The following is a 57,671-nucleotide window of genomic DNA, read 5'->3' on the forward strand; positions in this document are numbered from 1 at the left end:
TATGATGTTTCGCAATCCTTTGAATTCATGCAACAGGGCTATGAGGTTGGCATTGCGAAACAAGAAGAGCCTTGGTGCATCCACAAATGCGGAGATCATTTTGATGCGGAAGCATATGAAAAAGCGAGACAAACATTTCTTGCAAATTATCGATAGAAAGCACCCTTTTCGGGTGTCCAGAATGTAGAGAAACTCATGTTTTTCTACATTCTTTTTTATTTTCCACATCATGATGTTAGGTGAGAATGGGTCTTTTGGTGCTTTTGAGATCTTGTGCAGCTTTCAAGAAAAGGTCACGGAGCACATGCTTTCGGATCTGATTTGTAGAACCGATAACCTTTCCGAGAAAATAAAGCTGTCGAGATTTTCTCGACAGCCTGACAGACCCTAAAGGTCTGTTTGATTCATCAAGTAGATAATCTAGAATCACGTGTTCCAAAACGAACATCAGGATTTTCACTAGAACGGGTTCCATTCCTCACAGCAAAATCCTCAGTAGTAACGCTACTGCCTGTAGCATTCCTTACAGTCAGATCAGTGGATTCTGGAGAAGTAGCATTTCTTGAATTCACATCAAAATCGACAGATGATAATGAGATCATACCTAGCAATGCTGAAGCACTCAAAAAACCAGTAAGAACCGTTTTAAAATTCATATGAACAGTCGCCCCTTTGGATTTGTTTTCGGGCGTACATCACTTTTTCATACATTTTTACAGATTCATCCATACGCCCATTCTCATTATAGTACCGAGCCGCTTCGAGCGCTAGGTCTTCCATGTATGGATAACCCCTCTCATTCTCTAATTTTTCCAACGAGCTCAAGACTTCACTTAGGTTTGCTGTTTTTAAAAATAAAAATTCCAATACCATCAGTAACGATAAAAATAGTTCATTTTTTCTATTCTTCGCTTCTTCCAAGCCTCTTTTGAAAAATCTTTCACCCTCAATAAATTCCTTTTGACTCAAATGAAATAACGATAATTCATAAAAAACCAAAAGCAACTCTGTAGCATTAATAGGCTCTCCTTCTAGAATAACCTGATTAAAATAAGCTAGTGCCCTATTAAAATCACCTAATCCTTTATAACAACACCCAATATTAAATAATGATTTCACAATCATTGGCTTATTAGAAATTGCCTTAGATTTTTCTAAAGCTGACAATAAATGAGGAAGCGCCTTTTCTCTGCATTCAAAATCAATGAAATTACCTGCCATAACAGTTAGACAATTAATTTCTCGAATCATATAAAGGGAATTGCTCTTATGCGCCTTATAAGTATCATAAGAAAGACCAACGTAATACATAGACACATGTGTCTGTTTCATGTGATAAAACACTTCAGATAATTTGTAATAAAATTCCGCTCTTTCTAACTCATCCCCTACTTGCTCCAGGCGCTTTTCCGAGCGCTTATAGAACACAATAGCTCTAATAAACTCACCATTTTTGAATTCATACATGCCTTGAAAAAAATTAAAATAGTATTCAAGAATGGCTGACATCTTTTTTCCTTGTCCTTCTACAGCTTTCAAGTAATCCGATTTTTCAAGTGGTTCTTTAGAAGGCTGCACATAGTCTGTCATCAATTGATGACGAAACTCCATCAACTGAAAATAAAGAACCGCCTGTTCATCTTCTTCCATGACATCTATATCTTTTCTAACCTCTTCCCTTAGCATCTGGGCCTCTTTAACATTGAATCTTTTTATATGCTTATACCATTCATTTATCTTGATCGCTACAACTGGAGACGGTATAGACGCCATCTACAATCCCCCCCTAGAAAACCAATTTTTAATAAATGTTAGCACAAGAATTCCTAATAAAACCCTATTTATCCATTCGTATGTAAAATTTTCGGCATGACGCAAACACTTTTTAAGCAAGTAGGACACAAGACATATCGGTTTTTAGATGCTATCACAGCAGTTAACGCATTTAAATCCCATATAAGCGTTCTTGAAGCATCACACTATGAAAAACCCGAGCATAAATAAAGATGCTTAGAAACAAATATGAACGCTCTTGGTGGTGTTTTTAAAATAGGTGCCATGTTTTTTAAGAAACAAAAAAACAGGCTCTTTAGCCTGTTCTTTATTATCCAGTGATGACCATATTGATGAATGGGACACTCAGTAAAAAGTAAACAACGGCAAAAACAACTTTATAACCCATCTCTTTTTCTTTATTATTCTTACGTTTTTTCATATAAACAGCAAAATAAGAAGCACCAATTAACATCATCAATACTGGTATTACAGTCATCATAAATTATCCTCCCTAATAAAAGAACCTATATTGCGGTCACCGCAACCCAAAAAGAAACTTTCCATCACATTACCAATTATCAAGAAATAAATGGTAGCATGGAAATATATCAAAGAAAGTGAGTGATTCTTATAAATCCATGTCTCCTATGCTTCTTTATGCAACCATTTTTTTGACTCTCTTATGATCCCCCAAAATAGGAACCTGTACAGAATTACAAGCAAGAAAAAAGTATAAACAAACTCAAAGGGAGAGAATGGTTCATAATCAATTATGTATGCATTAATAAACACTATTACCAAAGAAAACAATTCCATCAAAGAATCTATAAATCTGTTTTCTTTGAACACGTCCCTTGTCTTTTTGAAATTAAAGATGTCTTTAATTTCCCCACTAGAAAGTCCTTTGATTAAAGCTAAACCTATCAAGTACACACCAAAAGACATCTCAAAGGAAAAACTCAACATCTGTGTGATTACACAATAAATCAAAGTGAATAAGAATAAATACATTTTATTACTCTCCTTAACCTCTAAGTATTCCACCCCAATAGAAGGAAATATCATGTATGCGTTACCCCAAAAAACAAATAGGAGTGGTACGTATGTTTAAAAAATTTCTAGTAGTGTTATGTGTGCTTACTATTACATTTGGTTTCTCTTCTCCAATGATTAGTCATGCCAGTCAAGGTAATAATGAGACCCCTCCAGTCAGTGTAGATAAAAAACAATTGGAATTAGCTGAGAAACTATCTAATTACTTCGAATTAGATAAGGATGGAAATATTCATTTTACAGCTGATAAAGAAACCCTTATGGAAATGGGAATTTCAGAACACGACAGTCTACTAATGACTTCAATGAAATCAGAAGAATTTAGCTTTGAAGAGAATGAGAAAAAAGGTGACATGCAGACTTTAGGTTTTGTAGGTTTACACCTCAAATTAGGACCGAAAGTTAGAAGCATGAATGCCATAGTAGCAGGTGGATTTGCAGCCGGATATATCGGTTGGTACACAAGTCGAATTGCTGCTGCCGGACCATGGGGTGCTGGAGCAGCTGCGGCTATTACTGCTGGAACTTCTGGTGCTGTTGCATGGGCAGTTAAAAACAAATATAAGAAAGTTGATGTAGGCGTAAATATTATGTTTGTTGATTTAGCATATACTGTAAAAATACCTTAAAAATAACTGTTAAGCAACAATAAATAAAAAAAGCAGGCTCCAGTAAGAGCCTGCTTACTCTTAATATAAGACTTCAACACAAAATTTTTGAAATTCCTGAAAATATTTTGGTTCTGCATTAATTAGTGGTAAGCGTATAGAAAGTGTTGCAGCGTGCAGACGATCGGTAAGCCCTCACATTCTTCTCCTAGTAAAACAACCCTTTTTACATAAAAAAGAAGCCATTAACGGCTTCTTATGTTGATTTTCACTTTTCCACTATTTTATATCCGAAATCTATAAGGCACAGTTGAAAACCTCTCTGGAATGAATTTTTATCATCTTTATCTAACATACCATCCTTGTATGTTTCAATAAAGATTATAGCGCGCGACTATTCCATTTCGGGTATGCCGGCGTGTACCGGTACTAATTTATATTCCATAATACGATTTTCTCCTTGATCCTCGACTTCAAAATACCCTTTTTATAAAGCTATTTCAATTACGGCCACATCTTCACCATTGGATTTTGTTATGAAAGAAACCTCTTCTTCTGGAATTCCCACATTTATTAAAAATGACTGAAAAGCGTGGCTGCCTTCCCCGTTATAATTACTGGCTAAACCTTGGTCAATAAATAATTTATAGGCAACAGTCTCCACATACGTATAATATCTCACTTTTTGACCATTTCTAAAATGCGTAATACGTGTGACCTTTCCTAATGTCGGTAACAATGCTAAAGCAAAGTCTAAAGTCGATTGGCTACTCTGTTCCTGAATAATGATTGTTGCTTCTTCTCTTTGAAATGGTGGTTTAAATTCTGTATGCTGCTCTAAATATTGTTCTTTAATAGTTGCCATGTCTAAATCCTCCTTTAAGTTTCATGTTAAAATAACGAATTTCAGTTTTTGGTTGTGTGGAGAGAATGCGAACAAAACAGCTGCTCTGGAAGATCCAAAATGAGCTAAAACACGAATGAAAAAGTGTGGCCATATATACAAGAAACACGATTTCACGAATATTGTCTTTTGTCTCGTTTAAATCAGATTAAATCCTTTTAAAGTATATAAGTTTGCCTGTTCAAGTGACTGATTAAAAATGACTGGACTATCATAATGATTATACTGCGCTTCTTTTTTTCCGGTCCGATCGAAGAAAATCTTAAACCAGTAATATATCGGATAGGGTCTTTGTTTAATTGTACTTCCGTCTGGCAAACGTAAATGTACATATTCATAAATCTCTGCTAGTTCATCATCAACAGTAGGAGTTATTGCAGCGTGTTCTACAGAATGAGGTATATACTCGCATACCTGAACACGAGTAGCTTGATTGATTCTATGATGAGTTGAACCATAAGAATGGCAAACTAGCGGACGAGAATCGTAAACTGAACATAATTTTGTTTCTGGATCAAGTAGTGGACAAGGAAAGCTATTCAGTCTAACTGTCATGTGCTTCTTCATTTGTTCAGCAAGTATTGTGCCATCGTCTTTCGGTTTATATATCTCTAAATTTCTCCAGGTGTCAGGTCTTTCATTTTTAATTGTTTCACACTGATCCAAAGCAGTATCATATATTTTTTCTACTCGATCTTTGCTCCAAGTCTTCAACTCATGCATAATAAATTCAAACTCAATTTCAGTTATAGAAAAATCCTCATAGTAGCAGTTATAACACCCCTCTTGACATTGAGGAATATTACCTGTTGATTTTTGATAATCTTCTATTTTTCGTTCGTACTTTTTTTGTGTTTCGTTAAGCCGTGCAGCCCTTGATTCAGGATGAATGTCCTTATGATACTTTTTATATTTCTTACCGCTACCACAGAAACACGGGTCATTTCTTGAGATTGCCTTAACCATTTGCCTTTCCCCCTCTAACAACAGGATCAACCCATTAATTTCCTAAACAATTTATCATAGATTACTAAGCCAGTACGAAGCAAAAAATACCGTCTTGCGCCTGCAAGACGGTCAGTAACCTTTCCATATGTCACTCTTCCAAGGCCGATATTTCATATAATAGAATGCTTGCCCCTTCTCGACTTAACACAATACCTCAAGATAAAGTCATGTTTTAATCAGGCTCATCACCCTTTTCGGGTGCCTTTTTTATGATATACTGTCATAAACAGCCAGATCGTCTCATATGCATTGGAGTACCTTGTCCCTAATTCGTACAAAGGAGGAAACAATGGCAGACAAAAAAGTTCATTATAAGAAGGTTGCCGCTTCAGAGGATTTTCGAAAACTTCTCGAGGAAAAACGCAGATTTATCGTACCGATGACGATTTTCTTTTTTCTCTTTTACTTTTCACTTCCGGTTGCTACATCCTACTTCACCTTTTTGAACACGCCGGTAATTGGCGCGATCTCATGGGCGTGGTTATTCGCCCTCACACAATTTGTGATGACCTGGGTATTATGTGGACTTTATGCGAGGAAAGCAGCTCAGTTCGACAAATATGTAAGCGCTTTAAAAATTGAATCAAGAGGTGATGACGAATGAGCATGACCGCTTTTATTTTATTCATAGCGATCGTAGGGCTCACGTTGGTCATCACGTATTTTGCTGCGAAAAAAACGAGCAATGCGAGCGATTTTTACACAGCAGGTGGAGGTCTGACTGGATTTCAAAACGGACTTGCCATCGCTGGGGACTATATGTCTGCCGCATCATTTTTAGGAATCGCTGGAATGATCGCGTTAAATGGATTTGATGGCTTTTTCTATAGCATTGGCTTTCTAGTGGCGTATCTTGTCGTACTTTACGTTGTAGCCGAACCGCTTCGAAATCTAGGGAAATATACGATGGCCGATATGATTGCTGCACGATTTAAGCGTCCTGCCATTCGAGGAGTTGCTGCGTTTAACACAATCACAGTCTCTACTTTTTATATGATTGCACAGCTTGTTGGGGCAGGTGCATTAATCAAGCTGCTTCTTGGCATTGATTACTGGATTGCGGTACTGATCGTCGGTGTCTTGATGACCATTTATGTCGTGTTTGGTGGCATGATCGCAACCAGCTGGGTACAGATTACAAAGGCTGTACTTCTCATGCTTGGGACACTGATTATTTCACTGCTTGTATTTGCAAAGTTTGATTTTAGCCTGCTGAAGATGTTTGAGGAGATGAAAACAGCGACCCCGCTCGGTGGGGCATTTCTTCACCCGGGAAATAAATATGATGTGCCTTTAGAGACCCTGTCTTTGAACCTTGCTCTAGTGCTTGGGACAGCAGGTTTGCCGCACATTTTGATCCGGTTTTATACGGTGAAGGATGCCATTTCTGCGCGTAAATCTGTTCTATCCGCTACGTGGATCATCGGTATTTTTTATCTAATGACAGTTTTCCTTGGCTTCGGTGCTGCTGCCTTTGTTGGAACAGAAGCGATCACAGCAGCAGATGCAGCCGGAAATATGGCCGCTCCCCTGCTCGCCCAAGCCCTTGGAGGAGATTTGTTATTTGCCTTTGTTTCCGCTATTGCCTTTGCGACCATTTTGGCAGTGGTAACTGGTCTCGTCCTATCCGCCGCGTCTGCCTTTGCGCATGACTTTTATAGTCAGATCATCCGCAAAGGGAAAGCGAGTGAACGGGAACAGGTAAAAGCGGCACGCTTTGCTTCCATCGGCGTGGCCATTCTTTCTATCATTCTCGCATTATTTGCCCAATCGTTAAACGTTGCTTTCCTGGTGTCACTTGCCTTCGCAGTGGCAGCAAGTGCAAATTTACCATTGATTATCTTCACTGTTTTTTGGAAACGATTTAATTCTACGGGTGCCATTGCAGGGAGCTTAGTAGGACTTTTGAGCGCACTGATTATCGTCTCGCTCAGCCCAAGCGTCTGGGACCCATCGGGAGCAGCCATCTTTACAGGAGACCCACTCATCCCGCTGTCGAACCCTGGAATTATCTCGATCCCGCTTGGATTCCTTGCCGCTTACTTAGGCACGATCTTCTCCTCTGAAAAAGCAGATGAAGACACCTTTACGGAAATACAAGTAAAGGCACATACAGGGATGCATATGGATACTGATTCATAAGGAAGAGCCGGCTGATGAGCCGGCTTTTTGTGTTCTTCTCAAAAACAAGTTTCAGTAAGGTATAAATTGACCTTTTAACTTATTTTTATACTTCTCTAATCTGGCAAACCTTCTACGTGTGATCAAAGAGCAGCATGTGACGAGGATCAACAAAATTTCATGCTCTTCTCCTCTATTATCAATCACACTTTTCATCCCTATCACCTCCTTTTTATGTGTGTTCAAACATCCTCCTACACAACATCATTCATATGTTATCATTTTATACACATACTGGAAATCATTTCACATGTTGAGAAACTCTCATTTGAACAAAAAAAGCTGCAAGAAAGAAGTGACATTACTTATGCGTCAAATATATTCTGCCAAGTTATTATTCGAATCCATCTCATCACCAAGCAGTATGCCCGATAAAATATTTGAAGAACGAATCATTTTGGTGCGAGCAAAAAACCATTGTAAAGTAAAGGATATCATCCAAAAAAGCTTTCCAGAAGAAACCTTTGAGAATGCTGCAGGCGGACAAACGACCATAAAATTAGCATCCATATTAGATGTCTTTGAGCTTGTAGATGACTTAGATCAAGAACCACTGCATTTAAGTGAGGTGTACAGCCGCCACCTTATTTTTGATAAAGAAACATCAGCGAAAGAAGCCATCGAGGCTTATTCTTTAGACAAATAAAAGAAGCCGGCTGATGAGCCGGCTTTTTATTTAATAGCGTTGAAATAACTCTGGATTTTTCGGAACGTTTTCTAAATAAACGATTTTTCCTTTGTCGTCCAGTTGTGCAATATCAATTCCTTCTGCTGTATAAACACGGCCATCCGAAAGTTTTCCACAAACGGCCCAGTTGGTTTCATACTTTCCGTCTTCTCTTTTTTTCCACCCATCCCACATATGCTTGATGTCTTCATGCACGTGGAAAAATGTGTTTAAAAACTGTGTAAACGCTTGGATCCCAGGCTTCTCTGCACCATTTAAGACAATCATGACATCGTCAGAAAACAATGCGAGCAATTCATCCATTTGCTCCTGCCCTTTTCCAGCTTCATCGTAGCGGCGAAAATACGTATCGAGCACTTCCATTGTTCATTCTCCTTTATTTACCTGTCATTTCGACAATAATCGAACAATTTGATTGTACACAATTGTTTCTCACCTGTCTATTTTCCCCGAAATCAGAAAAGACATGAATTGAGTCAATCCATGTCTCCTCCAGATTAAAGAGATACTTTTTCTGATGCAACAAGTGCTTTCAATTCTTCTGCTGCTTTTTTAGGATCAGCGCTCTGGCTAATGGCGCTGATGATGCTAATACCATCTGCCCCTGCTTGTATGACTGGCGCTGCATTGCCATATGTGATACCCCCGATGCCAACAATCGGAATATGAAGACCATGATGACGCACTTCAGTGATCAATGATACTCCTTGGACACTGCGTGTATCCTTTTTCGTTTCTGTTGGATAAACTGGGCCCATGCCGACATAATCTGCGCCGTCCTTCATGGCTTGTTTCACTTCATCTAGGTTATGCGTAGACACACCTAATATTTTATTCCCGATTTTTTGTCTGACGTCTTCTGCATTTGTATCTTCCTGGCCAACATGTACGCCATCTGCATCAAGATCTATCGCTAGCTGCACATCATCATTTACAATAAAAGGAACATTCGCTTCTTGGCAAAGTACTTGAAGTTGGCGAGCCAATTGTTTTTTCTCTTCTCCTTGCAAGGCCCCCTCGCCCTTTTCTCGAAATTGAAACATGGTGATTCCGCCTTGAATCGCCTCTTTCAAAACATCAAGCGGTTGCCGGCTTGTATTCGCTGTTCCCATAATAAAATAAACCGATAATTGCTGTTTGATTTGCTGTTGATCAGTCTTTGTCATGTGAAACTCCCCCTATTTTCCCTATCGACAACACATCATCGCCAGTTGTGTGTGTGAGTGCATTGAGCAATTCCATTTGAAACGTACCTGGCCCTTTATTCTGGGTGTACTGAGCTGCCTTTTCAGCTGCGACACCATAAAACAATAGAGCAGCTACCGACGCGTGAAGCGGCCTTTCACCTACTGCACAAAATGCCCCGATGACAGACGTCAGTAAACAGCCGGTTCCCGTCACCTTGGTGAGCCATTCATGTCCATTATGAATAGACAACACGTCCTCTCCATTTGAAACTACATCGACTTCCCCTGTGATCACCACAACGGTCTGAAGTGTCCTCGCCGCTTGTTTGACTAATGCCGATACATCTCCGTTCGCTGCTTTCGCATCCACGCCTTTTGACTCCCAGCCATCCACTTCAAGTAAATGAGCAATTTCTGCAGCGTTCCCTCTGACAACGGTCATGTTCACTTGCTCTAACAGCTGTTTTGCCGCTTTCATTCGAAACGCCGTCGCACCAACGCCGACAGGATCTAATAGAACAGGTATCCCCTTTTTATTGGCAGATTGTCCAGCCAGAATCATGGCCTCCACCGTCTCCTTTGTCAGTGTGCCAATGTTCAGCACAAGCGCATCGGCTAATTGCGCCATTTCAGCCACTTCTTCTTTGGCATTTGCCATGACCGGCGAAGCGCCTAAAGCAAGCAGACCATTCGCTGTAAAGTTCGTCACGACTTGATTGGTGATATTATGAACAAGTGGATTTTCCGCTCGAACCTTTTCCAATAAATGAGATGCGATGCTTGTTTTCATCCGTATCGTCCTCCCTTTTACTCTGCTCCCCATACATAGGATTTCGTATGCTTTAACCATTCTCTTGCCGCAAACGACAAATAGCGATCCTTTCGCCAAATGACTCCTAAATGCCATGGGATCGACGTATTTAAGGAAATGACTTTCACCTTTTCAGGATCAAGATCACGGCAGATCCGCTCAGGCAGAAGGCCAATTCCCAAGTTCTCGGCTACCATCTCACTAATGAAATCCCATTGAGACGTTTCATAAATGACATTGGGCCGGAAGCCCGCATTCATACATTCATTCAATATCCGGCTATGCAGAACAAAGTCTTCTCGAAAGAAAATAAAGGACTCTTCCTTTAAATCAGCTAAATCAACCTTATCTCGACCTGCCATCGGATGTGATGGATGCGTCACGAGCTTCATGTCCTCTTTAATAATGGTGTACGTATGAAAAATTTTATCATTTGCAGGCAGAACAATGACACCAATATCTAACGAACCATCTTCGACCCCTTCCTCTACTTTAATAGAGCCGTGCTCAACAAGTTGAAATGTGACATCAGGATACTGCTGACGAAATTCTCCCATGACATTCGGGAAAAAACTCGATCCAATCATCGGCGGCAGCCCGATGCGAATATGCCCTTTTTTGACATTCATTAGATCATTTAGCTCGCTCGTTAAATTTTGAAATGATTGTGTGATTTCACTCGCCTGGGTATACATCGTTTGTCCAGCATCTGTCATTTCAACCTGCCGGCCATTCCGATAAAACAACTGCACCCCCAGCTCATCCTCGAGATTTTTGACCATCTTGGAAATGGTAGGCTGCGACACATAAAGAGATTGTGATGCTTTTGTGAAGCTTTTTAACCTCGCCACTTCTAAGAAATATGTTAAATGTCTAATGTCCACATGACTCACCCTTCCTATAGACAAAAGGAATACTAATTATTCGATATATGTATTTTACCTATAACTGAACGTGCTGTACACTTTAAAGTAAGCTAATCAATTGGAACATTGTCATGTTTTTGTGAAACAGTGAACAATTTATATAGAAAAAGGAGTGAACAGAAAGTGAAATTGCTCAAAACGCCGCTGATTGCTGTCCTTCAGATTATGGCTTTGTTTGTTTTTGCGAAATTGATGAATGTGCTCGCGGCCTTTTTGCATTTAAGAATACCGGGTACGATTTTAGGCATTCTGGTCATTTTCTTATTACTTCATTTTAAAATCATTCAATTAAAATGGATTGAACTTGGTGCCGTATGGCTGCTCGGAGAACTGCTGCTATTCTTTATCCCATCAGCCGTTGGTGTCATTGATTATGGAACATTGATTTCTCAATCTGGTACAAGTATTGTCCTTGTCGTCTTACTGAGTACCTTTGTCGTCATGCTCTCGACTGGTATCATGACGCAAATGATTGCGAAAAGAAAGGAGCGGAAAAAGCTATGTTAGTTGGCGCACTATTTCTGATCTTAACGGTTCTTTTATATCTCGGATCAAAAGCGGTGTATAAACGGCATCCGAAGGTCTATGTCTCACCATTACTTGTGACACCGCTTGTCCTTGTCGTCTTTCTGTTAATCGTCAACATTCCTTACGATGCATACAATCAAGGCGGGAAATGGCTCACGAATATGCTTCAGCCTGCGACTGTTGCTTTTGCCATTCCTTTATATAAGTATTTTCACATTCTGAAGAAGCATGCAGTGGAAATTATTTTGAATGTGGCTTGCGGTTCTGTCATTGCGATTCTATCTACGGCATTTATCGCGAAGTTGTTTCATTTGGATACAGGCCTTATTGAAAGTCTTGTTCCAAGGTCGGTCACAACACCAGTGGCGATGAGTGTGTCAGAAATGATTGGCGGGATGCCGTCCGTTACGGCAGTATTCGTCATTTTAACCGCACTGTTTGGGTCAATCATCGGTCCAATGATCATTCGTTATTTCCGTATTGATAATGACATTGCCATGGGCGTCCTGCTTGGTACTGGTGCACACGGGGCAGGAACATCGAAGGCATTTGAAATGAGCTCCGTCTCAGGGACGATCTCAAGTGTGTCGATGATTCTTTCAGCCATAATTACATTATGTGCAGCACCTCTCCTCATGTCGTTTGCCTTATAAAAAAAGCCATTTCCTTTATCAGAAAATGGCTTTTTTCTTATGCTTGTATGAAGACAACCTTTAAATAATTTCCTTCTGGATAATTCTTCGTCGTACGGAAATCCTCAGGAAGTGTATATTCTTCAAGGATACGATAGGTTTGTCCTGATTCTTTAAAGGCCTGCGCAATAAATCCTTTGAATTTCTTCATACCAAATGCACTGCTATTCGTTGATGCCACAATGACGCCGTTCTCAGCTGTGATTTGGATAGCTTCTTTTAATAGCTTCTTATAATCCTTCGCCGCACTGAATGTGTGCTTTTTCGTGCGTGCAAAGGATGGCGGATCTAAGATGACAAGATCATAGGTCCATCCTTTTTTCGCAGCAAACGGAAAGTACTTAAAGACGTCCATGACTTTAATATCCTGCCCGTCCACATCTATATCGTTGACTTCAAACTGTTCAGATGTTTTTTTCAAACTGCGGTTTGCGACATCTACACTTGTCGTCCGGCTCGCTCCGCCAAGCGCTGCTGCCACGGAGAAAGCACCTGTGTAAGAAAATGTATTGAGCACGGTCTTTCCTTTTGCATAGCGATCTCGAATTGCTTTTCTCACATGACGTTGATCAAGAAAAATGCCTGTCATCGCACCATCATTTAAGTAAACCGCTACGTTCATGCCATTTTCTTTCACGATGAGAGGAAATTGACCTTTCTCCCCTTTTACAAAATCATCATCTTCTATATACTGTCCCGACGTATCAAATCGTTTCTTTTCATAAATGCCTTTATAGTCTGGATATACATGCTCAAGTGCAGCCAATACTTCCGCCTTGAATGTATAAACTCCTTCGCTATACCACTGGATGAGATAGAAGCCGTCATAATGATCAATCGTGAGCCCACCAATGCCATCTCCCTCTCCGTTGAACACACGAAAAGCAGTCGTCAGTGCATCATGAAATAAATGCGTTCTGCTTTTTGCTGCCTGCTCAAGCTTGGAGACAAAAAAGGCATGGTCTATTTTTTCGTTGGCATCAAAGGTGAGTACCCAGCCGATCCCTTTATTTTGCACACCATAATATCCTTTTCCTAAAAAGGTGCCTCGCTCATCCACCCATTCAATCAGCTCGCCTTCTTTCATACCGTTTACATGCGATACAGCATCTTTAGAAATGAGCGGGTATCCCTTTTTCACTTGTTCTGCAAATGTTTGTTTTAATGAGATTTTTTTCATTCGTGTCATCCTTATCCTAAATTGACTCTCTCTATCCTATCATATGAATGTATACGTTACTTCTATTATGATAAGATGAGGAGAAAAATATCAACACACCATAGAGGAGGCTCTTTTTTTGACGACATTACGATTAGATCATACAGGTATTATGGTTTCAAATATTGATACGTCCATTGATTTTTATGAAAAAGTCGTGGGCATGAAATTAAAGGATCGCATCACTCATACAAACGGAATCATTGAGCTTGCATTTCTCGGCTTTAAAGATGAGGCAGAAACGGAAATTGAGCTCATCCAAGGGTACAGCAGCGATCTGCCATCTGAAGGAAAGGTTCACCATCTTGCCTTTACAACTGACAATATTCATGCTGAATTCAATCGTATTCAAAAGCTGCAAATCGAATTAATTGATGAAGAAATTACGACGCTACCAAATGGATACTGCTACTTCTTTTTCAGAGGGCCAGACCAAGAATGGATCGAATTCTTCCAGCGCTAATATTTCCTAGGAAATGGGGCCGGTTCCCTTTATGCTCCATAAAAGAAAAAGAGTAAGAGCATCCATATGCCCTTACTCTTTTTTTATAACACCTTACTAAGAAATGATTTTGTACGCTCATGCTGCGGATTTCCAAAGAGAGCCTCCGGTTTGTCTTCCTCGACAATATATCCGCCATCCATAAAGATCACGCGGTCTCCTACCTCTCTCGCAAAGCCCATTTCATGTGTGACCACAATCATTGTCATGCCTTCGACGGCTAATTGTTTCATAACTGCTAATACATCCCCGACGACTTCAGGGTCAAGAGCAGATGTCGGTTCATCGAATAATAACACTTTCGGGTCCATTGCCAAGGCTCTTGCGATGGCGACACGCTGTTTTTGTCCACCAGATAATTGGTTAGGGTAGCTTTTGGCTTTGTCTTTTAAGCCGACCTTTTCAAGCAGGTCCATCGCTTTATCGACTGCCGCCTTCTTGTCGGTACCTTTTACCTTCATCGGTGCGATCGTGATGTTTTCTAAAACGGTTTTATGAGGAAATAAATTAAAGTGCTGAAACACCATCCCCACTTCTTGTCGTACTTTATTGATATTCACCTTTGGATCTGTAATCGTATGTCCGTGGACAACGACTTCACCAGCCGTAATATCTTCTAATTTATTGAGACATCTTAGAAACGTGCTTTTGCCTGATCCAGAAGGACCAATCACACACACTACTTCCTTTTCTTCGATGACTGCATTAATATCCTTTAACACTTCGTGATCGCCAAAGGATTTCTTTAAATTCTTCACCGTAATCATACTCATTTGATATCAAATCTCCTTTCTGCGTAGCTAGCCAGTAGAGAAAGTAAATAAATGATCACGAAATAAATGATACCGACAATGAGCCAGACATTCAAAGGATCAAATGTTGCCGATGCCTGTACTTGTCCCCGCTGCATAATATCGGCAATTCCGATAATTGATAAGAGAGACGTGTCCTTCAAGCTGATGATGGCTTGGTTTGTAATTGCTGGAAGCATGCGGCGAAATGCCTGTGGAAGGACGATAAAGCGCATGTTTTGTCCCCCTGTAAAACCTAAGGAACGCGCAGCTTCTGTTTGTCCTTTATCAATGGACTGAATCCCAGCACGAATAATTTCTGAGAAATAAGCTCCTGCATTAATCGCTACTGTAATAATCCCTGCCGGCACTCGATCAAGCGATATGAATTCAAGTGTATTCAAACCAAAGTAAATAAAGAATAGCTGTACGATAAATGGTGTGCCTCGGATGGCATTGACAAAGACAAGTGCGATGAAATTTAAGATTTTAAAAGGTGACAGACGGAATAATGCCACTATTAAACCGATGATAAATCCTAAAATGATGGCAACAACAAAGATATATAAAGTGGTTTGCAAACCATCCATTAAATACGGAAATGCATTAATAATCGTGTCCATGTTTCTCCCTCCCTAATTCACATACGACGCATCATAAAGAAAGCGCGCTCGGAGCGCGCCTCGCTTGTATTATGACTTCAAATATTTATCAATAATTTTGTCATATTCACCATTTTTCTTTAGGTTCTCTAGACCTTTATTAATCTTTTTCAATAGGTCTTGGTTTTTCCCCTTCATCACAGAGATACCATACTGGTCTCCATTCAATCGGTCTCCAACTGTTTTCAATTTTAAATCTTGCTGTGCAATTGCATACGTAATGACAGGATAATCCTCAATTAAGGCATCTGCATTTCCGTTTGAAACTTCTTGGAACATCGATGGGCTGTCATTAAATTGAACCACTTCATACCCATATTTATCTGCGTTATCTGATGCAAATTTTGCACCCGTCGTCCCATTTTTAACAGCTAGCTTTTTCCCCTTTAAATCATCAATTGATTTGATGCTACTGTCCTTTTTCACAACAACTGTCAATCCAGCATCGAAGTACGGATCTGAGAAATCTACCTTCTTCTTACGCTCATCTGTAATGCTCATTCCGCCCATCCCTACATCAAGCTGACCTGCCTGCATTGCCGGGATAATGCCTGAGAAGTCCATCGCTTCAAGTTTCACTTTGAAGTCTTGGTCTTTCGCGATGGCGTTAATCAGATCAACGTCGATTCCTTCAGTTTTACCGCCCTTTTCAAATTCAAATGGCGGATATGTTACATCTATCCCAATTTTATATGTGCCTTTGCCTTCTCCCGAACCGCTGTCCGATTTTGATCCACAGGCTGCCATGACGAGCACAACTATGAGTCCCATGATCAGCAACATCGATTTTTTCATAAAACACGCCCCCTATTGTCAGTTTTATCTAAATATTCGCAATACCAATAATACTATACCACGCTAAAGCTATAGTGTGTGATGTTTTTTATCAATACCAAAGATCCATACAATTCTAGATCAATAGTCTCTTTAAATTTTACTTTTTTGCGAATAACTCATTTTATTCTAAAAGAAGAGCGATTCACAATCATAATGTGAGATAATCTCACAAAAAACGAGATAACACCTTGAAAACCGCCGTTTTTTCTAACATACGAAAACAAACGCTTGAATGACTTTCTCCTCTCTATTGATATCGTAATATATCTTCTCTAAAACCCTCTTTTTACCTAAAAATATGTAAGCGTATACAAAAGGCACACGATCCCTATTTCTTTCACAACTGGTTGAATTTACATCAAAAAACATGTTTTACAAATTGCGAGAGAGCGCTTAAAATATAAGAAGATACTGAATATGGAAAGTGAATTCAGATGAGCGGGAATCGAACGAGATGGATAGATGAAGAAAGGAGGATATAAATTGGCAGAAACAGGTGTTTTGTCGTCCGTTGATGTAGCGAATATGTTAAATGACTGGTATGTCATGATGAAAAAAAGAGAAATACAAGGTGCGATCCAGCTAAAAGAAGAGATTCTTCAAGCGTTTGATCGCATGGAAGAGAATCAAGATGTCCTACTTTACTATCAATTGCTAGAGTACCGTTTTAAGGATCTCATTGAAGATACAGCTTCGCTGGATCACAGTCTTTTTGTTGATGAAAATGCAATCCGTACAGATGACATGCTCAGCTACTATTTCTATTTCTTTAAAGGGATGTATGAAATGCGCAGAGGCAATCAGGATACGGCATTTCACCTTTTAAAATTGGCAGAGGATAAATTAGATCTCGTCCACGATGACATTGAAAAAGCAGAATTTCATTATAAAACAGGGTGTCTTTACTATAATATAAGATCCACGCTCCTCTCCATACACCACTTGAAAATGGCTTCATCTATTTATGACGCAGATCCATGTTATGTGAAAAAATCAATCAGCTGTCAAATGATGCTCGCTTTGAATTATGCTGATCAATCAAAATATGATGAGGCAGAGTCATTATTTGAAGAAGTGATTCATTCACTAGAACAAATGGAAGACCCAGATTTACTTGGTCACGCGTATTGCAATGCAGCTTTTATTAAAAGTCTTAGAAATGAATACAGTGAAGCTGTGCCGCTCCTAGAAAAGGCTTTATTGATCGAGACATTTGAAACGTCTTCTCCAGGCGGCTACTTACTTGCCATGTATGCCTACACAAAAGCACTATTCAAGCTGAAAAAGCCTGGTTTGTTCCACTATTATGTGCAGCTTTCACTTCAAAAAGCAGAAAATTTAAAACAACGAAACATTTCTCTTAAATTATCTATTTTAGAAACACTTATGCTTCAGCAAGACAACATGATAGAGCAAATCAAGTCTTATTGTGATCAATTAGAAACTATGAATTTTCTTGTCGATCTTGAAGCCATCTGTCAGGATGCAGCTGCTTACTTAACAGATATTGGACTTCATGAAGAATCCACTTATTTCTGGAACAAGGCGTTGTCCTTAAAAACTTGTTAAGAATATGGAGTGATGTATGATGAAAAAATGGCTTATCACAACTGCGATTTTGACACTCTTGATAACAGGTGTTTCTATTGGCGCTTCAATCCAAAAAGAGAGCCAATCTGCACAATCTCAAGATATCATTCAAAAGAGAGACCGCGGCACCAATCCTTAAACAAGAAAAAGAGTAGCTGTGAATATCGCAGCTGCTCTTTTTTATACGTTAATCGATTTCTCGTTTAATATTTTGCATTTTTTCATCTAAGTAATGGGCGATATCTGCCGCTTCCTTTAATTCATCGGTTAGCTGATGAGGGACATCGTTTTGCAGTTTATAATAGATTTTATGTTCAAGGCTCGCCCAAAAATCCATCGCTATGGTCCGCACCTGAATCTCAACCTTCACATGCTCCACACGATTCGTTAAGTACACAGGGATTTCCACAATTAAATGCACACTTCTGTAGCCATTTGGTTTTGGATGTTGAATGTAATCCTTCACTTCAAGGATTTTTAGATCCTCTCTTTGCCTCAATACATCCATAATATTATAGATATCTTGAATAAAGGAGCAGATGATACGGACACCTGCGATATCATGAATATACTCCTTGGCACATTGTGTTGTGATGTCGCATCCTTTTCTTGCTAATTTATTTACAATGCTTTCAAAGGATTTGATCCGTGATTTTGTATGCTCTATTGGATTGTGGCCATGGATTAAATTATATTCCTGGCTAATGATTGAAAACTTCGTATCCATTTCATCTAATGCAAATTTATATACTAATAATTCATTTTTCCAGTCTTCCATGACGTTCTTCAAATCTTCTACATGAGTTGCTGACATATTCATTTCTTTTTGTCATCTCCTTTTGGGAAACGGCGGCTGCACCGCTTTCCGTTTACTAGACGGAGACGGGACTCGAAAGGTTTTAAAAAATACGTCGTCAGCCTCGCTGTTTATAATATGTCAACGCCAGCGCAAGGGCGAGTACAGAGCCTTTCACAATATCCATCGCATAATAAGGGACAGACATCATCACAAGTCCATTTTGCAAAATACCGATGAGCACAGCCCCAATAAAAGTACCAAATGCATTTGGTTTTCCTGCTCCCATGACGGAAAAACCGATAAAAGCTGCCGCTACGCCATCCATTAAATATGGTGTGCCCGCATTTATTTCCGCTGTCATTACCCTTGATGCCAGCACAATACCGCCGATTGCTGCAAATAAAGCCGAAAGCAGATATGCCGCGATTTTATATTTATTCACATGAATACCGGACAATCGAGCCGCTTCCTTATTCCCTCCAATGATGTACATATATCGTCCGTGCTTTGTGTAGGTCATGAAAACATGTGCAAATAGCACAATCACTGCCATTAAGAGAATGATATATGGCACCTGTCCGATTTTGCTGAAAAAGGCAGGGATTGTACCCGTTGAGAATGTACCATCAGGCAGCACCATGTTTTCAGAAATGGTCGCCCCTTTCGTATACGTCTGAGCCAGCCCTTGAATAATAAACATCATGGCTAATGTCATGAGCATATCTGGAATTTTCATTTTGACAATCATCAAGGCATTGAGTAAACCAACAATAAGGGCAGCCGCTAGCGCAGAGAGGATCGCAATCAGCGGGTTTTGCGAAAACCACACAAACATAGAAATCACAATTGCATTCGATAACGTTGCGACTGATCCGACCGATAAATCAAAGCCGTTGACTGCCAAGGAGATGGTAAGGCCCACCGCAATAATGGTCACAATGGAGATAGACCGTAAAATATTGATAATATTCCCTGATTGCAAAAACGCTGGATTCGCTGCCGCAAATACCACAATCAATACAGCAATGGTTAAGATCGTGCCATATCGATAAAAGAAATCAAATAGATGAAAGGATGGCCGCTGTTTTTTCGTTTGCTGCACAGGGGCTGGAATTTGTTGTTCACTCATGATTGTCCTCCTGTTGAATGATATAAAAGCTCTTCTTCAGTCGTTGGGGCAGTCATTTCCCGGGCAATGCTGCCATCATACAGCACATAGACTCGGTCTGCGATCCCTGCAATCTCCGACAGCTCACTTGACGCATAAATCACAGATTTCCCGCGGGCGGCAAGCTCTGCAATCAGCGTGAAAATATCTTTTTTCGCTCCAACGTCAACACCTTTAGTTGGTTCATCAAAGAGATAGACATCCGCTTCAGCCAGCAGCCATTTTCCGATGGCAATCTTCTGTTGATTTCCACCGGATAGATGCTTCACCTTTGCTTCAAGAGATGGGGTTTTGACACCTAGTCGTTTGACGATTTCGTTTGCTTTCCGCTTTTCCTTCGAACGATGTAAAAAGCTGAACACGCTTGAGAATGAACGAAGACTTGCGGCCGTTAAGTTCCACCCCACGCTCTCTTCTGTCAGAATCCCTTCCTTTCTCCGTTCTTCTGGCACAAGGGCCATTCCAGCTCTCACGGCTTGATGAGGCGATGTGATGCGAACGGTTTGACCATGAAGCTTCACAGTCCCTGTCGTTTTTTCTGAGGCGCCGAAAAGGGCTTTACACAATTCCGTTTTTCCAGCACCGACAAGGCCCGCAATTCCGAGAATTTCACCCTTTTTCACATGAAGATGAATATTGCGTAATTTATGCTGGTCGTTTAGCTGCTTCACTTCAAGGGCAATAGGTGCATCCTTCAACGGTGTACGGAGCGGGAATTGCTCCTCTAATGGCGCACCTAGCATTTCTTCAATGATCTGCTGCGGATTTGTATTTTGAACAAGATGAGCTGCGACATCGGTTCCATTTCGCATCACTGTCAGTTCATCACAAATGGTGAAAATTTCAGGCATGCGATGAGAGATAAACACAATGCCCGTTCCATTCTGTTTCAGCCGGTCAATCATTGAAAATAATTTGTTTGTTTCTGTATGACTTAGCGGAGCTGTTGGTTCATCTAAAATTAAAATGCTACATTTGATTGAAACGGCTTTGGCGATGAGCACCATCTGTTTTTCCGCAAGGGTCAGATCACTTACAAGGCGTTTTGTGGAGATGTCGATGTCCAGTTCTTTTAATCGTTGAGCTGCCTTACGGTGCAGCTCTTTCCAGTCGACAAATGTTTTTTTCTCAATCTGATGCATCATCATATTCTCACCAACACTTAAGTAGGGAACGAGAGCTGTATCCACTTCTTGATGAACCGTCTGCACACCATATGAGGCCGCATCCTTTGGGGTTTGAATCGATGCCGCCTGACCATTGATTTGGATGCTTCCTTCATAGTGCGAATGAGCGCCAGAAAGAACTTTCATTAACGTGGACTTCCCAGCACCATTCGCTCCAATCAGTGCATGAACTGTCCCTTTTTTTAATGTGAAATTCACTTGATCTAACGCTTTTACTCCTGGGAATTCAATCGAAATATGTTTCATACAAACTAGCGGCGAAGTCATAGATGTCCTCCTTCTCATGATCATCATCTGAAAAACGAAACACCCTCTATAGAAGAGAGTGCACGGCGTTTATTTTGAATAATGCTTCTTCAAGGTCTTCATCCAATCTTCTTCAAAGGCAGTCGATGAGCCGAACCCCTTCACTTCGTCTGCAAGATTGACCATATTGATGGCCTTTCCTGATTGTTGAAGCTGTTTTTGTGAGATGAGAGAGGCCTCAAGGTCATAGGAAGACGGGGTTTTCTCACCCGCTATTTTCTTCGCAAGAATTCTCACGTCAACTGCGCCAATGAGCTTCGGATCAACCGCTGCTGTGTACTTCCATGGACTGTCTTTTGCTGTCATTTCTTGAAGATCCGCATTTGACACATCAATCCCATAAATCTTCACTTCTGTTCTTCCTGCTTCCTTTAGCGCTCTTGCTGCGCCAATGGCAAAGGCATCCCACGTAGCAAAAATAGCGTCAAGTTTGCCCTTTGGATATTTATTCAGCATCGCTGCCACTGCATTTTGTGTTTGAACAGACGTATCAGAGGAGGCAATACCAAAGCGGTCAAGTTCCTTGATCCCTGCATGTTGTTTGAGCGTTTCTTGATAGACCTTGTTCCGTCTCACCATTGGCGGGAATCCATCTACCCAGAGGTACGCAATATTTGCTGTTCCTTTAAAGTCAGACACGAGTGCGTCTAGTGATTTTTTCGCTAATTGTTCGTCATCTTGAGACGTCACTGTGACTCCTTTGATGTCCTTCAGCTTAGGATTTGAATCGAACGCTACGACTGGAATACCCTTCGCTGTGATCTTTTTCACGTCAGCGACGGTCGCCTCGTCGTCCCCATGAGAGATGATAAAGCCATCATAATTTTCTTCCAGCGCCTGAGAGATCGCGTCATGGAACTTCGCTGTATCTCCATTTGCGGTGTAGACATCTACCGTAAAGCCAAACGCTTCACCTTCTGCCTTCGTCCCAGCTAAAAACTGCGCTGTATGATCATCTCCTCCAATTTTACGAATGACTTTAATTTTTGCTCCCTGTCCCTTTGCAAATCGCTTCGGTACATTGTCAAAGGAGACCTTTTCGTTCGCATTTGTCTTTGAGCCTGCACTTGATCCAGTGCCGCAGCCTGTTAATAGGACGGTCAATACCGTTAATAATATAAGACAAGATGTAAAATAGTTACGCTTCATTGCTGTTCCTCCTCAAGTTGTTTTTATTTTTCACATCGGAAAACTAGGTAAAAATGTGGGAAAACGCCAGTAAACTGTTCTTTCATTTGAAAAAGAGACGAAAAAAAGCCTCTCTTGGAAAGAGAGGCTTGATCACCGTTGCATGAAACATGTATCGGGATTCTTCCTCTCTTATCTGTCAAAGCTGTAACAGCTTTGCAGGAATTAGCACCAATTTCTATAGTAGAAACGGTTGCCGGGCGTCATAGGGCCAGTCCCTCTGCCTCTCTTGATAAGAGATCCGTTATGAAATTTTGTTTTCGTTGAAATGTCTTCTTTACTTTAATGTGATGTCACATCAATGTCAATGATTTTTTTGAAAATTTAAAACAATGAGTTTGCGATTCAGACTTGCTTAATTTCCGATGATTTTCTTAGCAGGTGATGACTTCTTCAGGCGAAAATCATATTTTTTCTCATTCATAAATTGTGGATTGAGATGTGCTGATCCTTTATCTTGACCGCTTTTAGAGAGATACGTTTTGTAGCCTTCCATCCATTTCCCGCGCCATACCCACTGTGATGCTTTTGCACCTTTGCGGTCGTCATATACGTTCTTCTGGAAGATATTCTTTTGATTTACTCCATAAAGATTCACGACTAAGTAATGCGATGCACTCGCTGTCATGATATTGCTCGTGATTCGATTGTTCACAGCTTGATATTGCATCAACAATTGACCGCCTTCTAAGCCGGCTGTGTCATTTTTGTATAAAATATTATGTGAGATCGTCGTATTTGTTGTTCCGCCTCGCTTTTTATCATAGCCGCCAATTGAAATGCCTGTATAACGGTTCAAATACACTTGATTGTGTTCGATGCGAATGCGATCTGCCATTTTTCCTTTATGTTCACTTGTGACTTCAATCCCTAGGTCATTGTGATGTGTGATGTTATGATCAATCACAATGTCCTTCCCGCCATCCACATAAATTCCGCCAGCGGAGATGTCTTTGCCATAGGCTGGATTTCCTACACTCGTAATCTCATACACTTTGTTTCTAGATACGACACCATTTCTGACTTGATCGTACTTTTTAGAAGGTGCTACGTTCTCAAAACCAATTAAATCAATGCCTATATTATCAGTGTGGCGGACGGTGTTATGTGTCACACGGAACTTTTTGACGTTCCCATTGAGCACAAGCGCTTCACTGAAGCCCAGTTTTAATTTTTCAACAGTGTTTCCTTTGATTTCGATGTCTTCAATGGCTGCAGGAGCTTTTGTTCCATAGACCGCAATACCGTGCGCATTCCCATTTGTGTGTGTCGTCTGAATGTCATACACTCGGTTGTTGAGAAGTTTGACGCCTTTCCCGCTTCCTTTGATGAAAATACCGACTGGGGTCAGATCTTCCTTATTCGTCTTGAGATGTCCCACCGTCAGACCTTTGAGGGTAATGTAACTTTTTTCATCGATCGAGACAAGACCGCCATCTGCTTGATTTCCTTTGAGTGAAGCCCCGCTAATGACAGGTTTTTCTTTTCCGTAAGCTTGAAAGATAACAGGTGCTTTCTTTGTACCTGAATGGCGGACAATCAATTTCTCTTTGTATGTGCCGCCTCTCACGTAAATGGTTGCCCCGGCTTTCGCCATACTTGCCGCTTTTTTCAGCGTGCGAAAAGGTTTTTGCTTCGTTCCTGGGCTTTTGTCGTTCCCGTTTGTCGCCACGTAATAGGCAGTTCCCTGCTTGGCGCCAGCCTCCTCTGTCATCGCTTGACAGCCGAAGCTGATCACGGTCATGAATAAAATGAGTAAAATGCTTGGTATCGCTCGTTTCATCTTGTTGTTTGCTCCTTTCACTTCTCTTCTTTCTTTATCGGTTAAAAAAAAGAGGATTAAAATATGACAATGCCCCTTGCAATGTACTAGTCAAAAGGTGTATGGTTGAAAGAATATCTTACAGGTAATTTATCCGCTTTTAAATTGTCAGATTAATCAGTTAATAATGTATTTGGATTTTATTTCTTTATTAAAAAGGGGTGACATGAGGCAGACTGACGGCAGAGAGAAGGAAAGCGCTTTAACAGATTTTTCTTGTCTGAATTCCAGAAAACCTATTGCTAATATTTTGTGAAGGTATAGAATAGAATCATAATTATTTCATATTATTAGAATTTTCAAATAATCAAACAGCAAGGAGATTTACGATGCCAAAACAACCCATCCGCGTTGAACTTAGTTCAACAAAAAAACCAAAACCTCAATCTGATCAACTTGAATTCGGAAAAATCTTCACAGATCACATGTTTGTGATGGATTATTCCATTGATCAAGGCTGGTATGATCCAAGAATTATCCCTTATCAGGCCATTCCAATGGACCCAGCTTCGATGGTCTACCATTATGGGCAATCTGTTTTTGAAGGCTTGAAAGCTTATGTTTCTGAGGATCAGAAAATTCTCTTATTCCGTCCGGAAAAGAACATGGAACGCTTAAACAGATCCAATGACCGCCTGTGCATCCCACAAATTGATACAGAAACGGTTTTAGAGGGCTTAAATGAACTCATTCGCATTGATAAGGATTGGGTACCTGATGCAGAGGGCACTTCATTGTATATCCGTCCATTCATTATTTCCACTGAGCCGTATTTAGGCGTTGCGCCGTCAAGCACATATAAGCTTCTCATTATCCTATCTCCAGTGGGGTCTTACTATAAAGAAGGCATCCATCCTGTCAAAATTGCCGTTGAAAACGAATTTGTCCGTGCCGTTAAAGGCGGAACAGGAAATGCCAAAACAGCTGGAAACTACGCCTCAAGCCTCAAGGCACAGCAAGTTGCTGAAACGAAAGGTTTTTCACAAGTTCTTTGGCTTGATGGAGTTGAGAAAAAGTACATTGAAGAAGTCGGGAGTATGAATATTTTCTTTAAAATCAATGGAGAAATCGTGACGCCTGAATTGAACGGCAGCATTTTAGAAGGAATCACACGTAACTCTGTACTTGAGCTATTAAAACACTGGGGAATTCCAGTGACAGAGCGTAAAATTTCGATTGATGAGTTAATTGAAGCACATCAATCAGGCGAGCTTGAAGAAATCTTTGGAACTGGAACAGCGGCCGTCATCTCTCCTGTCGGGGAATTAATTTATCACGATCAGCCATATGTGATTCAAGATGGTCAAACAGGTGAAGTATCGAAGAAATTGTATGAAGCCATTACGGGTATTCAAAAAGGAACACAACCAGATATCTTCGGCTGGACAGTAGAAGTCGATTCGGTCGTCAAACAAGCTTAAGCATGTAAAAGAACCTTTCAATCATGAAGGGTTCTTTTTTTGTTTATTCACCCCTCTGATATACCTTATAATGGTAATAACACGTTAAGGAGTGATGGTATGTTTTTTACTTATCTACTAGCGTTCTTTGGTATTTGCATCGGATCGATCATCATCGCTACAGGTTTCGACGATTCACCGTTCCACACCCGGTTTCTATTTAAGTTTCTCGGAATTTCTATCCTTGCTCTTTCTATTACTTTTGTAAAGGTTAGACGAAAAAGGTTACGCAACAAGAAGGGGAAATAGACTTAGATGTCCAGTCAGCCTTCCCATCAAATCGTGCACCAAAACAAGACCGATACACCCACAATCGCCCCTATATATATCCACTGTTTCCCTTTGATGCTCCGCTTTCTTTCGATCAGTAAAAAAATCTCTGGTAAAAAGACGATGATGATTTCTATGATAAAGACAAGATAATAAACAAACGGCATCGGCTGAAAATCAAAGTCTCTTTCATCTCCACCAATTGTTGCGAAATACATCAACAGGTTGGTTGCTGGAATGGTAAAACAAACGAGCAGGCGAAGAACATAAATCCACACATACTGTCTATGACGAATAAGACCAATAAATGAAGCGATGATTCCATACAAAAACAAGACCACTGTGCCATAACTCAACAGAGGTTGAACGATAAAGCCGTAAAGCATTAAACCAATTGCAACCATACTCAAACCGTCCTTTCTTTGAAGCCATACATGTTGTTTTTTACTATCATACACTTCTTTCTTGAATTTCCATATGGGGCAATGATAAAAAAACGACCCCATAAAGGGGCCATTTTGTTTTACGCTTTGACTGATTTGAAGAATTGCGGTAAATATTCACGATGTGCTTCGAGCATTTCATCTAAAATTTGCTTTGCAATTTCGTCAGAAGGGACAAGCGGATTGATCGTCATTGCCACAAGAGCCGTCTCGTAATCTCCTGTGACTGCCGCTTCTGCTGCCACACGCTCGAATGATTTGATTTGTTGAACGAGTCCTCTCACAGCTACAGGCAGATCACCCGTCGCGATTGGTTTTGGTCCGTCCTTCGTAATGATACAGTTCACTTCAACCGCTGATTCAGCCGGAATGCTTGCAATCGCCCCTCTGTTCACTGTATTGACTGGTTGGATGTCATGCTTATCATTATAGATGGAGCTGATTAAGTTACATGCCGCATCACTGTAATATGCCCCGCCTCTTTTTTCGAGCTGTGGTGGTTTAATCGATAAATCAGGATCTTTATAGAGCTCAAATAATTCGTGCTCGACCTGCTGGACTACCTCTGCTCTTGTTCCTTTTTCTTGGGCCGCTTTTTGCTCTTCTTCCAGCATATCTTTTGTTTTATAGTAATAGCGATGATACGGACATGGGATCACTCCTAATCCTTTTACAAAAGAAGGTTCCCAGTTTTTCGCTTCAATGTTCTTCATAGACCACTGACTATTCGGGTTTCCTAATTCATCGAGTACTTGATCCATAATGCTGACCCCGTCTAAATACACGTCTAATCCATAGACCATGTGATTGAGACCGGCAAACTGTACCTCGATCCGTTCAACTTCCACATCAAGCGCCTTGGCAATCCCCATTTTTATCCCAATTGGAACATTGCATAGTCCAACTACTTTTTTTAGATTTGTGTAGCGCAGCACAGCTTCTGTGACCATGCCAGCTGGATTTGTAAAATTCACAAGCCATGCATCTGGACAAAGCTCTTCCATATCCTTCACGATATCTAGAATGACTGGGATGGTTCGAAGGCCTTTAAATAAGCCGCCTGGTCCGTTCGTTTCCTGACCGATGACGCCGTATTTAAGTGGGATTCTCTCATCCTTAGCCCGTGCTTCCAGCAGTCCTACACGAAATTGTGTTGTCACGAAATCTGCGTCCTTCAGGGCTTCCCGGCGGTCAAGCGTCAGGTGTACCTCAATCGGCAGACCGGCTTTTTCGACCATGCGTTTCGCGAGAGCACCCACGATGTTTAACTTTTCCTGACCCGCTTCAATATCCACGAGCCATAATTCCTTTATAGGCAATTCATGATATCGTTTGATAAATCCTTCGACAAGCTCAGGCGTATAGCTTGATCCTCCGCCTATTGTGACAATTTTGATTCCATCTTTCATGAATTGACACCTCCGAGTTGCTTCATTTTTTCATGGAGCTCGATGATTTCCGCCGCAAGCTCCTTGACGGTCATTGCGTTCATGAGATGATCCTGTGCATGGATCATTAAGAGGCTAATATCGGTCTTTTCTCCTCTAATTTCTCCTTGGATCAGCTCTGTCTGTGCGTGATGCGCCTCATTTAACGCGTCTTGTGCTTCCTGCAATTTTTGCTTCGCCTCATCAAAATTCCCTTGCTTTGCACATGTAATGGCCTCCATCGCAGAGCTTCTGCCATTCCCGCCGTGTAAGATGAGTTGAAACACAATTTGTTCCATTTCCATCGGCCGCATCCCCCTTGTTTCCTCTATTACATGCTGACGACATTTTCATCAGTTGTTGCATTTGTTTCTAGTTCACTTTCTTCTTTTAATTTCTGCTTATCCCACATTCTAAAGAATGGGTAGTATAAAGCGAATGACAACGCTAGGTTAATCAGCTGCATGACAGCACCTGAGATTTTGCCTCCTGTGGCGAGATAGCCTGAAATGATAGGCGGCATCGTCCATGGGACCGCAATCCCCGCCGGTTTTGCGACAAGCCCTGTGCTCATTCCGATATATGTCGTGATGATCATCATGATTGGCGTAAGGATAAACGGAATCAGAAGCATTGGGTTCATGACAATCGGCATTCCAAAGATGATCGGTTCGTTGATGTTAAAGATGGCTGGCCCAATGGCAAGTCGGCCAAGTTGTTTCATTTGTTTACTTCTGGCACGTAAGATCATCGTCAGCACCAAGGCAAGCGTTGCACCGCTTCCGCCAACATTGATGAAGATTTCAAAGAACTGCGCTGTGAAGATATTTGGCAGCACTTCTCCTGCTTGGAATGCGAGACGGTTCTCATCCATCGCACCGAGCCAAATTGGACCCATGACGCCGCCGACAATGGTTGCTCCGTGAATACCACATGCCCAGAGGAGCATTTGTACACCAATGGCGACAATACTTCCACCTAAGCTTCCACCAAGAATGGAAAGCGGTGTGCCAATTAAGACCGTGATGATATTATGAATACTCTCAAATGGTGTCATCTCAATCACAAGTCTAGCGACCCAGATCAGCGTGATGACCACAAAACCTGGAATAAGTGCGATAAACGATTTACTCACTGCTGGCGGTACACCATCAGGCATCCTAATGACGATATTCCGCTGGACAATGAATCGGTAAATTTCAGTTGAAAGCATGGCAATAATCATGGCAACGAATAACCCTTTACTGCCCATCAATGTAACTGGAATTCCCCCACCTACTAAGATGGCTTCTGTTGAGCCTTCAGGTGTGAAAGGAACTTGATATGGTGTTGCCAAAAGGAAAGCTGCAACAGCGATCGCACCAGATGATAGGGCATCCACTGCATACTTTTCAGCAAGCCTGTAGGCAATTCCGAAGGTTGCAACAAGTGCCATAATGTCAAAGGTCGCATTAACAGGATAGGATAGTTTCGTGGCCCATTCTGCTCCGAAGATACTTGCCATAAAATCGCTGTATCCTGGGATCGGAAGGTTGGCTAAAATGAGAAACAGTGAACCGACAATAATGAGAGGCATGGTTAAAACAATTCCGTCACGCAATGCTTGTAAATGTCTTTGAGCGGCAATCTTCCCTGCAAACGGCATGACCTTCTCTTCTAGAAATCGGTTGAATCCATTCATCCCTTCCGCCCCCTTTATCCGTTCACTAACTGTTCAGCAGATTTTAAAACCTCAGCCCCGTTACATACGCCGTAATGCACGGTATTGATGACGTCGACTGGAATCCCTTTTTCTTCTCCGAGCTTTTTCATTTGTGGTAATAAATATCGAACCTGTGGTCCTAATAAAAGCACATCGGCTTGATCAATATGATTTTTTGCTGAATCTCCAGATACTGCCCAAATACGATAGTCTTTTCCTTGTTCTTGTGCGCTTTTCTCCATTTTTGTGACTAGTAAGCTTGTTGACATACCTGCTGCACAAACCAATAAGATGTTCATGTGTAAACGCCCCCTTTTGAAAGTGTGTAGCTTTTCTTTACACATTCATCATATTATGAAACCGCTTTCATAAACACCTATACTTTTTCCTTTAGGAAGCGGAAAAAGTTAAGATCACATTGTTAGCTCTTGTACGAAGGGGCCTTTTTATACATGATATCGAGCATGTCTTCAAATGTATCACAGGCGATGAGATGCTGAATGAATTTCACATTGTGCACAAGCTCGCCCAGCAGACGATACATCCCTTTTAAATCTTTGGCATTCTCTTTTTCGACACAAAGCAAGCAAACAAATTGAACTTTTTTCTCTCCCCATATGATCGGTTTTTCTAATGAACAGATCGCCCAAAATGTCTCTTCTGTCAGCGGCGTCATAGGGTGCGGAATGGCTGTATAATGCCCGAAGGATGTCGGTGCAGCCTCTTCTCTTTCCATCACAGAAGGTGTAAGTTCTGCTGGTGCTAATCCCATATCGATAACTTGTTTCGTGAGAAAAGTGATGACCTCTTCCTTTGTTTGAAAGGCGCGTTTTGTAAAGACCAATTCCTTTTTCATATATTGAGAGGCCAATGTCACCCTTGTTTCACTCGTCAGGGCTTCTTCAATTTTTAAAAAGTCGCCGCCTCCCAAAATGGTGTTCACTTGTATGACTGGAATCGGTAAATCCATCTGAATCGGGACCGTTGTAATAATCAAATCCATGGCATGTAAAGAGACATGCGGAAGCGAATAAAGCTCTGCTGTTCCTAAAATGGTCAGCTTCGACCCAAATTGTGACCGCAGACGATCTTGAAGCAGTCTTGCACTTCCTGCACCAGACGCACAGACGATGAGACATCGCTTCGGCGGAATCTCCATTTTCCTCCGCTCTAAAGCCGCACCAAAATGAAGCGCCATATATCCGATTTCATTCTCATGAATACTCAGCCCCTCCTCTTCTTCAAGGACCCTGCTGGCGATAATTCCTGCTTCAAAGGCAAGTGGATACCCCGCCTTTATTTCATCAAGCATTGGATTTCTTAAGTTCATCCCATATTTACACCGGGTCATGGCTGGCTTTAAGTGCAGACTCAGCCCAATCATTAATTCCGCATCACCGGCTAAATCAAGCTGCAGCTTTTGATCAATGGCTTGGAGCATCAGCTGGACAAGACGGCTCGTGTCATCATCCACAATTTGTTTTTGAGCGCTCGATGAAAAGGACTGCACCATTTTGGCTGTTCCTAATAAATGAATGGCGATATAGACGATCTCTTCTTGTGGAAAAGAGACTTCCAGCAGTCCTTCAAGGCATTCCACCATTTTTTTAGCCACCTCGTATTCCTTTGCCCGTGGAATCTCATTGATTTCCTCTGGCAAAACAGATACATAGTTTCCGTGTCTAATTCGTTTGCAGGCAATCGCGACATGAACGATTAAATTATTCATGCAAATGTCTGATAGATTCATTCGTTCTTCATTGATATAATCAATGATTGTTTTCTGAATCAATTCCAGTTCATGTTTTGGCAAAATGGTGACTGCCGTGTTCAGCATCGTTTGGCAGGATCGGCGTTCACTGAATAAATATTCTGACATACAATAACGAATTTTCATCTCCGATCCTTTGATCCGGCAGCCTTTATTCGGCTTCGCTTCCAGCTTCAGATCAAAGGGCTCAAGCTTGCGTTTAACCCATTTCATATCGTTACTCATCGTCGATTTACTAATAAACAGCAGCTGCTGTAAGTCTTCCAGTTTCACATAAGATTCTGCGAGAAGCAGCTTTTTTAAAATAAACCGGACTCGCTCCTCCGGAAGGACCGCCAGCGGCTCTTCCTGTTCGACCTCCTCTTTCATAAAACGGCGAAAGGCATTCTCATCGTTGATCAACAGCTCATAACCAGCTCCTCGAACAGCTGTTACAGCCGCTTGATAAGGAGCAAGACAGTCGTTCAGTTCCTTGATGTCTGTACGAATGGTGCGGCTTGTTACTTGTAAACTGACAGAAAGCGCAGCGCTTGTGAGCGGGGTCTCCGCTGCCATGAGCTGACTTAAGATGTGCGCCAGTCTTTTACTCAGCATCAGATCGGCCTCCTTATGTAAGGGTGGAGAATCTGCCTTGTCTGGACAAGGTGTATACGCTTGCAGTTCTCTTCATTACTCATATTCTACTGAAAAGAAATAAAAATTGCCATCTCATTTATATGACAAACGCCCCTATTTATACAACAAACCCTATCCAATGTCCTATGAATCTTTTGGCAGGACCGTTGGGGAAACCATGAAAAAAAGGCGATACACCTCCGTATCATCGCCTTTTATGAAGAAATCAGCTGCGTAAAGACAACCAATCTTTTTTCATGAGTCCCTGCTGCATGATCAAATGTCCCTGTACACGTGATTAAATTGAGATTCCGTGTAAAAGCATACCCGAAAAACGCATTTGGTTTTTCTTCACGCGGATAGCTTTGCACTTTGACGACTTCAAAGGTTCGCTTTTTACCTGATATGGATGTCACGATTACCTTGTTTCCCTTTTTCAGCTCCTTCAATCGATAAAAAACAGAAGGTCCCCACTTATGATCAACATGACCATTCATAACGGCATTTCCTTTATCTCCTGGCTTTGGACCATCCTTAAACCAAGCTGTGTTGTCCGTATTTTTTGGAACCCCCATACTGCCATCCTTTGATAAAGTGGTTTTCTCTATTTTTGCTTTGACATCAATCGCCGGAATCGCAATTTCAGCCGGGACAATACCGGACGGTTCGTCTTTTAACATGGCTTTTGAATGAGACTGTTTTGTGGCTTGGTTTGTTGTCATTTTTTCAGGAGATGAGGTTGTTTTAGCGGATGACGAATCATCCATCGATTTTGATGCACAGCCCGTGATGACAAGAAGCATCAGAAGACCAAACAGCCATCTTTTCAAGTCAGTCTGCCTCCTTTGAAAGAAAGGAACGGCACGATTGTGCACGTTCCCCCCCTTTTGTTTTGATATAAGCTTAATTTGATGTCTTACGACGAATTAGGAAGAACGCACCCATTGCACCGCCTGCTAGGATCAAGCTTGCGATTAATCCCGCAAATGCTTCATATGACATACCTAAAGGACCGGCTGTGCCTCCCATACCTGTTTTCGGCATTTCGTTAGGCATGTTAGATTTGAACAGTTCAGGATGCTGATCAACAATCGCTGCTGCGACATCTTGACCGACCATGAACATATGACCGTATGCTTCTCTCACTGTTGGATAAAGCTGATCATATTCGCCATTATGGTAAGACGTATATGTTTTGATCAGCTCATCAATATGCATTTTTAAGCCAGCTTCTAAATCCGCCGCCTTTAAACGGCCATCTGTCGCTTGATCTAGAAATTTCGCTTGCTTCATCCGATATGCATCCAAGTTTTTCACAGCTTTTTCTTTCGCTTCTTTGTCTCCTGACGCATCCGCTTTGACATAATCAACTAAGTAACCAATATGGCTTGACCAAATGGATTTGAATTGTTTTCCTGCATCCTTACCATAAACAGATGCAATCGCATTAGATAAATCATTTGTATTCTCGTTCAAAGCTGCTGCTGCTTGATCAAAGTCCTTGCTACCATCATTTCCTTTTTGCATGGCAACGACCGCAAGTGCCAAATGCTCTGAGAACAAGTAGTTTAAATCTTCACGAAGATCTGCGGCTGGTGTATCGACAGATTTATGATCAAATTTCCCAGGAAATTGATCTGTGATCGCCCACGATACGCCTTTACCTACTTCAAACATATGATGAATGGATTTTCTAACAGTCTCATAGGTCGTATCAAAATCCTTTTCTGTGTAGCTGTCAAACGCTTTTAATAATTCGTTCACATGCATCTTCAAGCCTTCTTCAAGCTCACTTGCTTTCAACCTGCCGTCTGTTGCTTGATCGAGCATGTCGGCTTGTTTCATACGATATTGGTCAAGCTGCTTGACTGCTTTCTTTTTACCTGCCTCATCTTTCTTTGCGGTTGCTTGTACATAATCCACAAAGTAGCCGATATGGCTTGACCAAATGTCTTTGAATTGTTTCCCTGCTTTTTTTCCGTACACAGAAGCGATGGCTTCCGATAAGTCATTTGTGTTGTCATTTAGCGCTGCCGCTGCTTGTTTAAAATCTTTGCTGCCGTCAATTCCCTTTTGCATTGTGATGACTGCTAAGTAGGCATGCTCCGAAAATAACTGGTCTAGTGCTGCTCGAAGATCGGTTGCTTTGTTTGACACCTCTTGTGACGAAGATGTCTTCTTTGCCTCTCCATGCATATGTCCTTCGTGTGCACTTGCGCTATGGGCTGCCGGAAATAGTAATGCTGCGCTAAGCGGAATGGTTAAAATCGCTTTTTTCATGTTCATCTGTTTTTCCTCCTCTTTCCTTTTGTTATGTACTTAACGGAAAGAAGCATGAAATGGATCATTCAAATCTATCATCTTTTTTGTTTAGCGCACAATTCGGTCATGCTTGCATAAAAAAAAGCCGGATTATCCGGCTGATACGTTACGACGTTTAGATGCTTTCCGCTCTTTATATATTTTTCTCACCACTGGATAAATCACAGGTGCCCATTTAAAAATTTGTTTCAGCCATTTTTTCATTTCTCCCGCGCCTCCTTATTGTCATTCTTACAAGGAAGATTCCCCATCTTGTCATGAAATAAACAGGTGCGGGAGAGCAGGAGTTAAATCACGCCTTGTGCGATCATCGCATCTGCCACTTTGCGAAATCCTGCAATATTTGCTCCTACTATTAAGTTTCCAGAGTGTCCATATTCGTCCGCTGTCTCTGTACACTGACGATAAATCGTCTGCATCATTTGTTTCAGCTGATCATCTACTTCCTCAAATGTCCAAGACATTCTTGCACTATTTTGCGCCATTTCCAGCGCTGAGACACCTACCCCGCCTGCATTCGCCGCTTTTGCCGGCGCGAATAGAATATCATTCTGTTCAAAAACTTTGACTGCCTTTAGAGTAGAAGGCATATTCGCTCCTTCTCCTACCGCAATGACACCATTTTCCACGAGTTGCTGTGCCTGCATCTCAGATATTTCATTTTGCGTTGCACATGGAAGCGCAATGTCACAAGGAACAGACCAAATTTGTTCGCAATCTTCAATCAATTCAGCATGCGGGTGAATGTCTATGTATGCCCCAATCCGTTGATTGCTTATTTCCTTCAGCTGCTTCACTGTTTCAAGTGAAATGCCTTGTGGATCATAAATCGCTCCGCTTGAATCACTGCACGCAACGACCTTACCACCTAGCTCTATGACCTTTTCCATCGCATAAATAGACACATTCCCTGAGCCGGACACGACAACTGAACGTCCTTCAAATTGAAGTCCATGTGCTTTTAACATTTCTTCCATAAAGTACACCAATCCATAGCCTGTCGCTTCTTTTCTCGCTAAGCTGCCTCCAAATCCAGGGCTTTTCCCTGTGAGCACACCTGCTTCATAAGCACCACGCATTTTCTTGTACTGCCCAAACATATAGCCAATTTCGCGTGCCCCTACGCCAATATCACCTGCTGGCACATCTTGATCAGGTCCAATATATCGGCTGAGCTCACTCATAAAGCTTTGAACGAAACGCATGATTTCTCCATCCGATTTCCCTTTAGGATCAAAATCTGATCCACCTTTTCCTCCACCGATCGGCATACCAGTCAGTGCGTTTTTAAAGATTTGTTCAAATCCTAAAAACTTAATAATGCTTGCATTGACAGATGGGTGGAAACGAATGCCTCCTTTATAAGGACCGATGGCACTGTTGAATTGAACCCTAAATCCCCGATTAACTTGTACTTTCCCCTCATCATCTACCCATGGTACGCGAAATACCACAAGCCGCTCAGGCTCGATGAGTCGTTCTAAAATGCCTTGTTTTTCATACTCTGGATGCTTTGCAAAAACGGGAACGAGTGATTCGAGAATTTCTCTTACGGCTTGCTGAAATTCCTCCTCACCAGGATTTCGTTTTTCCACCTCTTCTAACACACGGTCGATGTAGCTTTGTGCTGTTTGTGCTGCTCGATCTAAGGTCAACATGTCTCATCTGCCTCCTTTGTATATCTTCACACATTTATCCTGTTAGATTTTCTAACGCATATTGAGATTAATTTAACACCATTTGTAAAAACTGATCAATACTGATAACAGATGAAAATGATGCCGATTTGAGATGGATCAAGCAGCCGCCGCAATCGTTTTTAGAAAGTATCCCTTACAGAATGACTATTGAGCTAGAAATCATGATTTAGACGTTATATATCCCGCACTCTTTGACAATTAGATGAACCATGAATGATTTCTAGTTGATCTTCAACAAGAAAAAAGGCCTAAAGTTTTATAGACCTCTGCTCAATCTTTTCGGATCTCCTTCTCTTTTTTTCGATCAGGGTACACGACACAAAACCAATATAAAATAGAAGACGATGGGAAGTTAATTAAACCGACAATGCCCCAAAACCACTTATAACCTCCTCTTTTTTTGGCATCCATAAATAAAAGAAGGCCCTGCGCAAATAGTAACGGCAATGCGCACAATAAGATGATCATCTCCGACTGACTCATAAGGAAGACCCTCCTTTACTATGTTGATATTCCTTGATGCCGACAATGACGCAGAGCGGCACACTCACTACTTGAAGAAGAATGAAGATGATAGGCAAATGGGTGATGGCAGCGACAAATAGTGTGAGAATGGTCAGACTGATGAGAACGTACGCCAGTACTTCTTGTTTAAAACGCCTTTTCTCTTGTTCCTTCGCCTGCTTCAGCATCATCATGACAGCCTGTTCACTTGGCTCTTTCACTTCGATTTGATCATCTAGCTGCTGTAACTCTTCCTTTAAACGTTCGGTGAACTGATCTTCCTTCATTGAGACCACTCCTTTCGAATTTTCTTTAATCCATGATGAACCCTCGACTTCACAGTGCCTTCTCTCATCCCGAGCATTGAAGCAATCTCTGGATAAGTAAAGCCATAATAATAGTGCAAAATAATCGGCGCTCTCTCCTGAGCCTTCAATTCGTTAAGAGCATCCCACATCTCATGCCATGTATGTCCCTTTTGCTGAATCTCCCATTTAAAACGGCGTATCGTCTCTTGATTCGCCTTTCCTTCCCTCAATTGTTCACGTTTTCTTTTCTTCTGGTGATCCAAAAATTGTCTAGATGCAATGGATATGAGCCATGTTGAAAATAAGGAATCTCCTCTAAAAGAAGAGAGTTTCATGTACGCTTTCAGCATCGTTTCTTGCATGATTTCTTCTGCAAGCTCTTGTTGAAGGGTGAGCTTCATTATATAACGGTAAAGAAAGGAATAATGATGGCGATAAAGAGCTGTAAATGCAGCATCATCCCCCTGCTTTGCCCGCTGAATCAATAATGTCTCTTCTGTCTGCTCCAAACACACCCCTCCTTCCTTTTTCTTCTCTTATTCATGAGACGACACGTATGACGATATCGTTCAAAATAGATTTTATTTTTTTAGCTTGTCTGCTTTTCTCCCTGTTGATCCAGTAATTGAAGCGTTAAATATCCAGTTTTTTCTTATGTAATGATTATGACATTCTTTCGGCTCTAACAAAATGATGCGTTCTGATTTTCTATCAAGCGGAGATGCTCTCCCCCATAATCACTAGGTCATCCCAATACCTATTGTCAATGATCCTTGTCTCATTTAGACGAAAATAAAATAATCATGGCCTTAGTTTTCTAGAAAATCATTGAATACACAGCGCCAATTCTTAGCCGATGATACCTTTTTGCATGCTATGCTCTTCCTACATTCCGAAAAAGGCGATACTGGCGAAGAAAGGAGGAGCAGTTGAATTGCAGCTTATTTTTGGAAACGTTTACATTAAAACAAAAATGAATGGAGATGTTGACTTTGAAGAAAAAAGTTCCAATGTTAGCTGGTGTGTTAGCGGTTGGTCTCGTGACTTCATTATTTGCACCTAATGGGGAGGCAAAGGCGGCAGTAAAGTATCCCGAAAGCCCTTCTATTATGGCCAATTTTAATCAACAAGGATTCTCCACATTAAATGGCGGTACAACAGGCGGTGAAGGCGGTAAAACCGTCACAGTCAAAACTGGAAATGAACTATTGGCTGCCCTCAAAAGTAAAGGAACAAACGAAAAATTAAAAATTGTTGTCGACGGGACGATTACCCCTTCTAATACATCTGCCAATAAAATCGATGTGAAAGATACAAACAATGTCTCAATCGTCGGCAAAGGCACAAAAGGTGAATTTAATGGAATTGGCATTAAAGTATGGCGTGCCAATAACATCATCATCCGCAACCTGAAAATCCATCACAGCAAAATAGGTGACAAGGATGCCATCGGAATCGAAGGCGCTTCTAAAAACGTATGGGTCGATCATAATGAACTGTACAATACATTAAACTCTGGTAAAGATGATTATGATGGATTATTCGATGTGAAAAATGACTCCGATTATATTACCTTCTCATGGAACTATGTTCATGACAGCTGGAAAACGATGCTCATGGGCAGCTCTGATAACGACAACTACAACCGAAAAATCACTTTCCACAACAACCGTTTCGAAAACCTGAATTCTCGTGTACCATCTATGCGCTTTGGGGAAGGACATGTCTATAACAACTATTACAAAGGCATCCTGACAACTGCAATTAACTCTCGTATGGGCGCAAAAATGAGAATTGAGCACAACGTATTTGAAAATACAAAAAATGCGATTGGCAGCTGGGACAGCCGTCAAGTCGGTACATGGCATGTCATCAACAACTCATATATTAACAGCTCAGGCAGTCTGCCAACGTCTTCTACAGGTACGTACAACCCTCCTTATAACTACTCCTTGCTTAACGTGAACAATGTCAAATCAGAAGTGGTATCAAATGCTGGTGTTGGAAAGGTAAATCCTTAAAACCACAAAACGTTCGGGCAGAAATCTCTGTCCGAACGTTCTTGTCATTTCATCTATTTATATTGTAGAAAACGGACGATCCATCTCATACAATTTTTGATAGCGCAGGTTTTCTTTCAGTAAATCCTGATGCTCCCCCTGCATCTCAATTTGTCCATCTTCAATAAACATAATGCGGTCACATGCCTCACAGCCAGTGAGATGATGGGTAATCCAAATGACCGTTTTCCCTTTTAACACATGGAAAATGGTTTCAAGCAGCTCACGCTCTGTGCGTGGGTCAAGTCCGACGGTGGGCTCATCTAATACAACAATCGGGGTGTTTTGCAGCAAAATCCGGGCTAACGCCATCCGTTGTCTTTCTCCACCTGAGAAACGAATTCCTGTCTCCTGCACACCGGTGTGATAGCCCTCTGGCAAAGATTCGATGGTATCGTGCAGCTGCACTTGTCTCGCTGCTTCTTTTACTTGCTCCTCTGTCGCATTAGGAGAGCCTAAGCGAATATTGTTTAAAACAGAGGTATCGAATAAATACGGCTGTTGATTGAGTACTGACACATAGGTGGACACGTTCTCTCGAATGCTTTCGACCGGTTTCCCTTGGATACTGACAGCTCCTTGGTTTGGCACGACAGCTCCTTCTAACAACTTCAAAATAGTCGATTTTCCTGCACCGCTTTTTCCTAAGAGAGCAAGTGATTCTCCTTGCTTCAATGAAAATGACAGGTGCTTTAGCACGTGTTGGTGCAAATCATACCCAAAGGACACTTGATCAAAAGAAACAGCTTCATCTTGAGAAACAGCTGACTGATCCACTATCTTGCGATCAGATTCTCCTTCATACGAAAGCTTTTCATAATGATGTAATCTGCTGACAGCATGCTGATAGACTGGAATATCACCAGCTGCATCTGAGAGTGGAAGAAAGGCTTCTGTTAACGGAAATAGCACAAGCACGAAGGCTGCAATCAGGGTGTGTGACATCGAGCCTGACTGAACGACGGAACCGCTCCAATACACGACAAGCACGACAGCTCCTCCAATGATAAGCTGTGCAAAAAACTGGCGCAGACGGATAAATCGATGCTTAGCTGCTTCAAGCGCTAACAGCTGCGCTTCTTTCTGTTCATATTCATCAACAAAATCTTTCTGCCTACCGCTAAACAACCAGTCACTCACGCCCATGACGGCATCTGTTAAATGGCTGTACAGTTCATTTCTGCCTTTTTTCATTTGAATTTGTCTCGCCCGGTTCACTAGCACTGTGACGTATGGGAAAACAAATACGAGAAGTGCCATATAAAGCAGCATCAAGCCAGCAAAAGGCCACGAGAATAGGCCAAGTGCCCCAATCGATGCGGCATATAAAAGCAGCGCACCGATAGATGGAAAGATGGTTTTTAAATAGGCATCCTGCAGTCTCTCAACATCATCTGACAAGAGCCCCAGCATTTCACCTGTACCCAGCTTTGTCTGTTTCGCACTTCGTTCAGCCATGTCATATAGGCGGACACGCATTTTTTCAATCATGGTCAAAATGAGCTGGTGGCTCGCCAATCTTTCTGCATAGCGGGCAGCTGAGCGCGAAATACCAAAGGTACGGACAGCTACAATTGGGACGTAGACCATAAGTATATTCTCAGGTCTTGTGGCAGCTTTTGAAATGAGAAATCCTGACGTATACATCAGCATAGAAGCAGAGAATACTGCAATTGCCCCTAGAAATAAAACCAGCGCAAACAGCTTTTGATTCTCCTTGATATAAGGTATAAACCAGCCTTTACTTACCATGTGTGACCGCCCCCATTTGCTCCTGTACCAATTGATAATACACGCCTTTTCTTTGCATCAATGATTCATGTGTACCCATTTCCGCAATCGTTCCTTGATCCATGACAATGATCTCATCCATGTCTGGCATCCAATGAAGCCTATGTGTCGCTAAGAACACAAGTTTATCTTCAAACAGCGGAAGCATTGTTTTCTTCAATTCATACTCTGTCTCAATATCGAGATGTGCTGTTGGTTCATCTAACAGCATAATGGACCGCTTGCCCAGCACCGTTCGCGCAAGCGCAATTCTTTGTGCCTGTCCGCCGCTTAGCCCTCTTCCCTGTTCTCCAATGACCTCATCGAGACCATTTGGCAGCTGCCCCACGAGCTGAGATAAGCCAGCTTCACTGGCAGCTCTTTCCACTTCTTCATCTGTTGCATGCGGTTCATAAAAACGAATGTTTTCTCTTAATGTCATGTGAAATAAATAAGGGTGCTGCGGCATATAGACGACTTCCTTTTGCCATTCCTTCATCTGTAAATGAACAAGCGGCTGGCCGTTTAGTGTGATTTGACCTGAGGTCGGTTCAACAAAGCCGCCGAGCACATCGGTTAATGTCGATTTCCCTGAACCACTGGCACCAATGATTCCGATTTTCTTCTTCCCTTTCACAGTGAGATCTACATCCTGAATCGAATAAGGGGCATGTTCGTCATGCTGGACACTCACATCTTGCAGGGTGAGCGCAGACTGTTCATTCCACTCGTTCAACTGCACTGATTGTGTTTCCTGCGCGCGGAAGCCCTTTTCTTCTAAAATGACCTGCATCGCCTCATTCGCTTCTTTTCCATTTAGCGTGGCATGATAATCATTTCCCACTTCACGTACTGGCAGGAAATATTCCGGTGCCAGCATGAGCGCCGTCAAAGCCGGCAATAACAGAAGCTCTCCTTCAATTAATCGCAAGCCGAGAAAGACAGCGACGGTTGCAATCGACAGCATGGAAAAGAAATCAAGCGCAAATGATGAAAGAAATGCGACCTTCAGCGTGCTCATGGTCGCCTTTCGATATCGCTTTGACACTTCCCCGATATTGCGGGAATGTTTTTTGCTAATCCCTAAATAACGAAGCGTTTCAAGGCCGCGGAGAGAATCAGTAAAATGATTGGATAATTTCTCATACGATCTCCATTGTTTGGCCGCTTTACGCTGAGCGACAAGACCTAGCAAAATCATAAAGATAATTAAAATCGGCAGCGTCACGATTAAAATGACGGCAGATGTTTCGTCTAATGTCCAAACATAGATGAGGACCATTGCCGGTATCACAGCCATGTTCACCATCTTCGGTAAAAATAGCTGTAAATACTGACGATATTGAGCAATTCCCTCCATCGCTAATGTGACAAGCTTTCCTGTACCCTTTTTCTTTGTAAAAGCTGGACCTAAACGAAAGAGTTGGTCTAACAGCTGTTTTCTGACGTCTGCTCCAATTCGGGAAGAGTAGGTAAACATGACCTTCTCCCGAATCAAGGTGAGACCGTGCCGCACCAGAAAGGCAGCAAGAAACAGCAGGACATAAGGCGTTGCCTGCGAAAGGCTTTTCCCGTCAAACAGCGTAGTAATGGCATGTGCCAGCCACTGTGCTTGGAAAATAATACTTGCTCCTTGGATGAGTGACACAATACCTAAGAGGGCAAGAAGCCCTCTCATTCCTTTTAATTGAAGCAAACGTTTATCCATTAGTAGGTCATTGGCTCCTTACCGCTTACACGTTTACGGAAGACGTAATAGCTCCAAATTTGATACCCAAGCACAAAGGGCAGCAAAGAAATGGCAACAATCGTCATCACCGTCAGTGAATAAGATCCAGATGCAGCGTTTTGAATGGTCAGATCAAACGTATGGTTGATTGAGCTAATCATGACGCGCGGGAACAATGCAGTGAACAGCATCGTCACTGTCACCATGATGCCCGCACCTGTGAATAGGAATGTCCAGCCATCACGTTCTTTTTTCATAAAGAATAGCGCCGCTACGTAACAAACCACAATGAGGACAGTTAACGGAATGGTGATGATCGGGCGTACCGTATAAATGTCTGTTTCCATGATAGATACACCAACAAATAGGACAAGAACTGGCAGCGCAATAAGCAGGACACGCTTGCCAAGCTTTCTCGCACGATCTCTTAAATCACCCTCTGTACGAAGTGTGACGAAAATCAATCCGTGCAGAAGGCAAAGAACCGTCACAGCTAACCCGCCAATCACTGAATAAAGATTCACAAAATCCGTAAAACCAGCGTACATGTTCATGTCTTGATCAATTGGCATCCCGCGTAAAATACTTGTGAATAGCACACCGAGTAAAAACGGCGGCAACAGACTGCCAAAGAAAATCACCCAGTCCCATGCTTTGATCCAAGAGGCTTTCTCAACCTTCCCTCGGAATTCAAAGGCGACTCCGCGCCCGATGAGTGCTAAGAGGAGAACCGCAAACGGTATATAGTATCCACTGAACATCGTGGCATACCAGTTAGGGAAAGCAGCGAAAATAGCGCCCCCAGCTGTAATCAGCCAGACCTCATTCGCATCCCAGAAAGGACCAATCGTGTTAATTAAAATGCGGCGTTCGTGCGCATCCTTTCCAAGCAGCTGCATGGACATCCCAACACCAAAATCAAATCCTTCTAAGAAGAAAAATCCAACAAACAATACTGCGACAAGAATAAACCAAATCTCGTTAAGATATGCCATGATATGCGCCTCCATCAAATGGATCTGTAGACAGGTCCGTTTCATCCTTTTGATCTGTATCCTCTTCCGAATGTGCACCTTTTTTAATTTCTCGAATGAATAGGTAGGCAAGCAAGATGGCAAGAATCAGATACATCGTCGTAAAGCTAATGACTGAGAATAACAGCATGCCGTACGATACGTTTGGTGAAATCGATTGAGCCGTCGTCATCATACCAAAGACCGTCCACGGCTGACGCCCAATTTCAGTCATGATCCAGCCAGCTGAGTTCGCAATAAATGGGAAGGCAATCATCCCTACCATGAAGCGTAAAAACCATTTGTTCGTTTCGAGTTTCTTTCTAAAGCTCAAGTACAAGCCAATCATACTGGCAAAAATCATCAGCATGCCGGCACCAACCATGATTCTAAAGCTCCAGAAGGTTGTTTTTACTGGCGGAATGTAGTCTCCAGGACCAAACTTTGCTTCATATTCTTTTTGAAGGGTCAGCATGCCTGGCACATCTCCACTAAACTTCGAATAAGCCAAGTAACTTAAAGCAAACGGAATATTGATCTCCGCAGAGTTTTCTTTTTTATCTGTATCAATATTGGCAAATAGTGTCCAAGCCGCTGGATCTCCACTATCCTTCCAAAGGGCTTCACTTGCTGCCATCTTCATTGGCTGTGATTCCATTAAGTGCTTCGCTTGATCATGTCCAGAGAATGCCACACCTAAACCAGAAATTAAAGCGAGAACCATGGCAATCTGGAATGATTTTTTGAAAAAGGCGATTTCTTGTTTTTTGATCATTTTATAGGCACTAACTCCTGCAATAAAGAATGCACCTGTAGCCAGCGCACCAAACAGAACGTGCGGGAATTCAACCCAAAGCTGCGGGTTCGTTACAAGAGCGCCAAAGTCATTCATTTCTGCACGGCCATTTTTAATGACAAATCCAACTGGCTCTTGCATAAATGAGTTGGCGAGTAAAATCCAAAACGCCGAAAAGATCGTACCAAGGGAAACAAGCCAAATACACAATAAATGAATCTTCTTCGGCAGACGATCCCAGCCGAATATCCAAAGTCCAATAAATGTAGATTCAAGGAAAAAGGCGAGCAGTGCTTCAATGGCAAGCGGTGCACCGAATACATCACCGACAAACCTTGAATAATCTGACCAGTTCATCCCAAACTGGAATTCCTGGAGAATCCCTGTCACCACACCTACTGCAAAATTGAGTAAGAATAGATGACCCCAAAACTTCGCCATCTTTTTATAAATCTCTTTTTTCTTGACGACATAAAGGGTCTGCATCAATGCAACGATAAACACCAAACCTATTGACATAGGAACAAAAATAAAATGAAATAATGTCGTTGAAGCAAATTGAAATCTTGCTAAAAACAGCTCACTCACAGCCTTACATCCTCCCTTACTTTCACATGCCGAATGATTCGAAATGTCTATGCTCACCATTTCACAAAATGTTCACTATTTGTTCAATGGTTCACAAACAATAGCCTGTTTGAAATGGTTTACTCGGTGAAATTTTACTCTTGCTTTTCATTCGGTTAGTTATTTATACCTGTACTTTACACCCATACGCTTCAAAAATAAAGTAAATTTTACCTAAAAATTGGGAGGTATTGTGTCAGTTGTTTGAATACTTTGTCAAAGATATGTGACAGAAAGTAAAAAAACGTAAAAAAATAGCGCTGCACGTGAGTTGCAGCGCTGTGTTTCTTTTTTAGGCTTTTTTCTGTAAAGCTGGTCTAGTGACTTGCACTTCATAGTACGTAATTTTGTTTTTTAATAGACCTTCAGGTTTCGCTTTTCCATGAGCGTGCGCATCACCAAATGCCTGAGATTTTGTCCAATTCACAAAGTCTTCTTTTCGATTCCAGCGTGTATGAATGGTCACTTCATCGTAATCGGTTGTCTGCTGTGTGACCCATACTTCCATGCCTAAAAATCCTTCCATGAATTCTACTTGTCCCTGCTTGTTGAAACGCTTGACGAGGTGGTCGGCACTGCCTTTTTCTACTCTTACCTGGTTGTTGACAATGATCATGTTTTGTTCATCTCCCTTTTGTTGTTGGATCGAAGCGATTGGAATAATCAGCGGGTGCTCACCGTCTAAGTGAACTTCAGCCTGAATCCCAAAGACCTCTTTGAAAAAGCTTTCTGTTAATACTTCTTTTGGTGTCCCTATTTGATAAATCTGACCACGTTTCATCGCAATAAGGCGGTCACAATATTTTGCTGCCTGCTGCAGGTCGTGAAGAACCATTAAAATGGTGATTCCATGCGTCTTATTCAGCTGTTTGAGCAGCTCTAGTAAATCAAGCTGATGCGCAATATCTAAGTAAGTTGTCGGCTCATCCAGAATAATCGTCTCTGTCTTCTGAGCGAGCGCCATCGCAATATACGCTTTTTGCCTTTCTCCACCAGACAATGTATGCAGCATTCTATTTTCATTGATCCGGCTATTGGTCACATCAAGCGCCCACTCAATCGCTTCTTGATCTGTCTTCGAGCTTTTTTTCCAGATCGAACGATGCGGACTGCGTCCAAGTGCGACCAGCTCCCGTACGGTCATAGATGGAATGGCTGTTCTCGACTGCATGAGAACGGCGATTTCCTTTGCAATCTCCTGAGCCGTCATCTCTTTTTGCGGTATATCGTGAATGTATATCGTGCCGCTTTCGATTGACGTAAGACGTGCGGCTGCTTTAATAAAAGTCGACTTCCCTGATCCATTCGGTCCAATAATTCCTGTCACGCTTCCTTTAGGAACAGCTGCTGAAATTGATGACAGCTGAAAGCCTCCTTGACTGAGACTCACGTCATCCATAGCGATCACATCCAACTTAACCCCTCCCTTTCTTTTTTAATAAATAGAGGAAGAAAGGTGCACCGATGCAGGCAAGCAGGATACCGACAGGCAGTTCAACTGGCGTAAACCATACCCTTGCGGCTGTATCTGCAAAAACCACAAGCACGCCTCCGCCCAGCATCGAGATTGGCAGCAGATACCGGTAGTCATCTCCAATTAAAAGACGGATAAAATGAGGAACGACTAGTCCGACAAATCCAATTAAGCCGCTCACACTTACTGCTGCACCAGCTAAAAGTGCCGCCAGTGCAATTAAGAAAAACCGGGTGCGCTCTACTCTGAGACCGAGCAGCTGAGCCGATTCATCGCCAAGCAAAAGAAGATTTGCCGGCTTGATGGCAAAAAAACAAAGGCACAACCCAGCAAGCGCATAGGGCGACACGAAGGTTAGATGATGCCAGCTCCGTCCATTTAATCCTCCTGATAAAAAGGGCAGAACAGCCTGCACACGCTCACTATAAAGCACCATAAACCCATTCATCACCGCCCCAAGTAGGGCATTGACTGCCACTCCCGCCAAAATCAGCTTCAGCGGTGAAACCCCTTGATCAAATGAGAGCATATACACCACAAGTGCCGCTAATAAAGCGCCAAGGAAAGCAGCGGCTGGCAGCAAATACGTGAATTGTGGAAACACAATCATGCTAAGCACAGCAGCCAATCCGCCGCCAGCCGTCACACCGATGATGCCAGGGTCAGCGAGTGGATTTCGGACGACTCCTTGTAAAATCGCCCCTGATGCTGCGAGACAGGCCCCAACGATGAAACCGATGAGAACGCGCGGTAGGCGTAAATCCATCACAATTTTCTCATGAACAGGCTGACCTGATCCCGTCAAAGCAGCGAGTAAATCTTGCAGTGATAATTGAACAGAACCTAATGCAAGCCCTAGGCATGCGCCTACAACTAACGAGATGAATAGTCCGGGTATCAGCCATCTTCGCCTCGACTGTCTTTTTTGAAAATCTAATTCTGCATTCATTTTCATGATGACAATCGCTTCAATCTTTTCTCTAGCTCATCAATCGCTCTCATCACGTCTGCGCCTGGATTCGTCCCAAATAGATCACTAGGCAGAATCTCGACGTGTCCATGTTTGACAGCTGATACATCGTGCCATGCGGCATTCTGTTTCATTTCACTCATAAAGCCCGCTTTCACATCTTCAGGATTGCTGTGGGTCATAAGCAGGATAAGATCAGGATCAGCTTCGATGACCTTTTCTGCATTGATTTGAGCGTATTGAGGGAATTTCTCGAGTGCTGGTTCATTCTCAGCAATGTTCGTCCCTCCAGCGATGTGCAGTAAATCTCCGCTTAAGGATTGAGGAAGTGCCGCCATATATGTGCCAGGTGCCCCGTATACAACGAGTGTCTTCACTTTTTTCTGAGGCTGTTTGACCTGCTTTTTCCGCTGATCGATTTGCTTGTTAAGCGCTTTTGCCTTTTGCTGCTTCCCTAGCAAATCTCCGAATAACGTAATTTGGCGCTGGATGTCCTTCACTGAATTGGCACTTGTCAAAAGAAGCTGTGAACCAATTCCTTCTATTGTAGAGATGTCCTTGCTGTTTAATTGTTCATTCCCAAGTACAACATCGGGCTTTAAGCTTGTGATGAGCTCTACATCAAATTGATGTGTGGTACCAATTGTTTGGACTGATGTAGCCTGTTGTAAGCTCTCTGGTAATTCGGCGGCCGGACGACCGACCACCTCACCGCCTAAGGCATATAGGATGCTCATGTCTCCAGTCGATAATGAGACAATACGCTGAGGGGAGTCCTCAAACGACAGCGTTCTGCCGGCAAAGTCCTTTATCTTCAGCGCACCTTGACCGCTCCCTTTCTCTACAGGTGCTGCCTGACTGCATCCGCCGAGGAGAAGCATCGAGACAAGTCCCACGAAGATCACATGTGAAAATTTCAACCGTCTGTCTCTCCTTTTCTAGTAAACTTTCTTTAGCTTTGCCTGTACCACGAGACGCCCGTTTTTCGGTGCAAGCACATGATCACAGGTCGATAGAGTGAGAATGAGGTCATCTGTGGACACGTCTGTTTTCGTTTGGTAGATTGATTTTTTCCGCACAGCTTGCAAGTAGTGCGCATATTCGCCAAGATCTCGAAAATCGGTTTGAATATAATCGAAGTCCACCGTTGTTTCATACACGGCAAAAATCTCCGCTTCATAGCTTTGATACAGCGTATCGTACTGAAATGTCCGATGCTCATCGAAGAAATCCTTTTTTAAATAGTTTGTGAGTCCAGCGAACATGGACCCATCCCTCATCCGATGTCCGTACACCACAGTATTCGAGCTTTCATGCAAGACGTCATTGCGATAATCCATAAAAATACTGCCTGCCCGGGTGTCGTTTTTTAAGTAATTACGGGTTAAGTAGAACGCATTATCGCGAGATTGGACGATTGGGTACTGAATCATCGTGTCCTTCATATTGATCCAGCCGACAATGTCATCGTTTACCTTCCGCAGTTCATCAAATGACGTACGAATGGTTCCCGGCCCCCGGCTTTCATTCATTCCTTGCTCATGTCCATACATCGTCTGAGCCTTTGCAAGCACCTGACGATTTTGATAATAGCCGAACAGCTCTAAGCCAATGGCTGACCCGCTATAAATGAATACACCTAAACAGACGATCGTCAGCATCCGCTGCCAGACCCGTTTTCCTCTTTTCACACTGTCTCACCTGCTTTTTGCACAGCTTATATACCAACAGGCACGATATACATCCCTGTTTCTGCATCCTGTTTAATCGTGACGGACACATCATAAATGTGCCGCACATTTTCTTCTGTTAACACATCATTTGGCTGTCCTTCACTCATAATCCGGCCATTCTTCATCGCAATGATGACATCGCTGTAGCGGACAGCCTGATTCATGTCGTGTAGCACCATAACGATTGTTAGTCCATGTACGACATTGAGCTCACGGATCAGCTCAAGAATGTCAAATTGATAATAGATATCCAAATAGGTTGTCGGTTCATCTAAGAAAAGGATCGACGTTTTTTGCGCAAGTGCCATCGCAATCCATACTCGCTGCCGCTCACCGCCTGACAGTGAGGCGAGCGGCACCTTTCGTTTTTCCGTTAGCTTTGTACTGGAAAGCGCCCACTCTATCGCTCTCTCATCCTCTTCCTTGTCTCCTCCGCGCATCGTCTGGTACGGCGTTCTGCCGAATGCCACGACCCTCTCGATCGTTAAATCAAGCGGCGCTTCATTTTGCTGATGGACGACAGCCAGCTTTTTTGCCAGCTCCTTTGGCTTAAATGCATTCAGTGCTTGGCCGTCTAAGTGAATTTGCCCTTTGTTTGGCGCATGGTTATTCGCCATCAATGAAAGCAGTGTAGATTTCCCTGAGCCATTCGGACCGATAATGGTTGTGATTTTCCCCTTTTCAATGTGTGTTGTGACCGATTGAACGATGTCCTTCTGCTGGTCATATGAGAATGACACCTCACGAATGTCCATGGAGACGGTCCCCCCTTCTTAGTAAAAAGATCAGAAATGGCCCGCCAATCACGGCCATGATCGTAGAAGCAGGAATTTCATTTGGCGCGACAAGCGTCCTGCCGAGCGTATCAGCCGTCAGAATCAGCAAAGCCCCGCTTAACGCAGAAAATGGAATGAGTACCCGGTGATCCGAGCCGACAAGTCTTCTTGAAATGTGTGGGATAAGCAAACCGACAAACGCAATCACGCCTGCGACTGCTGCTGTCACCGCCGCAAGCAATACAGCTGTGATGGAAATCAAAAGGCGCATTCTGGTCACACGCAATCCTAAATTTTTCGCTGTCTTGTCCTGAAGAGCCAAGAGGTTACACCATCTGCTAAAGAAAAGGGCTACGACAAGGCCGACGACGCCATAGACTCCGATTAAGCGAACATCTCCCCACGTTTTCATCGTGAGATTCGACTGTCCTGACTGATTGATCGTGATATTGAAATAGCTGCAAATGGTCACAAATGCTTCAGCCATTCCAGTAAACATGGCATTGATGGCGATCCCAACCAAAATCATACGGATGGGGCTTAATCCACCCTTCCAAGACAGAACATACACGAGGAAACACGCAATGGCTCCACCTAACACCGAAAATAAAGGAGAGTAGAAATAAAATTGAGGAAGTGCTGTTATTGCCATTAAAGAAAAGAAGCTGGCTCCTGATGAAATCCCAATGACGCCGGCATCAGCTAATGGATTCCTCATGACCGACTGCAGCAGTACACCGGAGACAGATAAAGCAGCCCCTGTAAACATGGCAATGAGCATGCGAGGAATTCTGAGATCTTTAATGATTTCTACCTGTGCATGTTGACCGGTGATGAGCCCTTCCAATAATTCAATCGGGGTGACATGAATGCTCCCCGTAATGGCGGAATAAATAAACACGCACACCAGTAAGACACTGACTGTCAGAAATAAAATCCCTGTTTTTTTCATCTTAAACGTCCTTTTATCATTCAAATTCGCCGCTTATGACGGATACAGCATACGCGTTAGTTCATCTAGTGCTTCTGCTGCCTTTAAATTGCCCGTTGTCCCGAATAAGCTTTCTTCGAGGTCATACACCCGGTCTTGCTTGACTGCATGAAAATGCTTCCAAATGTCATTTGTTTTAAATTCTTGATCAAACATGCGGACGACTTCATCTGGCATCCCATGTGCGGCCCGGAGGATGATATCTGGATTGGCTTTTTGTAAATACTCCGTATTGGAAGCCAAATACTCCATCTTCTCGCCTTTGACAATGTTCTCTCCGCCTGCGATCCGCACAAGATCACCAATATATGAATGCTCTGTCGCCACCAAATAACTGCCTGGTACACCAAGCAAAATCAGAACGGATGGCTTTCGTTTTCCCTTCGTCTTCTCTTGTATGTCTTTCTTTTTTTGCTCAAAGTCAGACACAATGCGCTCGGCTTGTTTCTTTCTGTCATACTGAGCTCCAAGCTTCGTAATCGCCTTCTCCATGTTAGCCATGCTCTCGAGATTTAAGTATGTGGCAGGGACACCTGCTTGTTGAAAGGGTGTCTCTAAATCATATTGAAGGGTTGTAACGGACAGGACATCTGTCGGTTGAAGTGATTGGATGATTTCCATGTCTGGGCTCATTGGATTGCCGACTTCTGGCAGTCCTTTATAACGAGCTGGCAAGGATTTTTGGCTTGTTGGCACCCCAACAAGATCGATCTCTAAGGCATCCATGATCTCCACAGCAGCTACAGTTGTTGCCACAATGCGCGCATTTGAATCTGCGCTTTTTTTGCCTTTTGCTGAGCTTTCAGCTGACTGTGAGCAGCCCGATAAGATCACGCACACACTAAGGGCAGCGATCAAGGTACATAACATTCGATGCTTCAAAAACAGAAGCCCCCTTTCGAAAAAAGAGAGTGGATGCGTCGATGATCTCGCGCATCTCACTTCAACTAAACCATCTATCTTGTTCTTGTTTGATACTTTCTGACGAGTACGAATAATGACCCGCCGAATAAAAGAATATACACCCAAAGAAGAGAGGTATCTCCTGTTTTTGGATTCAGCTGTCCAGTCTCAGACTTAGTTTGGTCATCTGATGGAGTAAATGTTAGCTGCTCTGCACCTGTTTCCTCTGGCGCTAAATTCTCAAGTTGATTTGGTTGATTTGATTGAGAATCGCGATCATTTGGATTTTTGACAAAGCCGATACTCTCATCGTCTCCGATGATCGATCGAATCCCGCTTCCTTCACCAAGAGCAATTCCTTTTGTGTCATAGACAAGTTTGACATCGTACTGCTCATGATAATTCGCAGCCGGAATATCAATTTTTACGCGTGCTGCCTGAGCCGTGCTTAAGCTTTTGGCTTCGTATTGAATCACTCGTGTATCTGATTTTTGATCTGTTTTTGCAACAAGCGTCTCTTCAAACTTGCCACCTGTTCCTACTTGGAAGGACGTGATAGCTGAGCTATTCTTCACTGTATATGAAACGAAATGGCGGCCATTTTTCACAACCAATGTCGCAGGGCTCACGACGTAATCGTTCATACGAGAAAGCTCATCCTTGTCTGCTTTCTTCATTGAGAAAGGAAGCTTGTATACACCATCTTTAAGCTGAGCCGTCTCTTGAGCAACTCCGCCGTTATTTGTTTCTGGTGATGGTGTGTTTGGTTTTGGTGTTTCTGGTGCAGCAGGTGTTTCTTCCTCTACCTGTCCGCCTTTAAGTGGCGCGATACTCTTTGCATCGAATTGAAAACGAATATCGTAAGTTTGGTCATAGTGGGCGGCCGCTACTACAATGTGAACTTTTCCTTTGACCGCTTTTTTCAAATCAGCGACATCAAATGACACCACTCTTGTGTTCTTTGCTTGATCTGTGCTGACGGTCTTCACTTCTTGATAAGAGCCGTTTTTCTCTATTTTCAAAGAAGCAACAGACGTATTGTCCTTCACCGTAAAGGAAATGGTTTGCTTTCCGTTTTTGACGGTTAAGGATGCAGGATGTGAGAAGTATTGGTTCATCCGAGATGCCTCGTCCTCATCCCCTTTGAGCACACTGTAATTGATGCGGTACTCGCCATCTTTCAGTTGGTTTTGCGCGGAATCTACTGGCTTTGTACCATTGTTATTGTCTGGTGTTGTCTGCTGATCGTCTGGCTTTGTGCCATTTTGATCATCCGGCTTTGTTTCGTTATCGTCTGGCTTTGTGCCATTTTGGTCATCCGGCTTTGTTTCGCTATCGCCTGGCTTTGTGCCATTTTCGTCATCTGGTTTTGTTTCGTTATCGTCTGGCTTTGCAGGTGTAACGAGCGTTAGGCTGCTTTGATCGAATGCAAGCTGTACGTCATATGCTTCGTCATAAATAAAGCCGCCTAAATCCCAGTAAATTTTCACCCAGCCGTTTAATTTGGCTGATAGGTCGGCAACATCAAACTTGATCACACGTGTATTGGCAGTTGCATCCTCACTAACGGTTTCAGTGGTGACAAGAGCGCCATTTTGTTCGACCTTGAAATCTGTAATCTCTTTGCTTTGCTTCAGTGTGACATAGGCAGTCGTCTTGCCATTTTCCACAATCAGCTTAGCTGGCTTTTCTGTATACGTATCCATCATGGACGCTTCTGTGCTGCCATTTTTTAAAACAGTGAATCCGACCGTGTATTCACCATCAACAAATGATGCAGCTTGAGCCGTTCCTTGAGGAATCTGAAATGCAGTCAATAAACTGAATAAAACGAGCAGAATGGCTGCCTTTAGATGAAAAAGACGTTTCAAATGGTGACACTTCCTTCCTTAATGCTTAATGATCCACTTTCTTGCTAAAAATCCGCCTGAGCATAGAGCAAGCACAAGGAGCCACCCTGTCTGGTTTGTATCACCAGTTTGAGGATTCTCTTCTTGTTTTGTCGTGGATGAATCAGATGTTTTCGTTGATTCTTTTGATGGCTGCTGCTTTTCTGCTTCACCCGCTGATTTGTTTGTGCTGTTAGACGAAAGTGATTTCATGCTGCTCTCATCAAATTTCAGCTGAATGGTATAATCATGATCATAATCAGCAGATTTTACAGTGACATGAATTTTTGATTTGATTGGTTTAGACAAGCTCTGAGCTTGGAACTGAACAATCCTTGTGTTGGCTTTTTTATTGGTTGAGAGAACCGTTGTATCAACATAGCCGCCATTTCCCGGAACTTTAAATTCCGTCACCCAGCTGCTATTTTTAATGGTCATTTGTACTGTCAGCTTCCCATTTTTTGCAATCACTTTTGCTGGCTTCAGCCAGTAGTCATTTGCCATAGAGACCGCATTTCCTTCAGCCTTGAGCACAGTATAGTTGACGGAGTATGTACCATCCTTTAACGTGGCAGCCTGTGCGTTTGAAAAAGGCAGCATGAGTGCCAATAATAAAGCGGTCATGAAGACTGATAGCCTCATCATTTTTTTCATCAAGCGAATTTCCTCCCTTTTTACTGAACAGATGCTGCATCAAACTTGATACGGATGTCGTAATTACCTGTATATCCGATGACCGGTACAGTCACGCTCACTTTTGCTGGTACGACCTCTGTCAGGCTGTTCACGTTGAATTCTACTGTTCTCTTATTCGCAGCTGTGTTTGTACTGATCACCTTCGCATCTTTGTAGACACCTTGTTCAAGTGTTTTAAAGCTAGTGATCCAAGAACTATTCGTTAACGTGACTTGTGCTTTGATTTTTCCATCCTTCACGACAAGCTTGGCTGGTTTTTCAAAATACGTATTCGCTGTTGAAGTCGAATCGCTATCTGCCTTCCATACCACATATTGTGCTGAATGTTGACCATCTGCTAAGCCTGCTGCTGAGGCTGAGCTAATCGGGGCTAGAGCAAATAATAGAACAAAGCTAAAGAACAATAATACGTGTGATGTTGAACGAATGGCTTTCATGTGAACCCTCCTAAATGATATTGATAATTATTCTCAACGGATAATAAAAAAAATAACCTTCATAAGCGCTTGATCACACTTATAGATGATTATGATAATCATTATCAATTGAGTTGAAAAAATAAATCTTTGCTTCCTAAAAGCCAAAGATGTCTGTTTCTAAATGATGGTTTGACACGTGTTTTAGGCAATCTGTCCCATTCATGATACCATGGCATGACCTCCATTCCATTACAGGGAAAAGAACCCTCTTCTTCTTGATCTTATATGATGAGTGAATTTATTGTCAACATCATTTTTCATACTATTGACTTAGATTTCTGGAAAATCGCACAAAAAAATTTCGATCAGACAGACTGATCGAAATCGATTAGGAAGGAACATGTTCCCCTTTTTTGCTATTTTTACGTTCTAAAGACCAAGCATACATTTCACGAATAATCGGCTCTATTTTCTTCCCTTGCGCTGTTAATTCGTATTCAATCCGTACTGGAATGTCAGGGTATACGTTCTTCTCAACGAGTCCTTCAGCCTCTAAATCCTTCAGCCTTTCAGATAATAATCTGCCGCTGATGTTCATTTCATTTTCAAGCTGACAGAAACGCTTAGGGCCTGTCAGAAGCTGATTGATGATGAGAATGACCCACTTCTTGCCTAGAATCTCCATGGCATCTGTGATTGGGCAGCCATCTACTTGAGCCATACCTTACTCCCTCCCGCTTTTCTCTCTTTTTTTCATTATAACACAATTAATTACTTGAAATAAGTTACTAACTATTATATAGTTTAGTTACTTTAAGTAACAAGGTATTCATTTTTATATATTTTCAAAAACATTTAAACATGCCGATGCATATATCATGAAGGAGATGACCGAGCTTGAAGACAATTGAGGAGCTAAGATTGGGTGTAACAGAGTTACATGTATCCAGCTTTGAGCGTTCTTTACCTTTTTATACAGACATTTTAGGATTTTCTATATTAGAAAAGACAGATTCCACAGTGACACTTGGCAGCAATGCAAAGGAACCAATCCTTTTGTTAAAAGAAGATGCACATCTAAAAGAGAAACCTGATCACGAGCCAGGACTTTATCATTTTGCTGTTTTATTACCTACCAGAAAAAACCTGGGCACATGGCTGGCACATGTGATCAAAAAAGGCTATCCTTTAATTGGAGCAAGCGATCACTTTTTCAGTGAAGCCATTTATTTAAGTGACCCTGACGGCATTGGCGTAGAAATATATGCTGATCGCCCTGAGGACGTTTGGGTAGGTGAGAATGGAGAACTGAAAGGTGGCGGAAATGCACCTCTTGATGGAGATGGTCTCCTGCAAGAAGCCGCTGATACGACGTGGGAAGGACTTCCGGCTGGCACAGTAATGGGACACTTACATTTCCATCTGAACCCAGAAGAAGCTGATTCCTTTTATGTCAATACGCTCGGTTTTCATATCCGAATGGCTCCACCAGCAAGCGTATTTATCGCCGCTGGTGTATACCACCATCACCTTGCCTTTAATGCATGGGGACGCGGACGAAAAGGAGCCATTGATCCACGTTTTTCAGGAATTAGAAGCTATACACTCGTATTCCCACAAGAAGCAGACAGACAGTCCGTCGTTGAGCGCCTAACAAAAGCAGGCACTCAAGTGAAAACAATAGGGAAAAGTAACGAATTTGTTGATCCATTTGGCGTTCTCGTTCGTTTACAGATTGAAGAAACAGACAAAAAAGAAGGTGCAGAATATGGACAAACACACAGATCTTAAAACAGCCATTTTAAAAGATAAAATCAAACGAGTACAGCAAGAAGACGGGTATATATATATCACTGGACCCATTAAATTGCCAGTGAATTTAGACGGCAGAACGGTGATGTTCAACTGGTATTCATGGTTAAAAGACGACGGGTTAGAGCCATTGTCAGATGAAGCTTTAATTGAAAGCCTCTCGTCCCGCCAGCTTGCCGATCATCAGCAGTCAAGCGTGCTAGTGTATGGAGATTTCGAGCACGCTGACGAAGCTCTTATCCGCATGCATTCCATTTGTCACACTGGTGATATTTTCGGAAGCAAGCGCTGCGACTGCGGATTCCAATTGAAGCAGTCCATGCGAATGATTGAGGACAATGGTGCAGGTGCCCTGTTTTATTTAGCCAACCATGAAGGCCGAGGTATTGGACTTTTCACGAAAGCCATGGCTTATATCCTTCAAGAAAACGGCTACGATACAGTAGAAGCGAACGAAGCACTCGGCTTTGAAGATGACACGCGTCAATATGAAGAAGCCATCGCGGTTCTTCAAACACTTCGTACAAAGCCGGTCAGACTCATTACCAATAATCCGAAAAAGACAGATGCCATCAGCCATGCAGGTTTATCTCTTTCTGGACGTATTCCGCTTTGGGGTGATGTCTCAGAGTTTAATGAAAAATACTTGCAGACAAAAATCAACCGCTCAGGTCACATGAAGGCGGAGCAAGAGGTGCGTACGATTGCCACATCATGAGCGATATATGAATCTAGCCCTAGAAAATGCACGGGCAATGAAAGGCCAGACATCACCGAACCCGCTCGTCGGGGCTGTGATTGTGCGCGATAATGAAATTGTTGGAGTCGGTGCTCATATGAAAGCCGGTGAACCACATGCTGAAATTCATGCACTTAAAATGGCTGGAGACAAGGCAAAAGGAGCCACTATTTATGTGACCCTCGAGCCTTGTTCCCACCATGGCCGTACAGGTCCTTGTGCGGAGGCACTTGTGAAAGCAGGCGTCGAAACCGTTGTCGTGGCAGCACTTGACCCGAACCCGCTTGTCGCTGGCCGCGGAATCGCCATTTTACAAGAT

62 protein-coding genes and 1 riboswitch (2 of these 63 cut by a window edge) are annotated in these 57,671 nt (G+C 42.3%); of the genes, 15 read left to right on the plus strand and 47 right to left on the minus strand.

The features are described from left to right. Positions 1–156 carry the 3' end of a glycosyltransferase family protein gene (locus tag MKZ05_RS17535; RefSeq protein ID WP_106029470.1) on the plus strand. The gene continues 513 nt to the left of window position 1, outside the view, so the window shows 156 of its 669 coding nt (coding positions 514–669); the start codon falls outside the window, past its left edge; the stop codon is at positions 154–156. A 251-nt stretch (positions 157–407) separates the two neighbouring features. Here MKZ05_RS17535 and MKZ05_RS17540 read toward each other — a convergent pair whose 3' ends face one another. The 3 genes from MKZ05_RS17540 to MKZ05_RS17550 all read right to left on the minus strand — a co-directional run bounded on the left by MKZ05_RS17540 (position 408) and on the right by MKZ05_RS17550 (position 2,275). Beyond that, complete coding sequence (locus MKZ05_RS17540) at positions 408–656, minus strand: hypothetical protein (RefSeq protein ID WP_268508514.1); 249 nt, start codon at positions 654–656, stop codon at positions 408–410. Continuing rightward, complete coding sequence (locus MKZ05_RS17545; protein WP_310425308.1) at positions 646–1,773, minus strand: Rap family tetratricopeptide repeat protein; 1,128 nt, start codon at positions 1,771–1,773, stop codon at positions 646–648. The genes MKZ05_RS17540 and MKZ05_RS17545 overlap by 11 nt, the downstream gene beginning before the upstream one ends. Before the next feature lie 331 nt (positions 1,774–2,104). Beyond that, on the minus strand, positions 2,105–2,275 hold the full coding sequence (locus MKZ05_RS17550; protein ID WP_161792787.1) for a hypothetical protein: 171 nt from the start codon (positions 2,273–2,275) through the stop codon (positions 2,105–2,107). Positions 2,276–2,879: 604 nt separating this feature from the next. Here MKZ05_RS17550 and MKZ05_RS17555 point away from each other — a divergent pair. Next, complete coding sequence (locus tag MKZ05_RS17555) at positions 2,880–3,458, plus strand: hypothetical protein (protein WP_003217212.1); 579 nt, start codon at positions 2,880–2,882, stop codon at positions 3,456–3,458. A gap of 466 nt (positions 3,459–3,924) precedes the next feature. Here the strand turns inward: MKZ05_RS17555 and MKZ05_RS17560 are convergent, their stop codons facing one another. Together MKZ05_RS17560 and MKZ05_RS17565 are read right to left on the minus strand one after the other, a co-directional pair. After that, the gene (locus MKZ05_RS17560) at positions 3,925–4,302 is read right to left on the minus strand and encodes a hypothetical protein (protein WP_212045691.1); all 378 of its coding nucleotides are present in this window, start codon (positions 4,300–4,302) and stop codon (positions 3,925–3,927) included. A gap of 177 nt (positions 4,303–4,479) precedes the next feature. Beyond that, the gene (locus MKZ05_RS17565) at positions 4,480–5,307 is read right to left on the minus strand and encodes an SEC-C metal-binding domain-containing protein (protein ID WP_339160707.1); all 828 of its coding nucleotides are present in this window, start codon (positions 5,305–5,307) and stop codon (positions 4,480–4,482) included. Between the two features lie 331 nt (positions 5,308–5,638). On the opposite strand from MKZ05_RS17565, the gene MKZ05_RS17570 reads away from it, so the two are divergent. Both MKZ05_RS17570 and MKZ05_RS17575 read left to right on the plus strand, forming a co-directional pair. Continuing rightward, a complete protein-coding gene (locus tag MKZ05_RS17570; protein WP_050944519.1) occupies positions 5,639–5,953 on the plus strand; it encodes a DUF485 domain-containing protein in 315 nt (104 codons plus the stop codon). Next, on the plus strand, positions 5,950–7,491 hold the full coding sequence (locus MKZ05_RS17575) for a cation acetate symporter (RefSeq protein ID WP_003214799.1): 1,542 nt from the start codon (positions 5,950–5,952) through the stop codon (positions 7,489–7,491). Before MKZ05_RS17570 ends, MKZ05_RS17575 begins: the two co-directional genes overlap by 4 nt. Before the next feature lie 51 nt (positions 7,492–7,542). Here the strand turns inward: MKZ05_RS17575 and MKZ05_RS17580 are convergent, their stop codons facing one another. After that, a complete protein-coding gene (locus MKZ05_RS17580) occupies positions 7,543–7,686 on the minus strand; it encodes a hypothetical protein (RefSeq protein WP_003215361.1) in 144 nt (47 codons plus the stop codon). Positions 7,687–7,837: 151 nt separating this feature from the next. Here MKZ05_RS17580 and MKZ05_RS17585 point away from each other — a divergent pair, with 151 nt between their 5' ends. After that, positions 7,838–8,176, plus strand: a complete 339-nt coding sequence (locus MKZ05_RS17585; RefSeq protein WP_339160711.1) for a DUF4288 domain-containing protein — start codon at positions 7,838–7,840, stop codon at positions 8,174–8,176. Positions 8,177–8,206: 30 nt separating this feature from the next. Here MKZ05_RS17585 and MKZ05_RS17590 read toward each other — a convergent pair whose 3' ends face one another. From MKZ05_RS17590 to MKZ05_RS17605, 4 genes are all read right to left on the minus strand, one after another. After that, positions 8,207–8,581, minus strand: a complete 375-nt coding sequence (locus MKZ05_RS17590) for a nuclear transport factor 2 family protein (protein WP_003215339.1) — start codon at positions 8,579–8,581, stop codon at positions 8,207–8,209. 134 nt (positions 8,582–8,715) lie between these two features. After that, the gene (gene thiE, locus MKZ05_RS17595) at positions 8,716–9,384 is read right to left on the minus strand and encodes a thiamine phosphate synthase (RefSeq protein WP_003214635.1); all 669 of its coding nucleotides are present in this window, start codon (positions 9,382–9,384) and stop codon (positions 8,716–8,718) included. Beyond that, on the minus strand, positions 9,371–10,195 hold the full coding sequence (gene thiM / locus MKZ05_RS17600) for a hydroxyethylthiazole kinase (RefSeq protein ID WP_327839469.1): 825 nt from the start codon (positions 10,193–10,195) through the stop codon (positions 9,371–9,373). The genes thiE and thiM overlap by 14 nt, the downstream gene beginning before the upstream one ends. Before the next feature lie 17 nt (positions 10,196–10,212). Beyond that, entirely contained in the window at positions 10,213–11,100 is an 888-nt protein-coding gene (locus tag MKZ05_RS17605) for a LysR family transcriptional regulator (protein ID WP_003214744.1), read from the minus strand. 165 nt (positions 11,101–11,265) lie between these two features. Here MKZ05_RS17605 and MKZ05_RS17610 point away from each other — a divergent pair, with 165 nt between their 5' ends. Both MKZ05_RS17610 and MKZ05_RS17615 read left to right on the plus strand, forming a co-directional pair. After that, positions 11,266–11,649, plus strand: a complete 384-nt coding sequence (locus MKZ05_RS17610; protein WP_003215226.1) for a CidA/LrgA family holin-like protein — start codon at positions 11,266–11,268, stop codon at positions 11,647–11,649. Further along, entirely contained in the window at positions 11,643–12,323 is a 681-nt protein-coding gene (locus MKZ05_RS17615) for a CidB/LrgB family autolysis modulator (RefSeq protein WP_050944523.1), read from the plus strand. Before MKZ05_RS17610 ends, MKZ05_RS17615 begins: the two co-directional genes overlap by 7 nt. Positions 12,324–12,360: 37 nt before the next feature. Here the strand turns inward: MKZ05_RS17615 and MKZ05_RS17620 are convergent, their stop codons facing one another. Then, positions 12,361–13,542, minus strand: a complete 1,182-nt coding sequence (locus MKZ05_RS17620) for a class I SAM-dependent rRNA methyltransferase (RefSeq protein WP_327839468.1) — start codon at positions 13,540–13,542, stop codon at positions 12,361–12,363. A 118-nt stretch (positions 13,543–13,660) separates the two neighbouring features. On the opposite strand from MKZ05_RS17620, the gene MKZ05_RS17625 reads away from it, so the two are divergent. Continuing rightward, positions 13,661–14,044 (plus strand): VOC family protein, encoded by a 384-nt coding sequence (locus MKZ05_RS17625; RefSeq protein WP_003214664.1) that lies wholly within the window; start codon positions 13,661–13,663, stop codon positions 14,042–14,044. Positions 14,045–14,127: 83 nt separating this feature from the next. Here the strand turns inward: MKZ05_RS17625 and MKZ05_RS17630 are convergent, their stop codons facing one another. The 3 genes from MKZ05_RS17630 to MKZ05_RS17640 form a co-directional block, all read right to left on the minus strand. Continuing rightward, the gene (locus MKZ05_RS17630; protein WP_003215369.1) at positions 14,128–14,856 is read right to left on the minus strand and encodes an amino acid ABC transporter ATP-binding protein; all 729 of its coding nucleotides are present in this window, start codon (positions 14,854–14,856) and stop codon (positions 14,128–14,130) included. After that, positions 14,853–15,497 carry an amino acid ABC transporter permease gene (locus MKZ05_RS17635; protein ID WP_003215015.1) on the minus strand — a complete coding sequence of 215 codons (645 nt, stop codon included), beginning with the start codon at positions 15,495–15,497 and terminating at the stop codon, positions 14,853–14,855. The genes MKZ05_RS17630 and MKZ05_RS17635 overlap by 4 nt, the downstream gene beginning before the upstream one ends. Before the next feature lie 69 nt (positions 15,498–15,566). Further along, on the minus strand, positions 15,567–16,331 hold the full coding sequence (locus MKZ05_RS17640; protein ID WP_034620276.1) for a transporter substrate-binding domain-containing protein: 765 nt from the start codon (positions 16,329–16,331) through the stop codon (positions 15,567–15,569). 525 nt (positions 16,332–16,856) lie between these two features. Here MKZ05_RS17640 and MKZ05_RS17645 point away from each other — a divergent pair. Both MKZ05_RS17645 and MKZ05_RS17650 read left to right on the plus strand, forming a co-directional pair. Further along, complete coding sequence (locus MKZ05_RS17645; protein WP_137054205.1) at positions 16,857–17,942, plus strand: Rap family tetratricopeptide repeat protein; 1,086 nt, start codon at positions 16,857–16,859, stop codon at positions 17,940–17,942. A 19-nt stretch (positions 17,943–17,961) separates the two neighbouring features. Then, the gene (locus MKZ05_RS17650; protein ID WP_169901775.1) at positions 17,962–18,102 is read left to right on the plus strand and encodes a hypothetical protein; all 141 of its coding nucleotides are present in this window, start codon (positions 17,962–17,964) and stop codon (positions 18,100–18,102) included. A gap of 48 nt (positions 18,103–18,150) precedes the next feature. Here MKZ05_RS17650 and MKZ05_RS17655 read toward each other — a convergent pair whose 3' ends face one another. From MKZ05_RS17655 to MKZ05_RS17675, 5 genes are all read right to left on the minus strand, one after another. Then, positions 18,151–18,783 (minus strand): GTP pyrophosphokinase family protein, encoded by a 633-nt coding sequence (locus tag MKZ05_RS17655; RefSeq protein ID WP_050944526.1) that lies wholly within the window; start codon positions 18,781–18,783, stop codon positions 18,151–18,153. A 94-nt stretch (positions 18,784–18,877) separates the two neighbouring features. Then, positions 18,878–19,891: an ABC transporter permease gene (locus MKZ05_RS17660; RefSeq protein WP_003214920.1), complete on the minus strand. Its 1,014-nt coding sequence runs from the start codon at positions 19,889–19,891 to the stop codon at positions 18,878–18,880. Beyond that, entirely contained in the window at positions 19,888–21,384 is a 1,497-nt protein-coding gene (locus MKZ05_RS17665; RefSeq protein WP_339160718.1) for a sugar ABC transporter ATP-binding protein, read from the minus strand. The genes MKZ05_RS17660 and MKZ05_RS17665 overlap by 4 nt, the downstream gene beginning before the upstream one ends. A 69-nt stretch (positions 21,385–21,453) precedes the next feature. Next, positions 21,454–22,572: a sugar ABC transporter substrate-binding protein gene (locus tag MKZ05_RS17670; protein WP_339160721.1), complete on the minus strand. Its 1,119-nt coding sequence runs from the start codon at positions 22,570–22,572 to the stop codon at positions 21,454–21,456. 168 nt (positions 22,573–22,740) lie between these two features. Next, positions 22,741–22,850: riboswitch (SAM riboswitch) on the minus strand. A gap of 116 nt (positions 22,851–22,966) precedes the next feature. Then, a complete protein-coding gene (locus tag MKZ05_RS17675) occupies positions 22,967–24,394 on the minus strand; it encodes a right-handed parallel beta-helix repeat-containing protein (RefSeq protein WP_339160723.1) in 1,428 nt (475 codons plus the stop codon). A 368-nt stretch (positions 24,395–24,762) separates the two neighbouring features. On the opposite strand from MKZ05_RS17675, the gene MKZ05_RS17680 reads away from it, so the two are divergent. Beyond that, positions 24,763–25,854: a branched-chain amino acid aminotransferase gene (locus MKZ05_RS17680; RefSeq protein ID WP_003215056.1), complete on the plus strand. Its 1,092-nt coding sequence runs from the start codon at positions 24,763–24,765 to the stop codon at positions 25,852–25,854. Between the two features lie 314 nt (positions 25,855–26,168). Here the strand turns inward: MKZ05_RS17680 and MKZ05_RS17685 are convergent, their stop codons facing one another. The 13 genes from MKZ05_RS17685 to sigY form a co-directional block, all read right to left on the minus strand. Continuing rightward, positions 26,169–26,567, minus strand: coding sequence for a hypothetical protein (locus MKZ05_RS17685; protein ID WP_050944532.1), 399 nt, complete (start codon positions 26,565–26,567; stop codon positions 26,169–26,171). Between the two features lie 119 nt (positions 26,568–26,686). Next, positions 26,687–28,015 (minus strand): 6-phospho-beta-glucosidase, encoded by a 1,329-nt coding sequence (locus MKZ05_RS17690; protein ID WP_050944533.1) that lies wholly within the window; start codon positions 28,013–28,015, stop codon positions 26,687–26,689. After that, complete coding sequence (locus tag MKZ05_RS17695) at positions 28,012–28,338, minus strand: PTS lactose/cellobiose transporter subunit IIA (protein ID WP_003215078.1); 327 nt, start codon at positions 28,336–28,338, stop codon at positions 28,012–28,014. The genes MKZ05_RS17690 and MKZ05_RS17695 overlap by 4 nt, the downstream gene beginning before the upstream one ends. Positions 28,339–28,364: 26 nt before the next feature. Next, on the minus strand, positions 28,365–29,714 hold the full coding sequence (celB, locus tag MKZ05_RS17700) for a PTS cellobiose transporter subunit IIC (RefSeq protein ID WP_044140279.1): 1,350 nt from the start codon (positions 29,712–29,714) through the stop codon (positions 28,365–28,367). Between the two features lie 14 nt (positions 29,715–29,728). Beyond that, complete coding sequence (locus MKZ05_RS17705) at positions 29,729–30,034, minus strand: PTS sugar transporter subunit IIB (protein ID WP_003214824.1); 306 nt, start codon at positions 30,032–30,034, stop codon at positions 29,729–29,731. A gap of 122 nt (positions 30,035–30,156) precedes the next feature. Next, positions 30,157–32,100 (minus strand): BglG family transcription antiterminator, encoded by a 1,944-nt coding sequence (locus MKZ05_RS17710; protein WP_335355899.1) that lies wholly within the window; start codon positions 32,098–32,100, stop codon positions 30,157–30,159. Between the two features lie 236 nt (positions 32,101–32,336). Then, positions 32,337–32,951 carry a sortase gene (locus tag MKZ05_RS17715; RefSeq protein WP_335355900.1) on the minus strand — a complete coding sequence of 205 codons (615 nt, stop codon included), beginning with the start codon at positions 32,949–32,951 and terminating at the stop codon, positions 32,337–32,339. A gap of 73 nt (positions 32,952–33,024) precedes the next feature. Next, positions 33,025–34,407 carry a copper amine oxidase gene (locus tag MKZ05_RS17720; protein WP_339160728.1) on the minus strand — a complete coding sequence of 461 codons (1,383 nt, stop codon included), beginning with the start codon at positions 34,405–34,407 and terminating at the stop codon, positions 33,025–33,027. A 126-nt stretch (positions 34,408–34,533) separates the two neighbouring features. Beyond that, positions 34,534–34,647, minus strand: coding sequence for a hypothetical protein (locus MKZ05_RS17725; RefSeq protein WP_003214702.1), 114 nt, complete (start codon positions 34,645–34,647; stop codon positions 34,534–34,536). An 83-nt stretch (positions 34,648–34,730) separates the two neighbouring features. Beyond that, positions 34,731–36,101, minus strand: coding sequence for an NADP-specific glutamate dehydrogenase (gene gdhA, locus MKZ05_RS17730; RefSeq protein WP_284907497.1), 1,371 nt, complete (start codon positions 36,099–36,101; stop codon positions 34,731–34,733). A 312-nt stretch (positions 36,102–36,413) separates the two neighbouring features. Then, entirely contained in the window at positions 36,414–36,626 is a 213-nt protein-coding gene (locus MKZ05_RS17735; protein WP_339160730.1) for a transcriptional regulator, read from the minus strand. After that, complete coding sequence (locus tag MKZ05_RS17740; RefSeq protein ID WP_106029460.1) at positions 36,623–36,934, minus strand: YxlC family protein; 312 nt, start codon at positions 36,932–36,934, stop codon at positions 36,623–36,625. Before MKZ05_RS17740 ends, MKZ05_RS17735 begins: the two co-directional genes overlap by 4 nt. After that, positions 36,931–37,464: an RNA polymerase sigma factor SigY gene (sigY, locus tag MKZ05_RS17745; protein ID WP_003214662.1), complete on the minus strand. Its 534-nt coding sequence runs from the start codon at positions 37,462–37,464 to the stop codon at positions 36,931–36,933. The genes MKZ05_RS17740 and sigY overlap by 4 nt, the downstream gene beginning before the upstream one ends. A gap of 474 nt (positions 37,465–37,938) precedes the next feature. On the opposite strand from sigY, the gene MKZ05_RS17750 reads away from it, so the two are divergent. Continuing rightward, positions 37,939–38,976 (plus strand): pectate lyase, encoded by a 1,038-nt coding sequence (locus MKZ05_RS17750; RefSeq protein ID WP_034620341.1) that lies wholly within the window; start codon positions 37,939–37,941, stop codon positions 38,974–38,976. 57 nt (positions 38,977–39,033) lie between these two features. Here MKZ05_RS17750 and cydC read toward each other — a convergent pair whose 3' ends face one another. The 15 genes from cydC to MKZ05_RS17825 all read right to left on the minus strand — a co-directional run bounded on the left by cydC (position 39,034) and on the right by MKZ05_RS17825 (position 55,522). After that, positions 39,034–40,767, minus strand: a complete 1,734-nt coding sequence (gene cydC / locus MKZ05_RS17755; protein ID WP_050944538.1) for a thiol reductant ABC exporter subunit CydC — start codon at positions 40,765–40,767, stop codon at positions 39,034–39,036. After that, on the minus strand, positions 40,757–42,493 hold the full coding sequence (gene cydD / locus MKZ05_RS17760) for a thiol reductant ABC exporter subunit CydD (RefSeq protein WP_268459129.1): 1,737 nt from the start codon (positions 42,491–42,493) through the stop codon (positions 40,757–40,759). The genes cydC and cydD overlap by 11 nt, the downstream gene beginning before the upstream one ends. Beyond that, the gene (gene cydB, locus MKZ05_RS17765; protein WP_044140290.1) at positions 42,493–43,509 is read right to left on the minus strand and encodes a cytochrome d ubiquinol oxidase subunit II; all 1,017 of its coding nucleotides are present in this window, start codon (positions 43,507–43,509) and stop codon (positions 42,493–42,495) included. Before cydB ends, cydD begins: the two co-directional genes overlap by 1 nt. Further along, the gene (locus MKZ05_RS17770) at positions 43,496–44,911 is read right to left on the minus strand and encodes a cytochrome ubiquinol oxidase subunit I (protein WP_003214979.1); all 1,416 of its coding nucleotides are present in this window, start codon (positions 44,909–44,911) and stop codon (positions 43,496–43,498) included. Before MKZ05_RS17770 ends, cydB begins: the two co-directional genes overlap by 14 nt. 331 nt (positions 44,912–45,242) lie before the next feature. Beyond that, positions 45,243–46,364 carry a heme oxygenase gene (gene isdG / locus MKZ05_RS17775; protein ID WP_106029455.1) on the minus strand — a complete coding sequence of 374 codons (1,122 nt, stop codon included), beginning with the start codon at positions 46,362–46,364 and terminating at the stop codon, positions 45,243–45,245. Position 46,365: 1 nt separating this feature from the next. Then, on the minus strand, positions 46,366–47,379 hold the full coding sequence (locus MKZ05_RS17780; RefSeq protein WP_050944543.1) for an iron ABC transporter permease: 1,014 nt from the start codon (positions 47,377–47,379) through the stop codon (positions 46,366–46,368). Beyond that, positions 47,376–48,314, minus strand: coding sequence for an ABC transporter substrate-binding protein (locus MKZ05_RS17785; RefSeq protein WP_251190629.1), 939 nt, complete (start codon positions 48,312–48,314; stop codon positions 47,376–47,378). The genes MKZ05_RS17780 and MKZ05_RS17785 overlap by 4 nt, the downstream gene beginning before the upstream one ends. An 18-nt stretch (positions 48,315–48,332) precedes the next feature. After that, positions 48,333–49,085: a class B sortase gene (gene srtB, locus MKZ05_RS17790; RefSeq protein ID WP_339160734.1), complete on the minus strand. Its 753-nt coding sequence runs from the start codon at positions 49,083–49,085 to the stop codon at positions 48,333–48,335. 26 nt (positions 49,086–49,111) lie between these two features. Beyond that, positions 49,112–49,882: an ABC transporter ATP-binding protein gene (locus tag MKZ05_RS17795; RefSeq protein ID WP_003214769.1), complete on the minus strand. Its 771-nt coding sequence runs from the start codon at positions 49,880–49,882 to the stop codon at positions 49,112–49,114. Beyond that, on the minus strand, positions 49,869–50,855 hold the full coding sequence (locus MKZ05_RS17800) for an iron ABC transporter permease (protein WP_044140297.1): 987 nt from the start codon (positions 50,853–50,855) through the stop codon (positions 49,869–49,871). The genes MKZ05_RS17795 and MKZ05_RS17800 overlap by 14 nt, the downstream gene beginning before the upstream one ends. 33 nt (positions 50,856–50,888) lie before the next feature. After that, positions 50,889–51,776: a heme ABC transporter substrate-binding protein IsdE gene (gene isdE, locus MKZ05_RS17805; protein ID WP_226804438.1), complete on the minus strand. Its 888-nt coding sequence runs from the start codon at positions 51,774–51,776 to the stop codon at positions 50,889–50,891. A gap of 74 nt (positions 51,777–51,850) precedes the next feature. Beyond that, entirely contained in the window at positions 51,851–53,668 is a 1,818-nt protein-coding gene (locus MKZ05_RS17810) for an NEAT domain-containing protein (protein WP_226804440.1), read from the minus strand. Between the two features lie 18 nt (positions 53,669–53,686). After that, entirely contained in the window at positions 53,687–54,340 is a 654-nt protein-coding gene (isdC, locus tag MKZ05_RS17815; RefSeq protein WP_034620342.1) for a heme uptake protein IsdC, read from the minus strand. A 20-nt stretch (positions 54,341–54,360) separates the two neighbouring features. Further along, positions 54,361–54,819 carry an NEAT domain-containing protein gene (locus MKZ05_RS17820; RefSeq protein ID WP_034620280.1) on the minus strand — a complete coding sequence of 153 codons (459 nt, stop codon included), beginning with the start codon at positions 54,817–54,819 and terminating at the stop codon, positions 54,361–54,363. A gap of 370 nt (positions 54,820–55,189) precedes the next feature. Next, positions 55,190–55,522 carry a helix-turn-helix domain-containing protein gene (locus tag MKZ05_RS17825; RefSeq protein ID WP_050944548.1) on the minus strand — a complete coding sequence of 111 codons (333 nt, stop codon included), beginning with the start codon at positions 55,520–55,522 and terminating at the stop codon, positions 55,190–55,192. A gap of 176 nt (positions 55,523–55,698) precedes the next feature. Between MKZ05_RS17825 and MKZ05_RS17830 the strand changes: the two genes are divergently transcribed. The 3 genes in view from MKZ05_RS17830 to ribD are tightly spaced (each overlapping or abutting the next) and all read left to right on the plus strand, a layout consistent with a single transcriptional unit that may run on beyond the window. Next, complete coding sequence (locus MKZ05_RS17830) at positions 55,699–56,592, plus strand: VOC family protein (protein ID WP_251190626.1); 894 nt, start codon at positions 55,699–55,701, stop codon at positions 56,590–56,592. Beyond that, complete coding sequence (locus tag MKZ05_RS17835) at positions 56,570–57,331, plus strand: GTP cyclohydrolase II (protein WP_003215082.1); 762 nt, start codon at positions 56,570–56,572, stop codon at positions 57,329–57,331. Before MKZ05_RS17830 ends, MKZ05_RS17835 begins: the two co-directional genes overlap by 23 nt. Continuing rightward, positions 57,318–57,671, plus strand: partial view of a bifunctional diaminohydroxyphosphoribosylaminopyrimidine deaminase/5-amino-6-(5-phosphoribosylamino)uracil reductase RibD gene (gene ribD, locus MKZ05_RS17840; protein ID WP_339160737.1) — the start only. 738 nt of this gene lie beyond the right edge of the window; only the first 354 of its 1,092 coding nucleotides appear in the window; it begins with the start codon at positions 57,318–57,320; its stop codon lies beyond the right edge, outside the window. The genes MKZ05_RS17835 and ribD overlap by 14 nt, the downstream gene beginning before the upstream one ends.

The sequence above is a fragment of the Bacillus sp. FSL M8-0277 genome (assembly GCF_037975305.1).
Lineage (GTDB): Bacteria > Bacillota > Bacilli > Bacillales > Bacillaceae > Bacillus > Bacillus pumilus.

Bases quoted from the DNA above. Each gene is read 5' to 3' on its own strand.
- MKZ05_RS17540 (WP_268508514.1), bottom strand. From the start codon at position 656: ATGAATTTTAAAACGGTTCTTACTGGTTTTTTGAGTGCTTCAGCATTG.
- MKZ05_RS17545 (WP_310425308.1), bottom strand. From the start codon at position 1,773: ATGGCGTCTATACCGTCTCCAGTTGTAGCGATCAAGATAAATGAATGG.
- MKZ05_RS17550 (WP_161792787.1), bottom strand. From the start codon at position 2,275: ATGATGACTGTAATACCAGTATTGATGATGTTAATTGGTGCTTCTTAT.
- MKZ05_RS17555 (WP_003217212.1), top strand. From the start codon at position 2,880: ATGTTTAAAAAATTTCTAGTAGTGTTATGTGTGCTTACTATTACATTT.
- MKZ05_RS17560 (WP_212045691.1), bottom strand. From the start codon at position 4,302: ATGGCAACTATTAAAGAACAATATTTAGAGCAGCATACAGAATTTAAA.
- MKZ05_RS17565 (WP_339160707.1), bottom strand. From the start codon at position 5,307: ATGGTTAAGGCAATCTCAAGAAATGACCCGTGTTTCTGTGGTAGCGGT.
- MKZ05_RS17570 (WP_050944519.1), top strand. From the start codon at position 5,639: ATGGCAGACAAAAAAGTTCATTATAAGAAGGTTGCCGCTTCAGAGGAT.
- MKZ05_RS17575 (WP_003214799.1), top strand. From the start codon at position 5,950: ATGAGCATGACCGCTTTTATTTTATTCATAGCGATCGTAGGGCTCACG.
- MKZ05_RS17580 (WP_003215361.1), bottom strand. From the start codon at position 7,686: ATGAAAAGTGTGATTGATAATAGAGGAGAAGAGCATGAAATTTTGTTG.
- MKZ05_RS17585 (WP_339160711.1), top strand. From the start codon at position 7,838: ATGCGTCAAATATATTCTGCCAAGTTATTATTCGAATCCATCTCATCA.
- MKZ05_RS17590 (WP_003215339.1), bottom strand. From the start codon at position 8,581: ATGGAAGTGCTCGATACGTATTTTCGCCGCTACGATGAAGCTGGAAAA.
- thiE (WP_003214635.1), bottom strand. From the start codon at position 9,384: ATGACAAAGACTGATCAACAGCAAATCAAACAGCAATTATCGGTTTAT.
- thiM (WP_327839469.1), bottom strand. From the start codon at position 10,195: ATGAAAACAAGCATCGCATCTCATTTATTGGAAAAGGTTCGAGCGGAA.
- MKZ05_RS17615 (WP_050944523.1), top strand. From the start codon at position 11,643: ATGTTAGTTGGCGCACTATTTCTGATCTTAACGGTTCTTTTATATCTC.
- MKZ05_RS17620 (WP_327839468.1), bottom strand. From the start codon at position 13,542: ATGAAAAAAATCTCATTAAAACAAACATTTGCAGAACAAGTGAAAAAG.
- MKZ05_RS17630 (WP_003215369.1), bottom strand. From the start codon at position 14,856: ATGAGTATGATTACGGTGAAGAATTTAAAGAAATCCTTTGGCGATCAC.
- MKZ05_RS17635 (WP_003215015.1), bottom strand. From the start codon at position 15,497: ATGGACACGATTATTAATGCATTTCCGTATTTAATGGATGGTTTGCAA.
- MKZ05_RS17640 (WP_034620276.1), bottom strand. From the start codon at position 16,331: ATGAAAAAATCGATGTTGCTGATCATGGGACTCATAGTTGTGCTCGTC.
- MKZ05_RS17650 (WP_169901775.1), top strand. From the start codon at position 17,962: ATGAAAAAATGGCTTATCACAACTGCGATTTTGACACTCTTGATAACA.
- MKZ05_RS17655 (WP_050944526.1), bottom strand. From the start codon at position 18,783: ATGAATATGTCAGCAACTCATGTAGAAGATTTGAAGAACGTCATGGAA.
- MKZ05_RS17660 (WP_003214920.1), bottom strand. From the start codon at position 19,891: ATGAGTGAACAACAAATTCCAGCCCCTGTGCAGCAAACGAAAAAACAG.
- MKZ05_RS17665 (WP_339160718.1), bottom strand. From the start codon at position 21,384: ATGACTTCGCCGCTAGTTTGTATGAAACATATTTCGATTGAATTCCCA.
- MKZ05_RS17670 (WP_339160721.1), bottom strand. From the start codon at position 22,572: ATGAAGCGTAACTATTTTACATCTTGTCTTATATTATTAACGGTATTG.
- MKZ05_RS17675 (WP_339160723.1), bottom strand. From the start codon at position 24,394: ATGAAACGAGCGATACCAAGCATTTTACTCATTTTATTCATGACCGTG.
- MKZ05_RS17680 (WP_003215056.1), top strand. From the start codon at position 24,763: ATGCCAAAACAACCCATCCGCGTTGAACTTAGTTCAACAAAAAAACCA.
- MKZ05_RS17685 (WP_050944532.1), bottom strand. From the start codon at position 26,567: ATGGTTGCAATTGGTTTAATGCTTTACGGCTTTATCGTTCAACCTCTG.
- MKZ05_RS17690 (WP_050944533.1), bottom strand. From the start codon at position 28,015: ATGAAAGATGGAATCAAAATTGTCACAATAGGCGGAGGATCAAGCTAT.
- MKZ05_RS17695 (WP_003215078.1), bottom strand. From the start codon at position 28,338: ATGGAAATGGAACAAATTGTGTTTCAACTCATCTTACACGGCGGGAAT.
- celB (WP_044140279.1), bottom strand. From the start codon at position 29,714: ATGAATGGATTCAACCGATTTCTAGAAGAGAAGGTCATGCCGTTTGCA.
- MKZ05_RS17705 (WP_003214824.1), bottom strand. From the start codon at position 30,034: ATGAACATCTTATTGGTTTGTGCAGCAGGTATGTCAACAAGCTTACTA.
- MKZ05_RS17710 (WP_335355899.1), bottom strand. From the start codon at position 32,100: ATGCTGAGTAAAAGACTGGCGCACATCTTAAGTCAGCTCATGGCAGCG.
- MKZ05_RS17720 (WP_339160728.1), bottom strand. From the start codon at position 34,407: ATGAACATGAAAAAAGCGATTTTAACCATTCCGCTTAGCGCAGCATTA.
- MKZ05_RS17725 (WP_003214702.1), bottom strand. From the start codon at position 34,647: ATGAAAAAATGGCTGAAACAAATTTTTAAATGGGCACCTGTGATTTAT.
- gdhA (WP_284907497.1), bottom strand. From the start codon at position 36,101: ATGTTGACCTTAGATCGAGCAGCACAAACAGCACAAAGCTACATCGAC.
- MKZ05_RS17735 (WP_339160730.1), bottom strand. From the start codon at position 36,626: ATGAGTCAGTCGGAGATGATCATCTTATTGTGCGCATTGCCGTTACTA.
- MKZ05_RS17740 (WP_106029460.1), bottom strand. From the start codon at position 36,934: ATGAAGGAAGATCAGTTCACCGAACGTTTAAAGGAAGAGTTACAGCAG.
- MKZ05_RS17750 (WP_034620341.1), top strand. From the start codon at position 37,939: ATGTTGACTTTGAAGAAAAAAGTTCCAATGTTAGCTGGTGTGTTAGCG.
- cydC (WP_050944538.1), bottom strand. From the start codon at position 40,767: ATGGTAAGTAAAGGCTGGTTTATACCTTATATCAAGGAGAATCAAAAG.
- cydD (WP_268459129.1), bottom strand. From the start codon at position 42,493: ATGGATAAACGTTTGCTTCAATTAAAAGGAATGAGAGGGCTTCTTGCC.
- cydB (WP_044140290.1), bottom strand. From the start codon at position 43,509: ATGGCATATCTTAACGAGATTTGGTTTATTCTTGTCGCAGTATTGTTT.
- MKZ05_RS17780 (WP_050944543.1), bottom strand. From the start codon at position 47,379: ATGAAAATGAATGCAGAATTAGATTTTCAAAAAAGACAGTCGAGGCGA.
- MKZ05_RS17795 (WP_003214769.1), bottom strand. From the start codon at position 49,882: ATGGACATTCGTGAGGTGTCATTCTCATATGACCAGCAGAAGGACATC.
- MKZ05_RS17800 (WP_044140297.1), bottom strand. From the start codon at position 50,855: ATGAAAAAAACAGGGATTTTATTTCTGACAGTCAGTGTCTTACTGGTG.
- isdC (WP_034620342.1), bottom strand. From the start codon at position 54,340: ATGAAAAAAATGATGAGGCTATCAGTCTTCATGACCGCTTTATTATTG.
- MKZ05_RS17820 (WP_034620280.1), bottom strand. From the start codon at position 54,819: ATGAAAGCCATTCGTTCAACATCACACGTATTATTGTTCTTTAGCTTT.
- MKZ05_RS17825 (WP_050944548.1), bottom strand. From the start codon at position 55,522: ATGGCTCAAGTAGATGGCTGCCCAATCACAGATGCCATGGAGATTCTA.
- MKZ05_RS17835 (WP_003215082.1), top strand. From the start codon at position 56,570: ATGGACAAACACACAGATCTTAAAACAGCCATTTTAAAAGATAAAATC.